This window comes from Paenibacillus cellulosilyticus (assembly GCF_003182255.1).
In the GTDB taxonomy this organism is placed as follows: Bacteria; Bacillota; Bacilli; order Paenibacillales; family Paenibacillaceae; genus Paenibacillus_T; species Paenibacillus_T cellulosilyticus.
This window is the reverse complement of the sequence record NZ_QGTQ01000018.1, coordinates 57,672-115,342: the sequence shown is the minus strand read 5'-3', so window position 1 is coordinate 115,342 and position 57,671 is coordinate 57,672. Positions and strand designations below refer to the sequence as shown.

General features: G+C 52.1%; 53 protein-coding genes (2 of these 53 cut by a window edge). 42 read left to right on the top strand and 11 right to left on the bottom strand.

Annotation, left to right across the window (positions count from 1 at the left end):
* A protein-coding gene (ilvD, locus tag DFQ01_RS20015) for a dihydroxy-acid dehydratase (RefSeq protein ID WP_110045694.1) crosses the window boundary here: on the bottom strand, positions 1-360 show its 5' end (the start). The gene continues 1,311 nt to the left of window position 1, outside the view; 360 of the gene's 1,671 nt are visible here — the first part of the coding sequence; it begins with the start codon at positions 358-360; the stop codon falls past the left edge of the window.
* A 568-nt stretch (positions 361-928) separates the two neighbouring features.
* Here ilvD and DFQ01_RS20010 point away from each other — a divergent pair.
* The 6 genes from DFQ01_RS20010 to DFQ01_RS19985 are packed head-to-tail and all read left to right on the top strand — an operon-like array spanning position 929 to position 5,655.
* On the top strand, positions 929-1,234 hold the full coding sequence (locus DFQ01_RS20010) for an urease subunit gamma (RefSeq protein ID WP_110045680.1): 306 nt from the start codon (positions 929-931) through the stop codon (positions 1,232-1,234).
* Between the two features lie 4 nt (positions 1,235-1,238).
* A complete protein-coding gene (locus tag DFQ01_RS20005; protein ID WP_110045679.1) occupies positions 1,239-1,607 on the top strand; it encodes an urease subunit beta in 369 nt (122 codons plus the stop codon).
* Positions 1,604-3,319, top strand: coding sequence for an urease subunit alpha (gene ureC / locus DFQ01_RS20000; protein ID WP_110045678.1), 1,716 nt, complete (start codon positions 1,604-1,606; stop codon positions 3,317-3,319). The genes DFQ01_RS20005 and ureC overlap by 4 nt, the downstream gene beginning before the upstream one ends.
* A 3-nt stretch (positions 3,320-3,322) precedes the next feature.
* Positions 3,323-4,009: an urease accessory protein UreF gene (locus DFQ01_RS19995; RefSeq protein ID WP_110045677.1), complete on the top strand. Its 687-nt coding sequence runs from the start codon at positions 3,323-3,325 to the stop codon at positions 4,007-4,009.
* A 28-nt stretch (positions 4,010-4,037) separates the two neighbouring features.
* Entirely contained in the window at positions 4,038-4,808 is a 771-nt protein-coding gene (gene ureG, locus DFQ01_RS19990) for an urease accessory protein UreG (RefSeq protein WP_110045676.1), read from the top strand.
* Complete coding sequence (locus DFQ01_RS19985; RefSeq protein ID WP_245946802.1) at positions 4,714-5,655, top strand: urease accessory protein UreD; 942 nt, start codon at positions 4,714-4,716, stop codon at positions 5,653-5,655. Before ureG ends, DFQ01_RS19985 begins: the two co-directional genes overlap by 95 nt.
* Positions 5,656-6,183: 528 nt before the next feature.
* Here DFQ01_RS19985 and DFQ01_RS19980 read toward each other — a convergent pair.
* Positions 6,184-7,161: a LacI family DNA-binding transcriptional regulator gene (locus tag DFQ01_RS19980; RefSeq protein WP_174812444.1), complete on the bottom strand. Its 978-nt coding sequence runs from the start codon at positions 7,159-7,161 to the stop codon at positions 6,184-6,186.
* 240 nt (positions 7,162-7,401) lie between these two features.
* Between DFQ01_RS19980 and DFQ01_RS19975 the strand changes: the two genes are divergently transcribed.
* From DFQ01_RS19975 to DFQ01_RS19960, 4 genes are all read left to right on the top strand, one after another.
* The gene (locus DFQ01_RS19975) at positions 7,402-8,445 is read left to right on the top strand and encodes a glycoside hydrolase family 53 protein (protein ID WP_110045673.1); all 1,044 of its coding nucleotides are present in this window, start codon (positions 7,402-7,404) and stop codon (positions 8,443-8,445) included.
* 192 nt (positions 8,446-8,637) lie between these two features.
* Positions 8,638-9,015 (top strand): hypothetical protein, encoded by a 378-nt coding sequence (locus DFQ01_RS19970; protein WP_110045672.1) that lies wholly within the window; start codon positions 8,638-8,640, stop codon positions 9,013-9,015.
* Positions 9,012-10,022: an FAD:protein FMN transferase gene (locus tag DFQ01_RS19965; RefSeq protein ID WP_110045671.1), complete on the top strand. Its 1,011-nt coding sequence runs from the start codon at positions 9,012-9,014 to the stop codon at positions 10,020-10,022. Before DFQ01_RS19970 ends, DFQ01_RS19965 begins: the two co-directional genes overlap by 4 nt.
* Positions 10,023-10,072: 50 nt before the next feature.
* Positions 10,073-10,657, top strand: a complete 585-nt coding sequence (locus tag DFQ01_RS19960; RefSeq protein ID WP_110045670.1) for a ferric reductase-like transmembrane domain-containing protein — start codon at positions 10,073-10,075, stop codon at positions 10,655-10,657.
* Between the two features lie 67 nt (positions 10,658-10,724).
* Here DFQ01_RS19960 and DFQ01_RS19955 read toward each other — a convergent pair whose 3' ends face one another.
* Positions 10,725-11,990, bottom strand: a complete 1,266-nt coding sequence (locus DFQ01_RS19955; protein ID WP_110045669.1) for an alkaline phosphatase — start codon at positions 11,988-11,990, stop codon at positions 10,725-10,727.
* Between the two features lie 593 nt (positions 11,991-12,583).
* On the opposite strand from DFQ01_RS19955, the gene DFQ01_RS19950 reads away from it, so the two are divergent.
* From DFQ01_RS19950 to DFQ01_RS19905, 10 genes are all read left to right on the top strand, one after another.
* A complete protein-coding gene (locus DFQ01_RS19950) occupies positions 12,584-20,857 on the top strand; it encodes a glycoside hydrolase family 94 protein (RefSeq protein ID WP_110045668.1) in 8,274 nt (2,757 codons plus the stop codon).
* 187 nt (positions 20,858-21,044) lie between these two features.
* Complete coding sequence (locus DFQ01_RS19945) at positions 21,045-21,746, top strand: YwaF family protein (RefSeq protein ID WP_174812443.1); 702 nt, start codon at positions 21,045-21,047, stop codon at positions 21,744-21,746.
* Positions 21,747-21,918: 172 nt separating this feature from the next.
* Positions 21,919-22,572 (top strand): cell wall hydrolase, encoded by a 654-nt coding sequence (locus tag DFQ01_RS19940; RefSeq protein ID WP_245946801.1) that lies wholly within the window; start codon positions 21,919-21,921, stop codon positions 22,570-22,572.
* 31 nt (positions 22,573-22,603) lie between these two features.
* Positions 22,604-23,500 (top strand): NAD(P)-dependent oxidoreductase, encoded by an 897-nt coding sequence (locus DFQ01_RS19935; RefSeq protein ID WP_110045666.1) that lies wholly within the window; start codon positions 22,604-22,606, stop codon positions 23,498-23,500.
* A gap of 175 nt (positions 23,501-23,675) precedes the next feature.
* A complete protein-coding gene (locus DFQ01_RS19930; protein WP_110045665.1) occupies positions 23,676-25,277 on the top strand; it encodes an ABC transporter substrate-binding protein in 1,602 nt (533 codons plus the stop codon).
* 109 nt (positions 25,278-25,386) lie between these two features.
* Positions 25,387-26,337 (top strand): ABC transporter permease, encoded by a 951-nt coding sequence (locus DFQ01_RS19925; protein ID WP_110045664.1) that lies wholly within the window; start codon positions 25,387-25,389, stop codon positions 26,335-26,337.
* Positions 26,338-26,341: 4 nt separating this feature from the next.
* The gene (locus DFQ01_RS19920) at positions 26,342-27,187 is read left to right on the top strand and encodes an ABC transporter permease (protein ID WP_110045663.1); all 846 of its coding nucleotides are present in this window, start codon (positions 26,342-26,344) and stop codon (positions 27,185-27,187) included.
* Positions 27,188-27,231: 44 nt separating this feature from the next.
* Positions 27,232-28,212: an ABC transporter ATP-binding protein gene (locus DFQ01_RS19915; protein ID WP_110045662.1), complete on the top strand. Its 981-nt coding sequence runs from the start codon at positions 27,232-27,234 to the stop codon at positions 28,210-28,212.
* Positions 28,209-29,117, top strand: a complete 909-nt coding sequence (locus DFQ01_RS19910) for an ABC transporter ATP-binding protein (RefSeq protein ID WP_110045661.1) — start codon at positions 28,209-28,211, stop codon at positions 29,115-29,117. The genes DFQ01_RS19915 and DFQ01_RS19910 overlap by 4 nt, the downstream gene beginning before the upstream one ends.
* A gap of 14 nt (positions 29,118-29,131) precedes the next feature.
* Positions 29,132-29,584, top strand: coding sequence for a hypothetical protein (locus tag DFQ01_RS19905; RefSeq protein WP_110045660.1), 453 nt, complete (start codon positions 29,132-29,134; stop codon positions 29,582-29,584).
* 180 nt (positions 29,585-29,764) lie between these two features.
* On the opposite strand, the gene DFQ01_RS19900 is transcribed toward DFQ01_RS19905, so the two are convergent.
* From DFQ01_RS19900 to DFQ01_RS19890, 3 genes are all read right to left on the bottom strand, one after another.
* Positions 29,765-30,595: a carbohydrate ABC transporter permease gene (locus DFQ01_RS19900; RefSeq protein WP_110045659.1), complete on the bottom strand. Its 831-nt coding sequence runs from the start codon at positions 30,593-30,595 to the stop codon at positions 29,765-29,767.
* Entirely contained in the window at positions 30,595-31,470 is an 876-nt protein-coding gene (locus tag DFQ01_RS19895; RefSeq protein ID WP_174812442.1) for a carbohydrate ABC transporter permease, read from the bottom strand. The genes DFQ01_RS19900 and DFQ01_RS19895 overlap by 1 nt, the downstream gene beginning before the upstream one ends.
* A 109-nt stretch (positions 31,471-31,579) precedes the next feature.
* Positions 31,580-32,896, bottom strand: coding sequence for an ABC transporter substrate-binding protein (locus DFQ01_RS19890; protein ID WP_110045658.1), 1,317 nt, complete (start codon positions 32,894-32,896; stop codon positions 31,580-31,582).
* A gap of 269 nt (positions 32,897-33,165) precedes the next feature.
* On the opposite strand from DFQ01_RS19890, the gene DFQ01_RS19885 reads away from it, so the two are divergent.
* The 5 genes from DFQ01_RS19885 to mobB all read left to right on the top strand — a co-directional run bounded on the left by DFQ01_RS19885 (position 33,166) and on the right by mobB (position 39,125).
* Entirely contained in the window at positions 33,166-34,827 is a 1,662-nt protein-coding gene (locus tag DFQ01_RS19885; RefSeq protein WP_342770004.1) for a sensor histidine kinase, read from the top strand.
* Positions 34,828-34,996: 169 nt separating this feature from the next.
* Positions 34,997-36,499: a response regulator transcription factor gene (locus DFQ01_RS19880; RefSeq protein WP_110045657.1), complete on the top strand. Its 1,503-nt coding sequence runs from the start codon at positions 34,997-34,999 to the stop codon at positions 36,497-36,499.
* A gap of 202 nt (positions 36,500-36,701) precedes the next feature.
* Positions 36,702-37,385, top strand: a complete 684-nt coding sequence (gene mobA, locus DFQ01_RS19875; RefSeq protein WP_174812441.1) for a molybdenum cofactor guanylyltransferase — start codon at positions 36,702-36,704, stop codon at positions 37,383-37,385.
* Complete coding sequence (locus DFQ01_RS19870) at positions 37,363-38,646, top strand: molybdopterin molybdotransferase MoeA (protein WP_245946800.1); 1,284 nt, start codon at positions 37,363-37,365, stop codon at positions 38,644-38,646. The genes mobA and DFQ01_RS19870 overlap by 23 nt, the downstream gene beginning before the upstream one ends.
* On the top strand, positions 38,643-39,125 hold the full coding sequence (gene mobB, locus DFQ01_RS19865) for a molybdopterin-guanine dinucleotide biosynthesis protein B (protein WP_110045655.1): 483 nt from the start codon (positions 38,643-38,645) through the stop codon (positions 39,123-39,125). The genes DFQ01_RS19870 and mobB overlap by 4 nt, the downstream gene beginning before the upstream one ends.
* Here mobB and DFQ01_RS19860 read toward each other — a convergent pair.
* From DFQ01_RS19860 to DFQ01_RS19845, 4 genes are all read right to left on the bottom strand, one after another.
* Positions 39,115-39,714, bottom strand: coding sequence for a ferric reductase-like transmembrane domain-containing protein (locus tag DFQ01_RS19860; protein WP_110045654.1), 600 nt, complete (start codon positions 39,712-39,714; stop codon positions 39,115-39,117). The genes mobB and DFQ01_RS19860 overlap by 11 nt on opposite strands.
* Positions 39,715-39,769: 55 nt before the next feature.
* Positions 39,770-40,615 carry a COG4705 family protein gene (locus DFQ01_RS19855; protein ID WP_110045653.1) on the bottom strand — a complete coding sequence of 282 codons (846 nt, stop codon included), beginning with the start codon at positions 40,613-40,615 and terminating at the stop codon, positions 39,770-39,772.
* Between the two features lie 278 nt (positions 40,616-40,893).
* Entirely contained in the window at positions 40,894-42,102 is a 1,209-nt protein-coding gene (chrA, locus tag DFQ01_RS19850) for a chromate efflux transporter (RefSeq protein ID WP_245946799.1), read from the bottom strand.
* Between the two features lie 41 nt (positions 42,103-42,143).
* Entirely contained in the window at positions 42,144-42,962 is an 819-nt protein-coding gene (locus DFQ01_RS19845; RefSeq protein WP_110045652.1) for an SPL family radical SAM protein, read from the bottom strand.
* A gap of 481 nt (positions 42,963-43,443) precedes the next feature.
* Between DFQ01_RS19845 and DFQ01_RS19840 the strand changes: the two genes are divergently transcribed.
* The 7 genes from DFQ01_RS19840 (at position 43,444) to DFQ01_RS19810 (ending at position 48,139) form a co-directional block, all read left to right on the top strand.
* Entirely contained in the window at positions 43,444-43,902 is a 459-nt protein-coding gene (locus DFQ01_RS19840; protein WP_245946798.1) for a GNAT family N-acetyltransferase, read from the top strand.
* 232 nt (positions 43,903-44,134) lie between these two features.
* On the top strand, positions 44,135-44,689 hold the full coding sequence (locus tag DFQ01_RS19835; RefSeq protein WP_110045651.1) for a GNAT family N-acetyltransferase: 555 nt from the start codon (positions 44,135-44,137) through the stop codon (positions 44,687-44,689).
* Positions 44,690-44,710: 21 nt separating this feature from the next.
* On the top strand, positions 44,711-45,574 hold the full coding sequence (locus tag DFQ01_RS19830) for a phosphotransferase family protein (RefSeq protein WP_174812440.1): 864 nt from the start codon (positions 44,711-44,713) through the stop codon (positions 45,572-45,574).
* Positions 45,575-45,670: 96 nt separating this feature from the next.
* Positions 45,671-46,276, top strand: a complete 606-nt coding sequence (locus DFQ01_RS19825) for a hypothetical protein (RefSeq protein ID WP_110045649.1) — start codon at positions 45,671-45,673, stop codon at positions 46,274-46,276.
* A 5-nt stretch (positions 46,277-46,281) separates the two neighbouring features.
* Entirely contained in the window at positions 46,282-46,905 is a 624-nt protein-coding gene (locus tag DFQ01_RS19820) for a hypothetical protein (protein ID WP_110045648.1), read from the top strand.
* Entirely contained in the window at positions 46,902-47,693 is a 792-nt protein-coding gene (locus DFQ01_RS19815; RefSeq protein WP_110045647.1) for a lipid II flippase Amj family protein, read from the top strand. The genes DFQ01_RS19820 and DFQ01_RS19815 overlap by 4 nt, the downstream gene beginning before the upstream one ends.
* A 47-nt stretch (positions 47,694-47,740) precedes the next feature.
* On the top strand, positions 47,741-48,139 hold the full coding sequence (locus tag DFQ01_RS19810) for a hypothetical protein (RefSeq protein ID WP_110045646.1): 399 nt from the start codon (positions 47,741-47,743) through the stop codon (positions 48,137-48,139).
* A 230-nt stretch (positions 48,140-48,369) separates the two neighbouring features.
* On the opposite strand, the gene DFQ01_RS19805 is transcribed toward DFQ01_RS19810, so the two are convergent.
* Positions 48,370-49,254, bottom strand: coding sequence for a DMT family transporter (locus DFQ01_RS19805; RefSeq protein ID WP_110045645.1), 885 nt, complete (start codon positions 49,252-49,254; stop codon positions 48,370-48,372).
* 158 nt (positions 49,255-49,412) lie between these two features.
* Here DFQ01_RS19805 and hisA point away from each other — a divergent pair, with 158 nt between their 5' ends.
* The 10 genes from hisA to DFQ01_RS19760 form a co-directional block, all read left to right on the top strand.
* On the top strand, positions 49,413-50,171 hold the full coding sequence (hisA, locus tag DFQ01_RS19800; RefSeq protein WP_110045644.1) for a phosphoribosylformimino-5-aminoimidazole carboxamide ribotide isomerase: 759 nt from the start codon (positions 49,413-49,415) through the stop codon (positions 50,169-50,171).
* Between the two features lie 124 nt (positions 50,172-50,295).
* Positions 50,296-50,766, top strand: a complete 471-nt coding sequence (locus DFQ01_RS19795; protein WP_110045643.1) for an arsenate reductase/protein-tyrosine-phosphatase family protein — start codon at positions 50,296-50,298, stop codon at positions 50,764-50,766.
* A 14-nt stretch (positions 50,767-50,780) separates the two neighbouring features.
* Positions 50,781-51,068 carry a hypothetical protein gene (locus DFQ01_RS31185; RefSeq protein WP_174812439.1) on the top strand — a complete coding sequence of 96 codons (288 nt, stop codon included), beginning with the start codon at positions 50,781-50,783 and terminating at the stop codon, positions 51,066-51,068.
* Positions 50,998-51,174, top strand: a complete 177-nt coding sequence (locus DFQ01_RS32225; RefSeq protein WP_174812438.1) for an N-acetyltransferase — start codon at positions 50,998-51,000, stop codon at positions 51,172-51,174. Before DFQ01_RS31185 ends, DFQ01_RS32225 begins: the two co-directional genes overlap by 71 nt.
* Before the next feature lie 834 nt (positions 51,175-52,008).
* Positions 52,009-52,503: a stage V sporulation protein AC gene (gene spoVAC / locus DFQ01_RS19785; protein ID WP_110045641.1), complete on the top strand. Its 495-nt coding sequence runs from the start codon at positions 52,009-52,011 to the stop codon at positions 52,501-52,503.
* A 1-nt stretch (position 52,504) separates the two neighbouring features.
* Positions 52,505-53,518: a stage V sporulation protein AD gene (gene spoVAD, locus DFQ01_RS19780; RefSeq protein ID WP_110045640.1), complete on the top strand. Its 1,014-nt coding sequence runs from the start codon at positions 52,505-52,507 to the stop codon at positions 53,516-53,518.
* 2 nt (positions 53,519-53,520) lie between these two features.
* Positions 53,521-53,871: a stage V sporulation protein AE gene (gene spoVAE, locus DFQ01_RS19775; RefSeq protein ID WP_110045639.1), complete on the top strand. Its 351-nt coding sequence runs from the start codon at positions 53,521-53,523 to the stop codon at positions 53,869-53,871.
* A 186-nt stretch (positions 53,872-54,057) separates the two neighbouring features.
* Positions 54,058-55,014 carry an AAA family ATPase gene (locus DFQ01_RS19770; protein ID WP_110045638.1) on the top strand — a complete coding sequence of 319 codons (957 nt, stop codon included), beginning with the start codon at positions 54,058-54,060 and terminating at the stop codon, positions 55,012-55,014.
* Between the two features lie 2 nt (positions 55,015-55,016).
* Positions 55,017-56,267, top strand: a complete 1,251-nt coding sequence (locus tag DFQ01_RS19765) for a DUF58 domain-containing protein (protein WP_110045637.1) — start codon at positions 55,017-55,019, stop codon at positions 56,265-56,267.
* Positions 56,264-57,671 carry the 5' portion of a DUF4129 domain-containing transglutaminase family protein gene (locus DFQ01_RS19760; RefSeq protein WP_110045636.1) on the top strand. 908 nt of this gene lie beyond the right edge of the window, so only the first 1,408 of its 2,316 coding nucleotides appear in the window; its start codon is at positions 56,264-56,266; the stop codon falls past the right edge of the window. Before DFQ01_RS19765 ends, DFQ01_RS19760 begins: the two co-directional genes overlap by 4 nt.

Genomic DNA, 57,671 nt, shown 5'->3' with positions numbered 1-57,671 from the left:
GTCACAGTTCGGAATGCAGACCATGCCGTCGAACCAGTGAGCATTAACAACCGTTTCAACGGAGTCCGCGATAATCTCGCGGCTTGCGAGCGAGTAGCGCATGCCGATGTGGCCCATTGCGATACCGTCGTCTACGCCGATGGTGTTGAATTCGAAAGGTACGCCGCCAGCTTCACGGATCGCTTCCTTAACGATTTTACCGAATTCTTGCAAGTGCACATGTCCTGGAACGATGTCGATGTACGAGTTACAAACCGCGATGAACGGTTTACCGAAGTCTTCCTCCTTAACCCCAGCGGCACGCAGCAAGCTGCGATGCGGTGCGCGGTCAAAGCCTTTTTTGATCATATCTGAACGCATTTTGTTCTTAGATGTCGACATTGAAGTCCCTCCCATGAGTTTGTCCATAGCAGATAGTTTACCACAACGATAGGTTTGTGACCACAGAAACGTAAGCTATAACTGGCTTTATCAGCCATTGAAATGTTAACGAAACCTTATAAAACGATGGAACATCGTTAATCAAATCGTGGTTTCCTGAACAAACAAGGTGAGGACTTATGAGCTGCTACGATCATAATACGGGATGCGGCATGCAAGCTAGAGGAGAGTGATTCCAGTTCGATAATCGCTCTTTATAAAGATTAATTATATTTTGATTTCTATTATTGTTTTCGAATGTTTTCAGCGATTGGATGATCGGAGCATGACTTTTTCTTTTACTCTCAAACGGAGGGAATTCACTTTTGTGTCAGAAATTCGAACATGAAATAGCGGATCGAAACTATTTCGTCAGCTCAGATAAACATTTATGTTAGGAAACCTTACACAAAAATGTTTACACATCGTTTCGGGCCATCTATAATGTTGGTAAGTTATTCCCAAGTTAATGAAATATGCCATGAGATTGAATGCGGAGAGGTGAATTATGCAGCTAACAGAACGAGAAAAGGAGAAGCTGCTGATTACGGTGGCGGCTGATTTGGCTCGGCGGCGTATGCAGCGAGGCGTCAAGCTCAACTACCCTGAAAGCATCGCACTCCTTACCTCTGAGATTATGGAAGGCGCAAGAGATGGGATGACCGTCGCGCAGTTGATGACGTACGGCACCACGATTCTAACACGATCGCAAGTGATGGAAGGCATCCCTGAGATGATACATGAGGTGCAGGTGGAAGCGACATTCCCTGACGGAACGAAGCTTGTTACTGTCCACCATCCGATAGGAGAGTGACGTCATGATTCCCGGTGAATATCGGACTGCGAGTGGAACAATTGAGCTGAATGCCGGCAGACAGACCATTGAAGTGCTTGTCGTTAATACGGGTGATCGACCGGTGCAGGTTGGATCGCATTTTCACTTCTTTGAAGTCAATCGAGCATTACGGTTCGATCGTCGCGCGGCCTTCGGCATGCGGCTGGACATTCCGGCTGGAACGGCAGTACGTTTCGAGCCAGGCGAGGAGAAGCCGATTCGGCTCGTTGAGCTTGGTGGCGCGAAGCGCTCGTTCGGCCTTAACGGTCTGACGCTCGGTGAAGCGGTCAAAGGCACGTTGAGCAAAGAGGTCAGCACACGACTCGATTCGTGGGAGGAGGGCGCGAAATGAGCAGCATGGATCGAAGCAGCTATGCCCAAATGTTCGGCCCAACGACCGGTGATGCGGTACGGCTGGCGGACACGGAGCTGTGGGCACGAATTGAGCATGATTACACGGTGTACGGTGACGAGTGCAAATTCGGCGGCGGGAAAGTTATTCGCGACGGAATGGGCCAATCCAGCGGCGCGCTTCGAGAAGAAGGCGTACTGGATACGTTAATTACGAATGCGGTCATTATCGACCATTGGGGCATTGTGAAGGCGGATATCGGCATCAAAGACGGGCACATCGTCGGCATCGGCAAAGCGGGCAACCCTGACATTATGGACGGCGTTACGCCGGGCATGATCGCAGGTGCAAGCACGGAGGTCATCGCAGGCGAAGGTAGAATCGTAACGGCGGGCGGAATCGACTCGCATATTCACTTTATCTGTCCGCAGCAAATAGAGACGGCATTATCTTCAGGCGTCACGATGATGATTGGCGGAGGTACGGGACCGGCGACCGGTACGAATGCAACGACGGTAACACCTGGTGCCTGGCATCTGTCTCGCATGCTGGAGGCGATTGAAGCTTTTCCAATGAATATCGGCTTAACGGGTAAAGGCAACGCATCCTTCATCGGTCCGCTGATCGAGCAGATCGAGGCAGGAGCGATCGGCCTTAAGCTGCATGAGGACTGGGGCACAACGCCTGCTGCAATTGATGTGTGTCTCACCGCTGCGGATCAATACGATGTGCAGGTCGCCATTCATACGGATACGCTCAACGAAGCGGGTTTCCTAGAAGATACGCTGGCTGCATTCAAAGGTCGAACGATTCATACGTACCATACGGAAGGTGCAGGCGGCGGCCATGCGCCGGATATTATCCGAGCAGCAGGCGAGCTGAACGTGCTTCCGTCTTCGACGAATCCGACTCGTCCATTCACGGTCAATACGATTGAAGAGCATCTCGATATGCTGATGGTATGCCATCACCTCGACAGCCGCATTCCCGAGGATGTCGCATTCGCGGACTCGCGCATTCGTCCGGAGACGATTGCGGCGGAAGATATTTTGCACGATATGGGCGTATTCAGCATGATCAGCTCCGACTCGCAGGCGATGGGCCGTGTAGGTGAAGTCGTTATTCGAACCTGGCAGACGGCGGACAAAATGAAGCGCCAGCGGGGACCGCTTGCGCCAGATGATGCAGAGAGCGACAACTATCGCATAAAGCGCTATGTTGCCAAATACACAATCAATCCTGCGATTACGCATGGCGTATCGCATCTCGTAGGCTCCATCGAGATCGGCAAATTCGCCGACCTCGCGATATGGCAGCCGATGTTCTTCGGCGTTAAGCCAGATCTTGTTCTGAAGGGCGGCAGCATTGCTTTCGCGCAGATGGGAGATCCGAACGCTTCGATCCCGACGCCGCAGCCGGTATGGGGACGCCCGATGTTTGCTTCCTTCGGCAAGCTGGTCGCGAGCAGCTCGATTACGTTCGTCTCGCAGGCTGCCTACGATCGCGGAATTAAGGAGCAGCTTGGCTTAACGAAGCGGGTGGAGCCGATTCGCGGCTGCCGTTCGATCTCGAAGAAAGATATGATTCATAACGATGCGACGCCCCGCATCGAAGTTGATCCTGAGACCTATCGCGTAACGGTGGACGGAGAGATTGTCACCTGTGAGCCAGCTGAAGTGCTGCCGATGGCGCAGCGCTACTTCTTGTTCTAGCGAATGAATCGAAACTGGCTGGCCTTGCAGCAGCTGCTTGATTCTGCGCTGCCTATCGGAGGATTCTCGCATTCGTTTGGACTCGAGACGATGGTGCAGGAAGAACAATTAACAGATAGCAGAGCACTCGAAGCGTACGTGCAGACGATGCTGCGGCAAAGCTGGGTGACGAGCGATGCAATGGTCATCAAGGCCGTATATCGGGATGCGGAGGACGGAGAATGGGAACGGCTGTGGGCGGTTGAGCGGCTCGTTCACACGCAGCGATTAGCGGCGGAATCGCGGTCTGGTGTTGAGAAAATGGGCAGGCGGCTGCTCAAGCTGGCAGCCGATATGTGGCCCGATCTCCATTGGCAGCCTGTAACGGAAGCGGTCCGGGGAGGACGCTGCCTTTCGACGCATCCAATGGCGCATGGCTATATCTGCTGGCAGCTTGGCGTTCCGCTGCGGCAGGCGATGGAGAGCTATTGGTATACATGCATCGTTACTTGCATGAACAGTGCGCTGCGCCTTATGTCCATCGGTCAGACGGAAGGGCAGCGGCTCATTGCAAGGCTGACGCCGTTAACGGACGAGGCATGGTCGATTGCCGAAGGGCTGGAGCCTGAGGAGGCCTATTCGAACATGCCGATGGCTGAGCTTGCAATGATACATCACGAGACGTTGTATTCGCGATTGTTTATGTCATAAATTTGATATCCAAATGGGAGGTTTTCATATGTGCCAAGGACAAGGTCATAGTCATAAAGAGTGGGAAACGCCGGAGATCGATGCATCCCGTCCGATTCGAATCGGGATCGGAGGTCCGGTCGGATCGGGTAAGACGGCGCTGGTGGAACGGCTTGCTCGCGAGCTGTCCGGCAAATACAGCGTAGCGGTTATTACGAACGACATCTATACGAAGGAAGATGCGCGCATTCTAGTCGCGACTGGCGTGCTGCCAGAAGAGCGGATTATTGGGGTAGAGACAGGCGGCTGCCCGCATACGGCGGTTCGTGAGGATGCATCGATGAATTTCGAAGCGATTGAAGAGCTGGAGAGCCGCTTCTCGCCGCTTGATATTATTTTTATCGAGAGCGGTGGTGACAATCTGGCGGCGGCGTTCAGTCCGGAGCTGGCGGATCGGTTCATCTATATTATCGACGTGGCGCAAGGCGAGAAAATTCCGCGTAAAGGCGGCCCTGGCATTATGCGCTCCGACCTGCTTGTCATTAACAAGATCGACCTCGCTCCATACGTCGGTGCCAGCCTTCGCGTCATGGGCGACGATTCGAAGCGGATGCGCGGCGAGCGGCCGTTCATTTTCTCCAACCTGCTTGGCGAGAGCGGCGTGCAGGACATTGTGAATTGGCTTGAGCATGAAATCGCGCATGCCAAAGGATTAACGCATTCGCATGACCATGCGGAACATGCTGCAGACGCCGAGCATACACATGGACATTCACACGGACATACGCACCACCACCACGATCGTGATCACTCGCACTAAAGCGCGTGAAGATGCAGCGCTGGGATTGACGAGGCTGCAAGCCTCCTTCGAGCAGCATGGCGAGCGGACCGTCATGACCCGAAAGTATCATACAGCGCCGCTGAAGATTGCGAAAGCTTTCCCGCAGGGAGCAGGACTTGGCGTCATTGTAATGGATGTATCGCCCGGTTTGCTCGATGGCGATCAATATGAGCTTGAGTGGCATTGTGGACGGGGAAGCAGGCTGTATGTGACGAATCAATCGTATACGAAGGTGCATCCGGCAGGGGGGAAGGGCGGAGCGTCCTTAAGGCAGTCGTTCGTGCTGGAGGAAGACGCGATCGTGGAGCATATGCCGGAGCCGGTTATGCTGTATCGGCAAGCTGCTCTGCGAAGCGAGACGGAAGTACGGCTTGCACCCGGTTCGTTATGGATACAAGGCGATGTCTGGTGCCCCGGACGGACGCTGCGTGGCGAGACCTTCATGTATGATCGGTTCGACAGTCGTCTCACTGTTCGGTATGGCGATGAATTGATCGCTTCACAGCGTCAGTTGATTGAGCCGGCAATTCAACGGCTGCAAGTGCAGGGAAGCTGGGGCAATGCGACGCATATTGGCACCTTATTCGCTTTCGGTGATCGGATAAAAGCACAGCATGTTGAAGCGATCCGAGAAGCACTTGATTCGCTGCCTGACCGCAGCGAATATAAGCTTGTAGTTGGAGCGTCATTGACACATCGCTGCGGGCTTGCGGTTATGGCGGCAGGTACAGCCGCATGGCCGCTGCAGGAAGCGCTGCGTGGGGCATGGAGCGCGCTGCGATCTTCGCTGCTTGGCGAGCCGCCGCATGCACTCGTACAGGTGTAATGTAATAATGTCCTGTCATCGCGGCGCGGCTTATGCTTGGGAACTGAACGGAACTGAACTGAACGGAATGAGAATGAATCGTGGATCTAAATCACGGAATTAGATGAAGAACCTTTGCTTCGGGCTCCACGGCGATGCTGACGGTTGGAGCAGAGCTTATTCAAGTGAATTTGAAGCCGTTCCTATTTTAACGGTTGAAGCAGATGTTAATTGCTCGATCCGGCATTAATAACGGTCTATCTCAACCCACTAGCATCTCTGCCAACCGTTAGATGGATAAGTAGGCGTGTTTTCCTAGAAAAACCGCTATGGCAACCGTTAAGTAACAAACGGATGTTTTGATGCGACAGGCGAGAAATAGATGTGCGAACGAAGAAATGACTGTGAGAGATGCAGGCGCCTGCAAGTATGCAAGAATGTTAGTTCCGCAGTAGTCGGTAGATTTACTTCATGTAACAATCAATATCCAAACCAAAAGCGGTCATCCGAGCATATCGGATGACCGCTTTTATGTCTTACCCGCGCTAGTTAATCCGACTCCCGATGAATATACGCTGGCGTCAGCGAAGTCCGGTCGGACACGTTATCGATAGATTCGATGGCACGCAGCAGTGTATCCGTAACAGCAGTTGCAATGTCCGCCTCGGCTACACCGACCGCAGAGATCGGAATTTCGAGCTGTTCCATATGCGGGATATGATCGTAGCTGATGATCGCAATGTCCTGCGGCACCGAAAGGCCTTCACCTTGGAAGGCTCGAATAATGCCTGCGGCAAGATCGTAGCTGCCGCTAATGACGGCTGTGGGACGCTCGCTCAGCTTGAGCATTTGTTTGGCCGCGCGGTACCCGTCCTGCCAGAGCAGTCCCCGTGAATCAATAATCCATTCTTCTTGGAACGTAATCCCCGCTTGATGAAGTCCTTCTTTAAACCCGATCCACTTCTCCTGCTGCTGCATGGAAGCTTCGGCGTAAGGGCCGATGTAAGCGATCCGCTCGTAGCCTTTACCCGCCAGTGTCTCCACCGCCAATCGAATCGCTTCTCGGCGATTCATATCTACGTAAGGTACCCCAGGCTTAATTGGCATACCGATTGAAATCATCGGCGTGCGTCTGTGGGATGGCCGAGCGATAATGTCCGCTGTGCTTTCTTCGAATAAAAGAATAGCATCCGCACGCAAATTCTCGAACGTGGCGATCGCCTCTTGAGGTTCGTGAATCGACAGCAGTGCAGTTAGGCCTTTCTCGGCTAGACGGCGCTGGATCGATGTAACGAGCGAGGAGAGAGCGGCGCGGTCAATTCCCGGCCATACGATGCCGACGAGACCTGTACGCTTCGTCACTAGGCTTCGGGCAGCGAGATTCGGCGTATACCCAAGCGCTTCGGCGGCCTCCATGACTTTGCGCTTCGTCGATTCTTTGACAAGCGGACTATTATTTAGCGCCTTGGCTACGGTCGAGTAGCTGACACCGACTTGCTTCGAAATATCTTTGATTGTAACAGACATGAAGGAGCTCCCCTTTGTCACCATGCTAACCATACTGTTATCGGAATGAACTATGCTTATTATATAGGGACAGTCTATCAAACGGCTATAAAAGCATCCGTTTTGTTTGCAAACTATCCTATATGCGTTTTATAAAAGCGCTTACAATGGTAATGCGGATGAATCATGGTACTCGTCGTTGCCTAGTTATACTAATCCTACATGCCTCATTCGACAACTAATCTATAGGAGGGTAATAATATGTTGAAGCGTGGTTTGCTTATCTTGCTGGCAGCGCTGCTGTGCGTAACGCTTGTGTCAGTGGAGATTGCGAAACCGAAGGTGGCAGAGGCGGCCCCAACCTTTGCCAAGGGAGCGGACGTCAGCTGGGTAGCGGGTATGGAGGCGCAGGGGTACAAGTGGAAGGACAAGAACGGCGTGCAACGAGACATTTTTGACATTCTCAAAAATGATTACAGCATCAACTCTGTCCGTATACGCGTGTGGGTGAATCCATCAAGCGATTATGGCAACGGGTACTTGACGAAGGAACGCGCCGCCGCGCTGGCTAAGCGGGCGAAGGACGCAGGTCTCAGCGTTATGCTGTCGCTTCATTATAGTGATTCGTGGGCGGATCCAAGCAAACAGACAAAGCCTGCCGCATGGGCGAGCTATACATTTACGCAGTTGATGGATGCGGTCTGGAACTGGACGCGCGACGTCATGACGACGATGGCGAACAGCGGGGTTACGCCGGACTGGGTGCAAATCGGTAACGAGACGAACAATGGCATGCTGTGGGACGATGGAAAGGCTTCGGTCAGTATGCAAAATTATGCATGGCTCATCAACACGGGGAACAATGCGGTCAAGTCAATCAGCAGCAGCACAAAGACGATCGTTCACCTCTCCAATGGCTATGATAATTCCTTGTTTACATGGAATATCGGCGGCTTGATCGCGAACGGTGCGACGTTCGATATTGTCGGCATGTCGCTGTATCCGTCCACGTCAGATTGGTCAACGAAGGTAACGCAGACGATCAGCAATGCGAACAGTATGATTTCCAGCTATGGCAAGCCAGTCATGATTACAGAAATCGGAATGGACTATAGTGCCGCATCAACGACGAAGAGCTTCATTTCGGACATTAAGACGAAAATTCGTAACATCTCCGGCGGCAATGGTTTAGGTGTGTTCTATTGGGAGCCTGAGTCGACCCCGGGCTATAATAGCGGTTATAGCAAGGGCGCATGGGGGTCGGATATGAAGCCGACTGTTGCGCTCGAAGGGTTCTTGAACTAATTCAATAGGATGAGGCTGCAAGCCGATCACGCTTCTTAACGAAGCTGTTGATCGGCTTTTTTTTGCTTCGTTTAAGCAAATTCGGGCCTTTCAGCTAATATTCAGGTTTCGGCTAAGGTTCGTTTAAGGTTTGACTGATTAAATAGAGCTATCAAATCCAATACGAATCTGTTATGAAGGATGTCGATGTCCATGGGTAATAGGAGCAAAAAGCTTAAGCGATGGAAATGGCCGCTTGGGGCGGTAAGTGCAATACTCGTCGTCATCGGTCTTAATTCCGTGAAAGCAAGCCCAGAATTCGCAGCTGCGCAGGCGGCAAGCGATAACGATATGAATACGACGCTGCAGCAATCGACCGATATCGGCCAATCTCAGGATGGTGCGGATCAGTGGGTGGAACGCCGAGGCAGACATGGTTCGCGAGGCGGTTCAACCGATAGTGGCGGCGGCTTCAGCGGCGGATCGGATGGCGGTTCGTTCGATAATGGCAGTAGCAGTCAAGATGATGGTTCAATCAATAACGGCGGTGGAAACAGCGGCGGTTTCCGATCCTCTACGAGGACATCATGACGAGCGGCGTAGAAGTGATGAAGCCGATGTACTACCGATTCCGTGCAATGAATACGGATATCGAGCTATCGCTCGTATGCGATGGATATGCGATGAGCGAAGCGGTAGAGCTCGCTGTCGATTGGTATGAGGAAGTCGAACAAGTATTTAGCCGCTTCCGTCCAGATAGTGAACTAAGCCGTATCAATCGAACAGCAGGCAGCGGAGCGCCGGTTATGATCTCCAGTATGATGCGGGATGTATTGCAGCTTACGCTATGGTATCAGCAGACGACAGGCGGAATCTTCTCTCCATTTGTTGGCGGAAGCATGAACAAGGCGGGTTATGATCGTTCCTTCGAGCTGTTATCCCGGGTCGGCATGAGCAGAGAGCTGTTGGATGACGACATTCACGACAATGTTGAGCAGGTCGTGGACATTAAGAGGGCGTACGATGGGCGGATGCAAAGCCCTATGGTATTGGATATAGCTATGCAGTCCGTTCAATTAGTTCCAGGTACACAGCTGGATCTGGGCGGTATTGTGAAGGGCTGGGCAACAGCTAAGCTTTCGCAATGGCTGTGTATGCGGTATGGCATCCGAGCTGGTCTCGTAAACGCCGGCGGTGATTTGCATGCGTGGAACGATGGAAACGGTGAGCCGATCTGGCGAATTGACGTTCAAGATCCGATTGCTGGGGACGACGGAACGATATATCGGATGATGGGGCAAGGCGCAGTTGCTACATCCGGAACGCTCGGCAGACAATGGCGTACCGGTCAAGGCGTTGCGCATCATTTGATCGATACGCGAACAGGCTGCCCTTCACGTAGCGGCATTGTTCAATGTACCGTATCCGGTCCTGACCTTATCGCTTGCGAAGTATGGGCGAAGACGATCTGTATTCAGGGAGAAGCGGCGCTGCAGCGGATGACAAGCCAGCTGCCGCCATCGTATGATGCACTAATAATAGACCAGCAAGGCATGCTTCGGTACACGGGGCCCGCATGGCTGAAAGAAGAGTACTGAACGTCATATGAAACAAGCAATTAGCTTACAAGTTTAGGAGGGGTGCCGGTATGATGGAATGGATTACAACTTGGCCGGTATGGGAATTGACGAGAATATTTGGCATCGCGGCTTATTTGACCATATTTGCCGGGTTAACGCTTGGCATGTTATATAGTTTCCCATTCGTGAAGGGTAAGCGGAAAGCGCAGGTTTACCGTTGGCATACATATTTGACCAATGGGGGTACCGCTGTTGCGCTTGCCCACGCGGCCATTCTAATTATTAGCACGTACGTATCCTACCGTTGGGTTGATCTGCTCATTCCTTTCGCATCGAAGCAATATCCGATCGGCAACGGAATTGGCATCCTGGCGTTGTATGGCATGCTGTTATTGCTAATTACATCGGACTATCGGAATAAAATAAGCCGGCATGTATGGCTGACGATTCACTTGCTGGCATATCCGATTTTCGTCGGTGCGGCGGTGCATGGTTATATGGTAGGCACTAGCAGCGGCAATCCACTAGCGAAACTTATGTACGGAGGAACACTTCTGACTGTCGTTGTCCTGTTTGCTGTTCGGGCATCGATGCGCCAAAACTCGAATTCCAATACGAAGCTGAAGCCGGTTCGACCATCAATCAACCGCTAAACGAATGAATAGAGCCATGGATCGCGTCCCTCTCGGAACGCATGTCCATGGCTCTATTGCTATTTACTCAATTCTTAACCTTAATGCCCATTGCTTCAGCAATCTTGAAGAAAATATCCGTATTCTCATATACGCCCGAGAACAGCTCTGAACGTGAACCCGTTGCCGTTACTGGAATATCAACAGCCGTATGGCCCGAAGTCGTCCAGTCTACGACGAAGTTTTTCTTCGTACCTACGATTTGGAATGGGCCGTCCTCTGCGGAGATGCCGTCACCGGATTCATCGTTCTCATCGACAGGCTCGATTGAGAAGCCGCCAGTTTCATGGTCAGACAATACGAGGACGAGCGTTTCTGGATGCGCTTTCGCGTAGTTTTTCGCAATGCGAACCGCTTTGTCCAGCTCTTGACCGGATCGAATCGTCAGCTTCGCATTGTTCTGATGCGCCATCTCATCCGTTGCTTCTTCTTCAACGACGAGGAAGAAACCGTTCTTGTTGCTCGACAACGTCTCGATTGCTTTCTTCGTCATATCAGGCAGCGGTACGATTGGATTATAAAGATCGCCTTCGCCTTCTGGCTTTTGTTGGAACATTTCTTCGTTCGCGAACAGGCCGAGAAGCTTGCTGCCGCTTGCTTTTTGCAGATCAGCTTTACTTGTTACGTATTTGTAGCCGAGCTGCTGCGCTTTTTTCACGAGATCGCCTTGCGTACCTTTGCTCTTTTCGGTTGGATCTTCCGTAGGCTCATCCTGGAACGCGCCTGCTGTACCAGCTGGATACCAGAAGTCTTCGCCCCCGCCGAGAATGACGTCCACTTTCGAGGAAGTGAGGTATTGCAGTGCAATGTCGCTTTGCTTCGAACGGTCTTCGACATGGGCACCGAATGCCGCCCCCGTAGCATCCGTTACTTGGCTAGTTGTTACGATGCCTGTTGCTTTGCCAAGATCTTTGGCATATTCGAGAATCGTCTTCACGCTCTTCTTGTCCGCATCCATGCCGATTGCGCCATTGTACGTTTTTACGCCGCTTGCGAATGCTGTTGCAGCTGCAGCAGAATCTGTAACGGGCACCGTCGAGCTTGTATGGAACAGACCAACGTAAGGCATATCATCCATAGCCAGCTTGCCGGTTTCGCCTACCGTTGCAAGACGTATAGCGTCGCGTGCAGCAAGCCCCATACCGTCACCGACGAACAGAATGACGTTCTTCGCATGTACAGATGCCGCATCGGCTTCTTGTTTGCCTTCCCCATTTGATACGTAGCTTGTAATAACCAGCGCTGCTGCAACCGTACCAAGCATCGCAGCCTTCCAGCCATTATGGATCTTCATTGTCGAAAAAGCCTCCCCATATGATTCTTTATTGGCACATTATGCCTGTGCTAGTAATGAATGTAGGGGCCGATTATTAAGGCCATGTTTGTCCGAATTTAAGATTCCGTGAATGACATGCAGCGTTCTTCGAATGTGTGAGGAGAGGCTGCAAGAGGCGGGTCGCAGTAAGGGTTGGGGTGCAGATACTGAGAGGAATCGAACATGAGACTAGATCACTATGTCGCAGGATGCATTTGTTAGTCTATTGAACAGATGATAGACAATGTCAAATATCGAAAGGCAGTGATTTTTACTTGGATGGGTAACGAAATAGTAGGAGAAACGGCTATCCTATCGGGTCTGATAAAACCGGTTACGAGGATTGGAATTCATCATAACTACCGAACATGATTTGCGAAAGTTTTACATGAGTGGATCGCTGATTATTATTTTTTCCTTGCTGCGGGTCATAAAAAACGTACGTCTTGGGAATATTTACTTAAGGCATCTGTACGCCGGCTCGAAATGCGTCAGGTGCCTTTATCGGTATTTATTCCGTGCCTTCTTAAGAAGGCGATTACGTATAAGACGAACGGAAGCAAGGGGGACCCATGGTACTTAACGCCGAGCAGCTGGAGCAGAAAGCGCATGAATTGGCGCTGACCCATGATCCGATCATGGGCAGCTGGAATGATAGGGAGCGTCTGCGCGAGTGGCATCGCGATATGGAGAGCTTGCGGCATTTCGCTGCAATGTTGAAGACAGAGGGAGGCATTTGCACACAGCCAGCTGAACAATGGCTGCTGGACCATGCTGATTTTATCGAGAAGGAAGCACAGGTCGTCGAGCGTGAACTGAAGCGCGGCGCAATCTCCCGCCAGACGTGGCTAAAGGCAGAGGATCGCCCACGCACCGTCGCCATCGGAAACGCGTACTACGAAGCGACGAACGGAAGACTGGATTTGGACTCGTTCGTATCGTTCATCAATGCGTATCAAGAGGTTGCGGTGTTGACGCTGGCAGAGGCATGGCTCATGCCCGTGTTCCTTCGAATGGCGGCGATCGGGCGCCTAGCTGCGCTGATGAGACTTGTCCGGGAGCGGCACGAAGCGTGCCATCGTGTGGAGAAGCTGCTCAAGTCGCTCGCGCCGCCGGATACGAAGCTGTGTGCGGCCGATATGCAAGCGGCACTGGAACGGCATGGTCAGACGCTGCCGTTGTCCGGCGCTGTTCTCGTCCATCTTATCAGCCATTTGAACGAGTGGGCGGACGATGCGGCATCCGTACGGGAATGGCTCGTTTGCAAGCTCGACTCGGATACGGATAATTTGAACCGGATTGTGACCTATGAGCACCAGCTTCAGGCTTTGCATGAAGTTGAAGCCGGTCATTTGATCGGCAGTATTCGGACACTGTCCAGAGGACAGTGGAAAACGTACTTCGAACGAATCAGCGTCGTGGATCGAACGTTGGCAGAAGAGACAGCGGGTACGTATGCACGTCTTGATGATGCGAGTAAGCATACGCTGCGGGGCCGGGTAGAACGGCTTGCGAAACGATTCCATGTGCCGGAAAGTCTGGTTGCCTCTAAAGCTGTAGAGCTGGCGGACGCGGATCAAGCGAGGGATCGGTCTGTTTCTGATGATGGAGCAGCGGATAGCGGCAACGGCTTCGATGCGCCGCCTCGTTCGAATTATGCCGCATTCTATTTGTTGGATGATGGCGGAGTAGATGCGCTTCATGAATCGCTGCGTTCGTGCAATGCCAATCCACGCTCGCATCGCGGTGCTGTCGTTAGACGCCGGCGGGGTACAGCCTATTTGTCCATGATTGGCTGTGCTTTCGTCGTCTTTGCTGTCTTGTTCGGATGGTGGGCAGGCAGCGGGAATGGCCTGACCACCGGCGCATGGGTTGTTGCGGTGCTGCTGATGCTCATGCCTGCAGCAGAATGGGCGATTACGGCAAGCCACACGTTCATCGGCAGTACGGTCCGCTCTAAGCCGCTGCTTCGGTTTGATTATTCATCCGGCATTCCATCGGATGCGAAGACGATCGTCGTCATGCCGATAATTTGGTCGAAGCCGGAGGAAGCAGAGGAGCTGGCGGATCGACTTGAGCTGCACTATCTGTCCAATCCCGATCCTCAGCTGTACTATGCGCTTCTCACCGACTATACCGATGCGCAGTCGGAGCGGACGCCTGCCGATGAGAAGGTGTATCGGGCAGCGCGTGAACGTGTGGACGAGCTTAATGCTCGGCACCCGCGTGAAGGCAGCGGCAAGACGTTTCATCTGTTCCAACGGAAGCGGCTATGGAACGATTCGGAGAAAGTGTGGATGGGCTGGGAGCGCAAACGCGGCAAGCTGGTTGAGTTTATAAGCCTGCTTCGCGGTGACGAAGGGACAAGCTTCCAAGAGCGTACGCTGCCATCAGAGCTGCGAGACGCTCGTTACATGATTACGCTTGATGCCGATACTTCACTGCCGATCGGCGCTGCGCAGCGTATGGTCGGTACGATGCATTTGCCGTATAACCGGCCACGGCTGAACGAATCTCGTACGCGCGTTGTCGAAGGCTATGGCGTGCTGCAGCCAAGGATTGGCGTCAGCTATGATTCGGTCTCGCGGTCGCGTCTTGCGCGCTTGTGGTCCGGTGAGCCGGGCATTGATCCTTATGCGTTCGCGATGTCCGATCCGTATCAGGATACGTTCGGGCAGGGCATTTTTACAGGCAAAGGGATTATAAGCATCGACAGCTTCAAGGCTGTGCTCAGCGAGCGAATTCCAGACAACCATGTGCTCAGTCACGATCTGCTTGAAGGCGGCTTCCTTCGCGGCGGCCTGCTGTCGGACATCGAGCTGATTGACGGACATCCTGCAACCTTCAGCTCTTACCAGCAGCGGCTGCATCGCTGGGTAAGAGGGGATTGGCAGCTGCTCTGCTGGCTCATGCCACGGGTGTGCAATCGGACCGGTAAGCTGCAGAAGGTCGATCTTTCGGCGCTGACGCGCTGGCAGATCATCGATAATATGCGGCGAAGCCTGCTGCAGCCTGCGCTGCTGCTTGCGCTGATCGTGGCAACGCTTATGCCTCAGCGGGCATGGACGGCGCTCACTACGGTCGCTTTGCTGACGATGTGCCTTCCATTGATTCGCACACTTCTAATGCCGGGCACGCTGGCTCGTAAGCCCGCTGCCCTGCTGGCATCGTTCGGACAATCGCTCGTCACGCTTGTTACGCTGCCATATCAAGCGGTTGTGATGGGCGATGCGGTTATTCGTACGTTGTATCGGCTGTATGGCTCCAAGCGCCGATTGTTGGAATGGACGAGCTCGGCGGAGGTGGAGCGGAGGAGCGGGCAGAAGCGTTCGATTCGCGGCTTCGGCTGGGGGCTTGTATTCGCTGTTGCTTATGGCGTTCTTTCCTATCTGTCGGCTTATGCTCCCATTCGAGGAATCGGCGGGGCGATTGCTGTAGTGTGGTTGGTTGCGCCAGCCATTGCCGGCTGGCTGAGTAAACCACCTGCTGTAAGAACCGAATCGATAACCGATTCGGAGCGGGAGACGCTGACGAAGTTAGCGGCCGATATTTGGTCTTATTTCGACCAGTATACGGTCGCTGAGGACAATTGGCTGACGCCGGATAATGTACAGCTTGAACCGCTGGTAGGACCAGCTAGAAGGACTTCGCCGACGAATATTGGATTGCAGCTGGCATGTACGCTTGCTGCACGTGATTTCGGTTTTATCGACACCTCCGATATGCTGCGGCGAATCGAGCGGACGCTGGATACGATTGACCGAATGGATAAATGGAATGGCCATTTGTACAACTGGTACGAGACGTCGACGCTTAGGCCGCTTCCTCCGCTGTATGTTTCGACGGTCGATTCGGGCAACTTTGTCGGTTATCTCGTAACGGTGAAGGAAGGTATTGCGGAATATGCTTCAGAAGCTGAAGCGGCACTTAAAGGTGGTGCAGGCATTTGCCAGCATGCGGCTCGTCTGAACGAACGGCTGGAGAAATTGATTAACGAGACGGATTTCCGTCCGCTTTATGATGATGCTTCTCAGCTGTTCACGCTCGGCTACCATGCGTCTGCTGATCGCAAAGAAACGATTCTGTACGATCTGCTTGCATCCGAAGCGCGTCAATCCAGCTTCCTTGCGATTGCCTTCAATCAGGTGCCTGCCGCCCATTGGTTCAAGCTTGGACGGGCGATGACGAAGTCGGGCAAGCATGCGACGCTGCTGTCGTGGTCGGGCACGATGTTCGAATATTTGATGCCGGCGCTCCTCATGAAGACGTATCGCCGTACGCTGTGGGATAAAACGTATCGCGGCATGGTTCGCCGTCAAATCGAGTATGCCCGTCAGCGCGCAGTCCCGTTCGGTATTTCGGAGTCGGGCTACTACGCGTTCGACTACCAGATGAATTATCAATATCGGGCTTTCGGCGTGCCAGGGCTTGGCTTCCAGCGAGGACTGGAAGAAGATCTGGTGCTCGCACCGTATGCGACGATTATGGCGATTCCTTATGCGAAGCGCGAAGCGCTTGATGCGCTGCGTCGGATGGAAGAGCTGGGCGCGCGCGGCGAGCACGGCTATTATGAAGCGATCGACTTCACCGCGAAGCGGATGCCGGAAGGTCAAAGCAGCGTCGTCATTCGCAGCTTCATGGTCCATCACCAAGGGATGAGCCTGCTGACGCTTGCGAACGAGCTGCTGCCAAGGACGATGGTGGATCGGTTCCATGCAGATAAACGTGTGCAAGCAGCCGAGCTGCTGCTGCAAGAGCGCATGCCGGACAAGCCGGCTATCATTACGGATTCGGCGAAGTCTTACTCGGAGCGGGCGACCGTCGTTCAAGAGCAGGAACGGATCGCACCGATGCGGGAGTTTACCGATCCCATTACGCCGCTGCCTGAAGTGTGCCTGTTATCTAACGGTGTTTTCTCTTCCGTCGTAACAGCAAGCGGAGGCGGCTTCACGCGCCACGGTTCCATTGCTTTGTCCAGATGGCGGGAAGATCCTGTTACGGATCCGCCGGGAATCGGCATGTATATTCGCGATGTAACCGGCGATGCGGTATGGTCGCCAGCTTATGAGCCTTGCCGCGTTGCGTCAAACGATATGCGCGTGCAGTTCTCGCTTCATCAAGCGAGCTTCATGCGCAAGGATGGACCGGTCGGCACGGAGCTCGATATCTGCGTATCGCCAGAGCATAACGTTGAGATTCGCCGATTGAAGCTGACGAATGAAAGTTCGGAGACGCGAATCTTCGAAGTCACAACGTATACCGAGGTTGTACTCGCACCATCGCTCGCTGATGATGCGCATCCGGCGTTCAGCAAGCTGTTCGTGCAGACGGAATTTGCAGCAGAAGAAGAGTGTCTGCTCGCCGTGCGCAGGCCGAGGGATGGTCATGAGAAGCATCGCTGGGCATTCCAGACCTTATCGATCGGCTGCGATTGCCTGGGACCCATTGAATATGAGACGGATCGGGCGATTTTCATCGGACGCGGCCATTCTATGCAGCATCCGCAAAGTATGCACAGCAAGCTGAGCGGGACGGTCGGCGCCGTGCTTGATCCTATCTTCTCGATTCGCCGCCGCGTGTCGGTAGGACCGGGCGAGACGGTTAAGCTGTTCGGCGTGACAGGTGTTGCCGAATCGCGTGAAGAGTCGCTCAGCATCGCAAAGTCGCTCTGTGACGAGCAGCAGATTGATCGGACATTCCAGCTCGCTTGGACGCACAGCCGGATCGACCTTCGCCATCAGCGGCTAACTGCACACGAAGCTTCTCTGCTGCAAACGTTGGCTGGGCGGGTTCTCTATGCCTCGCCGCTGCGTCAAGAACGTGCGGCCAGCATTGCAGCGAACGTGAAAGGTCAATCGGGATTATGGTCGATGGGCATCTCCGGGGATCTGCCAATCGTTCTCGTGACGTTGGAGGATCGTGCGCAGCTGCCGTTCGCGATTCGGCTCATGAGCGGGCACGGTTATCTATGCCGCAAGGGACTGCCGTTTGATCTCGTCATCGTAAACGAATCGGCAGGCGGCTACCAGCAGGACGTTACAGACGGACTGCGCGTAGCGATTGAGCAAAATGTAGATAAACACGCCGTTCGTCCTGGCGGCGTCTATCCGGTTGCTGCAAACCAAATGTCCGAGGAAGAACGGACGTTGTTGTTCGCTGTTGCCCGTTATGTACTCAGGGCAGACGGTCCTAGCTTAAAGGCGCAGCTGAAGGCGCCGAAGCTGGTGAACGATTGGGCGGAGCCGCTGCATGCACAGCCTCAATCGGCCGTGCCGGTGTCGCCTGCAGCGATTCGCAAGCAGGAGGAATCGGTGGCCGAATCGGCCGAGCAGCTGGCGTTGTTCAACGGCTGGGGCGGCTTCACGCCTGATGGCCGTGAATATCGGATTGCGCTGCGCGGCGGCAAGTTTCTGCATGCGCCATGGAGCAATGTGGTGGCGAACGAGAAGTTCGGTTTCCTCATCACAGAGCTCGGAACCGGCTATACGTGGTGGCGCAACAGCCGCGAATGCAAGCTGACACCGTGGTCGAACGATCCGGTGCTCGACCCGCCGGGCGAAGTATGCTTCATCCGCGACGATCGAAGCGGGCTGTTCAGCTCGCCGACACCGATGCCGGCATCGGCGGATTCGGCCTGCACAGTTGCGCATGGACGAGGTTACTCCCGGTTCCGCCGTGCAGACCTCGGGCTGCGGCAGCAGATGACGGTGTTTGTGCCGAAGTCCGATTCCGTCAAGATTGTGGAGCTCAAGCTCGATAACACGAGTGACGAGGCGAAAGAGCTGTCGATTTTCTACGAGTGCGATTGGGTGCTCGGCGTGAAGAGACAGATCAGCGCTTCGCATATCGTATCGGAATGGGATGCGGAAGCCCAGGCGATGCTCGTCCGCAATGGCTATCAGGAAACGTTCCGTGATGATTGGGCGTTCTTAGCTATTCATGATCAAGACGGTCAGCAAGTCGATGCCAGCATATCCGAGCGAGTATCCTACACGGCGGATCGGTTGGAATGGATCGGTCGTGGCGGCACAACAGCTGAACCGGAGGCAATGAAACGAACTCACTTGTCCGGAGCGACTGGTGCTCAGCATGATTCATGTGGTGCCGTCCAGTTGAAGCTGAAGATTGAAGCAGGCGCTTCAAGAACGGTCTATGTGCTGCTTGGAGCGGAGTGGTCCAGAGAAGCGGCTGTAGCGCTCGTTCACAAATACAACAATGGACAAGCTTGTACGGCAGCCTATGAAGAAGCGGTACAATTCTGGGAAGAGACAACGCTGCAGACGCGCATTGCGACGCCGAACAAAGAGATGGATTATTTGATCAACGGCTGGCTGCTCTATCAAGCGCTTGCCTGCCGGATGTGGGCAAGAACGGCGTTTTATCAAGCAGGCGGCGCGTTCGGGTATCGGGATCAATTGCAGGATTCAATTGCAATGCTGCATGCAAGGCCGGATATAACCCGTGCGCAAATTATTTTGCACTCCGCGCATCAGTATGAGGAAGGCGATGTTCAGCACTGGTGGCATGAGGAAACGCATCGCGGTATCCGTACCAAATATTCGGACGATCTGCTGTGGCTGCCTTATGCGACAGCGCGGTATATCACACAAACATCCGATCGATCGGTGTTGGATGAGATGGCACCGTTCATTCGAAGCGAGCAGCTGACGGATGAAGAGCATGAGCGTTATGAGCCGACTGTTCTATCGGATCAAGTGGAATCCGTATATGAGCACTGCATTCGAGCCATTGAACGAGCGTCGAGATTTGGCGAGAACGGCATACCGCTCATGGGAATCGGCGACTGGAACGACGGCATGAATTCGGTCGGCGATCTGGGCAAGGGCGAGAGTGTCTGGCTCGGCTGGTTCCTATGCGAAGTGTTGAGGCAGTTCGCGGGTGTGTGCGAACTGAAGGGCGACATAGAGCGAGCCGCCGCCTATCGCGAACGCCGTGAAGCGATTGCCGCTGCGATCAACAAATCCGCATGGGACGGCGAATGGTATCGTCGCGCGCGGGCGGACGAAGGTCACTGGCTCGGCTCCACCCGCAACGAAGAATGCCGTATCGATGCGATCGCACAGTCATGGTCCGTCATCTCCGGCGCCGCACCGCGTGAGCGTGCACAGCAGGCGATGATGTCGTTCGACCGTGAGCTCGTAGACCGTGATATTGCGGTTGCGAGACTGCTGACGCCGCCATTTGACCGAACAGATCCGAACCCAGGCTACATTCAAGGGTATCCGCCGGGCATTCGCGAGAATGGCGCGCAGTATACGCATGGCGTTATCTGGAGTATCGTCGCTTGGTGCGGACTCGGCAATGGTGATAAAGCAGTCGATTTGTTCCATCTGCTCAATCCGGTTACGCATGCACGAAGCGAAGGCGAAGTACGCAAGTATGCAGGTGAGCCTTATGTAATGGCCGCAGATGTGTACACGCGTGATCCGGTAAAAGGAAGAGCAGGCTGGACATGGTACACCGGTGCTTCGGGCTGGATGTATCAAGCCGGCATCGAATGGATTATCGGTCTTCGCAAGGTGGGAGAGCGATTATACTTCCGACCGGCAGTGCCGCATGATTGGCCGGGTTATGAGGTCGAATACCGACATGGGAAGACGCTCTATAAGGTGAAGGTCCGTATGGTAGAGGATGCTTCCGTTCAGTCGCTTCCTCTTGATATCGATGCCTCCGGCAACTTAAGCGTACATCGGTCCTCGCATGAGGCGAGACGCGACGAGTCAGGGGTGTATATCCAGTTGGCCGATGACGGCGGAACGCATACGATTGAGCTCCAACTGCCGCGGCATACAGCATCATCGTCTCAAGACACCGCACATGTGTAATAGTAGAAACACAGGAACCCTCGCAGCTTTCGAGATCATCGAGAGCGGCGGGGGTTTTTGTCTAAGGAGTTGATGGCATGGGTACTATTGGAAAATGGTACTATTCGCATTTATCCTTCCTGCCTACAATGAGCTGAACCACCTTTCCATTCGTTCTTTCACCTATCCACTAAGGAGTGAACAGCTGATGCAATCCTTCACCGCTTTCTCTGCCGCTCACTGGGCGGCGATCATCGCTTGTGTTTTTGTATGCGCGGGCATCGTGATGTACCGAAGACAGCTTCGTATCGGCAGCCGTTCTCGAATCGCCGCAGGAATTATTGCTGCTATGCTGGCGGGCTTGGAGACCGCACTCTATATCTCCTATACGATTCAAGGCGAATGGACCGTATGGTCGCTCCCATTCGAGCTGTGCACGATGACGCTCTGGATGTCAGTCATTATGCTGCTTACTCGGAGTCGGATGCTGTACAACGTCGTTGTTTACTTGGGCACACTCGGGGCTTTGCAGGCAATGCTGACACCGGATTTGGTCGAAAATTTTCCTCAATTCCGATACTTTCATTTCTTTCTCGGACATATTGGCATCATCGCAGCTTCGGTCTACATGACAGCGGTTGAACGGATGCGCCCAACGCTCCGCTCGCTGCCGATCGCGGTGCTTGCACTTCATTTGCTTGCCATTCCAGGTGCAATCATCAATACAATCGCAGGTACAAATTATATGTTTCTAGCAAGAAAGCCAGAGGGCGGATCGCTCCTCGACATTTTAGGACCATGGCCTTGGTATTTACTTGAGCTTGAACCGATTGTATGGGTCATGTGTGCGATTTTGTTAGGCATTGTGACACTGGTGGATCGGATAGCATGGAGGCGTAAACACGTGTAAACGGGCGGTTGTACCGGTTTCGGTGAGCATGAGATTCATTAGAATTTTCTATGAAAACGTTGGTAATCCAGTGAATGATGTTACAATGTTCGACGTGAGACTGTTTACATTATTTGTGTTAGACACCTGCCCATCATCATTGCACTTAAACTTCTTGGAGGGATTATTGTACGTGTTTAAAACAAAGTATGGATGGCTGTTGATCGGAGTCATGATTGGATCTTTATTATTGCCGCAGCAGCAGAAGGCGAGTGCTGCAACGAGCTATGTCGCGCTGTCGGTCGGAAGCACAGGCGACCAGGTCGTCGATTTGCAGGAACGACTGCGAATGCTCGGTTATTTAACATCTGCTGCCGACGGCAAGTTCGGAGCAGGAACGAAGAAAGCGGTTATGCGTTTTCAGAAAAATGCAGCCATCGTCCAGAACGGAACCGCAGGTCCGACGACGCTGCATGCTCTACATAAAGTAACGGTAAGCCGTCCGGATCTCGGCAGGCTAGCGCGTGTGGTATACTCAGAAGCAGGCGGTGAGCCGTTCAAAGGGCAGATTGCCGTTGCGGCCGTTGTTCTTAACCGCATCGATTCACCGAACTTCCCGGATACGATCGAGAAGGTCATTTTCGCACCAGGCGCTTTTACAACGGTGGCCAATGGCCAATACTGGAAACTGCCGAATGCGGAGGCATTCAGTGCAGCTATTCAAGCTGCGAAGGGGATCGACCCGTCCAACGGCGGATTGTACTTCAACAGTGCCCCAGCGGATAGTGAATGGTTCCAATCGCTTACGAAGACGGCGACGATTGGCGGCCATGTTTTCGTGAAATAATCGGTACGGTCGAAAGGTGGAACGAACAAAGATGGCGGGTAACACGCAGGCAGGTGCATCAAGTACAGTCATCGGGTTTATTGGGACAGGCATAATGGGTGCCAGCATGGCGGGACATCTCAGGAAGAACGGCTATGAGGTTCATGTCTACAATCGCACGAAAGCGCGGGCAGAAGGACTGCTGCAGCAAGGGGCGGTATGGCATGATCAGCCGAAGGATGTTGCGAAGCACGCGGATGTGGTCATCACGATGCTCGGATATCCAAGCGATGTGGAGCAAATTTATTTCGGGGCCGACGGGCTGCTGAACAATGCGCGTGACGGCGCTTACTTCCTTGATATGACAACATCAAGTCCGGCGCTCGCGAAGCGGATCTCGCAAGAAGCGGCGAGCAAAGGACTGCATGCGCTGGACGCACCCGTCTCTGGCGGAGATGTTGGCGCGAGGGAAGCGAAGCTGTCGATTATGGTTGGCGGCGATACGCAGGCGTTCGAAGCGGTAAAGCCGCTGCTGGACATCATGGGAACGAACGTCGTCCACCAAGGTTCGGCAGGCGCAGGACAATACACCAAGATGTGCAATCAGATTACGATTGCTTCTAACATGATTGGCGTAAGCGAAGCGCTCGCCTATGCGAAGGCGGCTGGACTCGATCAGACGCAGGTGCTGAAGAGCATCAGTTCTGGTGCTGCCGGAAGCTGGTCGCTGTCCAATCTAGCACCTCGCATGATTGCAGGAGACTTTGCGCCAGGTTTTTATGTGAAGCATTTTGTGAAAGATATTCGAATTGCACTGGACTCTGCTGCTGAGATGGGACTAGAGCTTCCAGGATTAAAGCTAGCGCAGTCCCTCTATGAACAACTCATCGAACATGGCGGCGACAATGACGGAACGCAGGCGTTATACCGAATTATTGCAGGTGAGTAACGGTCTAAATTATGGGAATGATAAGCCTCAAGCGATGGTTGATCGCTTGGGGCTTTTCTTGTCCGATAAGACGCTGCAATTTCGTTTGGAACATTTTACAATTTGATAATACCGACTAACCCGATATACAATACAAAAACAATGGCAGCAAGATAGACTGAGGGGATGAATGGAAATGAGCAAGAAATGGTCCACAGCAATTATTTTTGTGCTGCTCACTGCATTGATTACAGCATGCGGCAGCAGTTCGGACAAAACGACGCCTAGCGACAACAGCGGGCAGCAGACGGAAACGTCCGCACCGAAGGACGGCGGCAATCTGATTATTGGCGTCGGCGCGGATCCCGTTATTTTGAACCCGAACTATGCTGGCGACCGCGTCAGCTTGACGATTGACCAATCGTTATATGCCCCACTGTTCCAAGTGAATAACGGCAAGATAACTTACTATCTGGCAGACAGCCTCACAGCGTCGGAAGACAGCATGACGTATACGCTGAAGCTGAAGAGTGGTTTGACTTGGCATGACGGACAGCCGCTGACGGCGGATGACGTTGTGTTCACGATCAACAGCATTCTCGACGAGAAGCAGAACAGCATGTTCCGCGGCAACTTGATCATCGGCGGCAAGCCGATTGAAGTGAGCAAAGTCGACGATCTGACGGTTGCGTTCAAAATGCCTCAGGCAGCGCCTGCATTCGAAGCAACGCTCGTGCAGCTGACGCCGATTCCGAAGCATATTTTCGAGAATGAAGCGGATATTGAGAAAAGCACGAAGAACAACACGCCGGTCGGCTCGGGTCCGTTCAAATTTAAAGAGTACAAAACGGGCGAATACGTGACGCTTGAGCGCTTCGATAACTATTTTGGCGGCAAGCCGCATCTGGATACGGTCACGTACCGCATCGCGAAAGATACGAACGCAGCGAACCTTGCTCTGCAGAACGGCGAACTGAACATTAACTATGTATCGCCGCAGGACGCGCCAACGATTGAAGGAACAGGCAACTACGATCTGATGCCTTACAGCGAAGGCCGTCTGTCTTACATCCTCATTAACGAGAACAGTGACCTCGGCGTACTGAATAAGAAAGAAGTGCGTCAAGCGCTTGGCTACGCACTGAACCGCGATGAACTGATTACGGCAGCTTATCTGTCGAGCGAGTATGCAGATGCTGCACATTCGTTCTTGACGCCGGACACGCTGTTCCATACGAATGATGTTGCTACATTCGATAATGATCCAGCCAAAGCGAAAGAGCTGCTGCAGCAAGCTGGCGTAACGAACTTGAAGCTGCGCTTCGTTGTGAAGAGCGGTGACAAGACGCAAGAAGCGATTGCGCTGTACGTCCAGCAGAAGCTGAAAGATATCGGCGTGACCGTTGAAGTGCAAAGCATCGATGCTTCAGCGCTCAACAGCAAAGTATACAGCAGTAACGCAACAGACTTCGATCTATCTGTAGCGGGCTACATCATGGGCTTCGACCCGGACGCTTACTCGATTCTGTTCACAACGGACAACTCGTCTAACTACTCGCACTACTCGAATAAGCAAGTGGACGAGCTGTTCCAGAAGGGCGCGGGCGAATCAGACGCGACGAAGCGCGGCGAGCTGTATACGGAAGCGCAGAAGCTGGTTGCGGAAGATGCGGCGATTTATCCGATTGCCTACACGAAAACAATTGTAGCGGTTGATAAGCGTTTCGGCGGCATTGATGAAGCCGTACTGAAACCGGTCGTTATCTTTGAAGATTTGTCGAAACTCTACATGAAATAAATAACATCTTTTTGAACACGTATCTAAACGAGAAAAATAAGCTGGCTGATCGGCGATAAGCTGGTGGCCAGCTTGTTTTTTTTCAATGAAGAGGCAGGGGAAGAAGCGAATGAGACAACTAATTGTCAAGCGACTGGCACAAACGATTCCGATGCTGTTCTTTGTGTCGATCGTCTGTTTCGCCATGATCAAGCTTGCGCCGGGTGACCCTGTCATGTCGTTCGTTACACCGAATATGCATGCAGAGGATATCGAGCGGATTCGTCATAATCTCGGTCTGGATCAGCCTGCTTATGTCCAGTATGTGCAATGGCTCAAGCAGCTGCTGTCTGGCAATCTCGGCTACTCGCTCATCAACCATCAACCGGTGCTTGACCAAATCCTAGATCGTCTGCCGGCTACGGCAGGCTTGATGGCTTGCGCAATCGGACTCGCTGTCATGATTGCGATTCCACTCGGTCTGGTTGCGGGCGCAAACCGGAATCGTTGGCCGGACAAGCTCATCAACCTGATTACATATGTCGGGATTTCGGTGCCGTTGTTTTGGCTGGCCATTCTTCTTATTTATTTCTTTGCGATCAAGATGCATTGGCTGCCAAGCATGGGTATGCGAACGATTGGCGTACAGTCGGCTGCTGATGTGCTGAAGCATGGCATTCTGCCCTGCACAGTGTTAGCATTCGGGTTTCTGGCGGTTTATGTCCGTTACATTCGATCGAGTACGATCGGTCAATTAAAGGAAGAATATGTTCTTATTCAAAAAGCGTTTGGTTCGAGCCGTTATACGATTCTGTTCCGCCATGTGATGAAGCATGTGCTGCTTCCGATCATTACGCTGCTCGGCATGTCGATGGGTGACCTGGTGACAGGCGCCATCGTGACGGAGACGGTGTTCACTTGGCCGGGCATTGGCTCGCTTGGAATGACAGCAGTCCGCGGGATGGATTATCCCGTTCTGATGGGCATTACACTGTTCTCGTCTGTTCTACTAATACTGGGTAATCTGCTGGCGGATATATTGTACGGCTTCGCGGATCCGCGCATTAAAACGATGAGGTGACGATATGAATCGCAGCAAATGGCGAAATCTGAAACGCGAGCTAGGAAGCAGCAAGCTGGGCGTTGCCGCGGTCATCCTTCTGAGCCTATTTACGCTTGGTGCTGTATTCGCTTTCCTTGCGCCAAACGATCCTAACGTTATGAATGTGGCAGAGCGGCTGCAGTCTCCAAGTGCATCGCATTGGTTCGGAACAGACGATTATGGCCGTGATTACTTCGCGAGAGCACTGTACGGCGGGCGCGTTTCGCTCTTGGTCGGCTTCGCATCGATGATTCTGGCGACAGGCATTGGTGCATGTATCGGCGTCATCAGCGGCTACTTCGGTGGGCGCCTGGACAATCTGCTCATGCGCGTACTTGAAATTTTCTTATCGATTCCGTCGTTCCTTGTGCTGCTGCTGCTCAGCGTCTACCTGAAGCCGAGTGTTGGCAATATCATCATCATTATCGCCTGCCTCATGTGGATGAACATTGCACGTGTTGTTCGGGCTGAGACGATGTCATTGAAGGAACGGGAATATGTACTGTATGCGAAGGCATCGGGACAGAGTGCATGGGGCATGATTTGGAAACATATCGTACCGAACTTAGTTCCAGTCATTATTGTAGGGGCAACGAATAACGTCGCATCGGCCATTATGATGGAGTCGTCGCTTAGCTTCCTCGGCTTCGGTGTCCAACCGCCGAACGCAACATGGGGCAGTATGCTGAACAATGCGCAGGGCTTTATTGCGCAGGCACCGTATTTGGCGATATTCCCGGGGCTCCTCATTCTGCTCACCGTGCTCAGCTTTAATGTACTTGGCGATCTGCTGCGCGTGGGGCTGGAGCCAAGACTGACGAAACGTTAATCCGTATAGGACTTGTGATAAAGGCAAGAAGGAGTGGAGCATCAATGGCGGAACGGCTGCTGACAGTTGAACAATTACAAGTATCGTTCCATACCCGCGATGGGGACAACCAAGCGGTGCGTGGTGTCAGCCTGCATATTGATGCGGGCGAGACGCTGGGTATCGTCGGCGAATCCGGAAGCGGGAAGAGCGTGACGGCTAAGGCGATTATGGCGCTTATCGAGCCGCCTGGCGAGATCATTAGCGGTCGAATAGAGTATCGGGGCAAGCAGTTGACGGAGCTGACGGAGAAGGAATGGCGGAAGCTTCGCGGCAACGAGATTGCAATGGTATTTCAAGATCCGATGACAGCGATGAACCCGGTGAAACGGATCGGCTCGCAAATGATGGAGATTTTACGTCGTCATCGCAACCTAAGTAAAGAAGAAGCGAAGCGAGAGTCTATCGAGCTGCTGCGCCAAGTCGGCATTACAGAGCCGGAGCGCCGATTGAATCAATATCCACATGAATTCAGCGGCGGGATGCGCCAGCGTGTCATGATTGCGATGGCGTTGTCCTGCAAGCCAGGTCTGCTTATTGCAGACGAGCCGACAACGGCACTTGACGTAACGATTCAAGCACAAATCCTCGACTTGCTGAAAGAGCTAAAAAATAATTCCGATACAGCAATTGCACTTATTACCCATGACCTAGGCGTCGTGGCGCAAGTATGCACGCGCGTCATCGTTATGTACGGCGGAATGATGATGGAATCCGGATCGGTAGAGGATATCTTCTATCGGTCGCAGCATCCGTACACGCAAGGGCTGCTGCGTTCTGTTCCGAAGCGGGGTGGCGAACGTGAGCGGCTTGTGCCAATCGAAGGAACGCCGCCTGATCTGCTTAATCCGCCGCCAGGCTGCCCGTTCATGGCGCGTTGTCCGCATGCGATGAGCAAATGCGCTTCGCTGCCGCCGGTCTATACGCTTAGCCAGGGACATACGTCTATGTGCTGGCTCGCGGATAAGGAGGCGAAGACGCAATGAGCCATTTGACGAAACAAGAGCTTCTGGTTGATGTCCAGCATTTGAAGAAGCATTTTGTGAAGAGCAAAGACGTATGGGGGCGGCCTACCGAGGTGCTTAAAGCGGTCGACGGCGTAAGTTTCCAAATTCGGAAAGGCGAGACGTTTGGCCTCGTTGGCGAATCCGGCAGCGGCAAGTCAACGGTAGGTCGCTGCTTGCTGCGGCTTTACGATTATACAGACGGCGAGGTGCTCTACGATGGGCAGGCGCTGTCGAAGCTGGGCGAAAAGCCGCTGAAGCCGTTCCGCAGACGGATTCAGTCGATTTTCCAAGACCCCTATTCGTCGTTGAACCCCGGCATGACGGTGCTGGACCTAATCGGCGAGCCGATGGATATTCATGGCATCGGACGGGGCGAGGAACGGATCGAGGCTGTTGCGGCGCTATTGGAGCGAGTGGGTCTTAAACGTGAGCATCTTCATCGTTATGCTCATGAGTTCAGCGGCGGACAACGGCAGCGGATCTCGATTGCACGCGCGCTGTCTGTGCGGCCTGAGTTCGTCGTATGCGATGAGCCGATCTCGGCGCTTGACGTGTCCGTGCAGGCACAGGTCGTCAACATGCTGGAGGACTTGCAGCAGGAATTTGGACTCACTTATTTGTTCATTGCGCATGACCTTTCGATGGTACGGCATATCTCGGATCGAATCGGGGTTATGTATCGTGGACGGCTCGTTGAGGTAGCGGACAGCGATGAGCTGTACGATAATCCGCTTCATCCGTATACGAAGGCGCTGCTGTCGTCGATCCCTATCCCGGATCCGAATGCGAATGTTGAGCGACTTGTGTGGAAGCCAACAGAGTCGGAGCTTGCGGCTGAGCTGCGAGAGGTTCATGCTGGTCACTGGGCTGCAATTGAAGGTTAAAGGGGGATTAGCATATGAGTAACGCAATGGGTGCGGATCGTGTATTGTTGTCGCAATGGGAGGCTCTGCTGCTCGAATCGCTTCGGTCCTTGGGCTGGTCGGATGAACGACTGCTGAGGGACGTTCGTGAAGGCGAACTTCCGGTCGATACGAGCATGTACGAGTTCAAATATGAAGAGCTTCGCGCATTCGCGACTGCTGAGCCTGTAACGTTCGAGCGTGCAGTAATCGAGGGCTATCGCATCAAGTACAACACGCTTCGCGGCATTCGCAGCTCGATCGCTGTCGCTTACGGTCTTGAGCCAGAGCTGACGTTCGAAGCAGGCGAAGAGTCCGTAACGGCGGCATTGACGCCAGAGCAATATGAGCGTCTCGTATCCGTGCTGTCGTACGGCTGGATAGTATCGGAAGTGACGAAAGACGCAGACGGTCTGACTAATCTGTATCGGATCGAACCAATTCGATAGACAGGATAGGCAACACTGCTAACGAAGAAAACGAAGAGCCTCTAATCGCCTCATCAGGTGATTAGAGGTTCTTGTTTGCTTTATTGCGGCAATGAAACGAAACAAAAAAAGAGCCATCCCTTAAGTCACCTTCGATGACTTGTCGGGACGGCTCTTTTGCATGCAACTGCAGCTTCAGGCTTAACCTTTGACCGCGCCGGCCGTGAGGCCGCTGACGATATACTTCTGGCCCAGCAAATAAAGAATGAGGACCGGAATCGACGTCATGACGAGGTCGGCAAAAATCAGGTTCCAGTCACGGCTGTATTTGCCGTAGAAGTTATAGATGGAAAGCGGCATCGTCCATGTCTTGCTGTCCGTAAGGAAGTACAGCGGAATCGTGATGTCGTTCCATACCGACATGAATACCATGATCGCTACCGTTGCGTTAACCGGAACGATGAGCGGCGTAATGATACGGAAGAACACGCCCAGCAGGCTTGCGCCTTCAAGGAACGCAACCTCGTCCAGCGCTTTCGGTACGGATTTGATAAAGCCGCTGTACAGGAAAATACTAAACGCCGTATTCAACGAGGCGTAAATCAAGATAACGCTCGTTACGCTGCCGTAGAAGCCCAGCCATTGCACAACGCGGATCGTTGTGATCGTGGACATCGGAGCGATTAGGCCCATGAAGAAGAACAGGTACAGGAAACTCGAGAACTTGCTCTCGCGGCGCGCCAGAATAAAAGCGGCTGCGGAAGACGTGAAGATGTTCAAGATGGCCGATACGCCGGTAATGACCATACCGTTCAGGAACGCGCGGGCAAGGCCGCCCTCCTTGAATACGGTCACGTAGTTGGAGAACATCCATTTGTCCGGGAAACGGATTTGGAATTTGGACACTTCAGCGCTTGTCATAAAGGAGCCGAAAATCATAAGCAATAGCGGTATGATAATGCCGAGACAAGCAATGAGCAGCACAATTTCAACGATGTAGTTACGAAGCGCCAGTTTGCGGGAAAAGCTCATTATTCGGTAACCTCCTTACGACGCATGAAGATCAGCAATGGAATGGCAATCAGAGTAACGATGATGAACAGCAGCGTGTTGATCGCCGTACCAAGGCCCCAGTTGCCTTCGCCAAACGCGCGGAGAATGATTGTGCCGACAACCTGCGAGGAGTTGCCTGGTCCGCCGCTCGTCAGAACGAATACTTCGGAGAATACCTTCAAACCGCCGATAAGCGTAAGCATCAAGTTAATGTTAAGTGCCGGCAGCAATAGCGGAACCGTAATGTTCGTAAAGCTTTTCCAAGCACCGGCGCCGTCAATCATTGCCGCCTCATAATAATCTTTGGAGATGGATTGCAAGCCCGCCAAATAAATCGCCATTTGGAAACCTGCCGACTGCCAGATGGCAACCAAAGCAACCGTCCAGATCACGAGATCCGGGTTCGTGAGCCAAGCTTGGCTCAGGAAGTGAAGACCAATGGCGTCAAAAAACTTGTTGACCATGCCTTCCGTGCGAAGCATCGGCGTAAAGATAATGGAAATTACGAGTACGCTCAAAATGGAAGGTGAATAAAAAATAGCGCGCAAGAAATTGCGGGATTTCAGCCGCATATTTAAAGCGATGGCCAGCAAGAGGCCGATCACGTTTTTTCCGACAACGGTCGCTATCGCAAAAATAAGCGTGTTTTTCATTGCAAGGAGCAAGGTATCGTCCGTAAAGATTTTGTGGAAGTTGTCAAAGCCGATAAAATGGACGCCGATTCGATCCAAGCGCCAGTCCGTAAAGGAATAGAACAAGCCGATAATGGCTGGTGCAACAAAAAATATCGTATAAATAAGTAGCGCTGGCCAAACGAGGTAATAGCCATACATGCTCTTGGAGCGTTTTATCATCTTCCATCCCACCAAGACTGTGTATTTTGTTTTTCTCTATCTGATGCTTGTGTAATAGAGCGGCCGCCGTTTGGGACAGCGGCCGCGGCATTGCTTAATTGCTTCTAGCTTAGAATCCTGCTTCGCCTTTGTCTTTCATCAGCTCGGCAAATTTGTCGCCCCAAGTTTGGAGCACTTTCTCGGACGTTTTGCTGCCCGTGAACTGGTCTTGCAGGCTTCTGTAAAGCTCGCTGCGGTCAACCAGCATGTAAGCATCCATCGTCATGGCTGTTTTCTTAGGTGTGATGTAGTTGTCCAAAATCTCTTGCTTGTAAGCTGGAAGTTCAGGAGTCGTTACGTCGCTGAAGTTGGAAACGTAACCTTGAGCGTCCACGATTTTTTGAGCAGTTTCTTTTTGCGCGATGAAGTTCAGGAATTGTTCTGCTTCTTCTTTATGTTTGGCTTGTTTAGGAATAAACAGCTGGCCGCCAAGCGGGCTAGCGCCAAGGTAAGCGTCGCCGTTGTTGTCCGAAGGGTACGCGAACAGGCCAAGGTTCATGTTAGGATCTTGTTGCTGCACGGATTCGATCAGCCAGTCGCCCATGAACATCATTGCCACTTTCTTGTCGAGGAATTGGCCCGCTGCCATGTCATAGCTGTCGCTGAGTACGTCCGTATTGGTGTAGCCTTTTTTGTAAAGGTCGTATTGCTGGTCGAGGATCGTCTGGAACGCAGGAACATCCGTCCATTTTTTCTTGTTCGCGTTCAGCTCGTCGAACAGGGTAGGTTCGTTTTTAGCCACGTATTCGCCGAATGCGGCGCCAGGCATTACGTTAGCTGCCCAGTTGTCTTTGAATGGCATAAAGATTGGCGTGTAACCTGCCGCTTTGATTTTTTCGCAAGCCGCGAGGAACTCGTCGTATGTTTTCGGAACTTCTAGGCCAAGCTCATTGAAGATGTCTTTGTTATATACAACACCTTGCATACCGGTATCTTGGCTGACATGGAAGCTGTATACATGGCCGTATGCGGACAGCACGTCTTTGTTCAGAAGGCGGCTGACCCAAGGCTGGTCATCCAGAATTTCGAAGTTGCGCTCAAGGTTAAGGTCTGTCGTAGCGCTTGCCAGGTTGTATTGCAGGATGTCAGGCGTTTCGTTAACTGCCAGCTTTGTTTGCAGAACCGTAGACGTTTGTTCTGCAGGAAGAAGCTGCAGGTTAACTTTGATGTTGGTTTGTTTTTCGAACTCGTCCAGCAGGTCTTGTTGTACGAATGCGGAATCCTGCGAGCTTTTGGACAATGCCAGCTCGATCGTGACTTTTTTGCCAGTGCTGCCGCTATCGCCGCTTTCCGAACTGGAGCTGCTGCTGCTGCCGCATGCTGCGAGCGATACGGAAAGCACCACAGCGAGTGCGCCGGTTGTTAGCTTACGTGTTGTTTGCTTCATTTTGTTCTCCCCTCTTGTTGCCCTTTGTTGTATCTTCGACTGAATCCGTTTACAATCCAATTGTAGATTTTTATCGCTAGGAGGTACATGTTTGACCTTTACCTTTGTTGTGTAAAATTCTGAACTAACATAGGATCGGAGGACTATCATCCTTGAAAGGCTTCATGAAGAAAGCAAACCTTTTACCTATGCAGGCCAGTCTTCAAACGAAAGTATTCCTTATGTTTTTGATTTTGCTTTTGTTTGTGCTGTGCTGTTTTTTGGCTTACGTGAATTGGCAAGTCATCCGGCCGCTTAAGGAAACCAACGAGAACGAAAAGCTGCTCACGGCAGCCAAAATCAGCAGACAGCTGGACCAATACATTAATAATCAGAACCAGCTGTCGCAGCGCGTATTGTCCAACCAGCAAATTCACGCAGCTTTAACCGCAGGTTACCATTCGACGGATTCCGCGGCAGGCCTTAGCCAGAACCGCATTCTGAAAGAGATGATGTTCGAAGCGATCGGTCCAAGCGTGGACATCCGTGATATGATTATTTATGATCTCGACGGCAAAGCAGTCGCTTCCTATATTGGCTATTCGACGAATCCGTCGCTGCTTGAACCCAGCCTCAAAGACAAGCTGGACAGTAACGAATACATGTTATACCGACAGCCTAACGGCATTTCAGCATTCGATAGAGCTATTATCAATCAGAATGGCCAGATCTACGGGTACCTATCCATTCAGCTGGACCAATCCGAACTGCAGCTGTCGACGGAGGATATCGCGGTCGGGGACGTATATGTACTGGATTCTGACCGTCAAATTATTTCCAGCTCGCCTAACGCAAAAGGGCAGTCGGAGCTTTCTTTTCTGAAGAAAGAGGACGACGATAGCAGCGGCATGTATTTGGACGGCGATTCCAATTACATCGCTTATGACACTTCAGACAATACCGGCTGGACTACCTATGTCGTTACGCCTAAGAAAGCCGTTCTGGGGTCGGTTAATTCGGTGCAATATTTGTCGATATTGCTCATTACGCTGCTGATGCTGTTCTCCTTCGTCTATATTTATTTCAGCACGCGCAATCTGCTGCTGCCGATACGAAAGCTGCGCAGCCAAATTTCCCGGATCAGTTACAGCAACCTGAACGTCAAAGTGGACAATCAGTCGCACAACAACGAGCTGATGGCCTTAAGCGAATCGTTCCAGGAACTGCTTAACCGCCTCCAACAATCGATCGAAAGCGAAAAACTCGCGCTTCAGGAAGAAATGAAGGCGAGAAATTCGGCTTTGCAAGCGCAGATCGCGCCGCATTTTATCCATAACGTGTTGTATCTGATCAGCATTGCCTCGCAAGAGGGCAAAAACAAAGCGGTGTCGGATATGTGCAAACATCTGTCCGATTCCTTACGTTATATCGTCTCTTCTCCGTATCAGCATGTCAGCCTGGCGGAAGAGCTGGAGCATACCCGGAATTACTTGTCGCTCGTCCAGCAAAACTACGAAAGCGATCTCGAATGGGAAATTATTGCGGACGATGCCGCAAACCATATAGAGCTCCCGAGGCTCGTCATCCAGCCGTTTGTCGAGAACTGCATCGAGCACGCCTTCGACAATACCGATCCGCCTTGGCGCATTCAAATCCGGGTGCAGTTGTACAACGGCATTTGGGCGATCGAAATTAGCGACAACGGCGAAGGCATAGCCCCGGACAAAATCAACGAAATTATGGATAACATATCGAATTCCGAGGCCAGAGAGCATGAGCTCCATATGCCTTCAAGCTTCGGAAATATGGGCGTCGTCAACACGGTCAATCGGTTGAAATTGATGTACAAAAACCGGCTGTTTTTCAATTTGTACAATAATGTTGGAGAGGAAAAGGGCGCTACCGTGCAAATTATCGCCTCGCTCACCCAAGATTTCGAAGACCGCTTTTGATCACGAAGCAATACAAGGAGTGTATTCGGCATCGAATCCTGAATGAATCAGAGACTTCCGGTTCTCACGTAGCAGATCACTGCGCTCCGATCCTCATTCCCTGCTTCCTTCAGCCTTCTCGGCGCTGAAAACCGGTTTTTTTGCACATAAACGAAAAGGAGGCGAGAATATGTTTACCGCCTTGATCGCCGAAGACAGCAAGCCGATATTGCGCAACATCAAGACGCTTCTGGAGTCGTCGGAGCTGCCGGTTCAGATAGCCGCAACCGCCTATAACGGCGAAGAAGCGCTTCATTATATCAAACAGCATCCCGTAGATATTTTGCTTACCGATATCCGGATGCCAAAGTTGGACGGGCTAGGGCTCATCGAGCAAGCCAAGCAGCTGTATCCGGCGCTGAAGGTCGTGCTAATCAGCAGCTACAGCGATTTCGAATATACGCGAAAAGCGATTAATTTGCAGGTATTCGATTATTTGTTGAAGCCCGTCGATCGGAACCAGCTGGTGGATGTGATGTCGCGAGTTATCGATTCGCTCGCTCAGCGGCTTGAAGTCGGTCTGGAGCCTTTGAAAGGAATCGTAGCCTCCCGTTTCTTGGCCGATTTGCGGCTTGGCCCCGCGTTTTTCGAGCAGTCCGTTTCGATGTTTCTGATGAGCAAGCAGCCTTTTGTACCGGATACCGGTAATTGGCAGACTGAAACGCTGCAAACCGAGCTTGAGCAAGCATGTAAGCCGCATAACTGCTGGCTGTTCCCTGCCAAAGATTCCGACCGGTACATCGTGATCGTGCAATCGGCCGTACAAGAACGTGTAGATTCGACTGTAGCGTGGATGGAGTCCGTCGAACAGCGATTGCTTGGCATTGGGATTGAGATCGCGATGGCAGGCAACTTCCAAGCTGCCGATCTGGGCCAGCTGCAAGCGCAATACGACAAGCTGAAGTATCTGCTGGACGAAGAGATTCTGCTCGATAAAGCGGTTCTGCTCGATACGGCTTACCGCATTCCTGAGCAGCAACAGAACGAAGCGTTAATCAAACCGTTTACAGACATGATTGAACAGCGTCAGCCGCAGCCGTTCCATATGAAGCTTGGCGAGCAGCTGCGCAAATCGTACAGCGAGCATGCAAGGTATGTGGACTTAGAACGGCTGGTCGCGGCCATAGCCGATGCGTTCGTCTACAACCTGCCGGACAACGGCCCGGAAGAACGCCTTGCTGCGGCAGCGGCAGTGAAGGAAATGCTGCAATCGGACAGCTATTCCGCGTTTTGCGATAAGCTGCTGGACTGGTGCGCCCGAAACTTCGAGCTGCTCCATTCGCGCAACCGAAAAAGCGGCGAAGAGCTGTTCGAGCAAATGGACAGCTACGTCAAGCTCCATAAGTCATCGCAGCTGTCTATTAACGACCTGGCGGCTAAATTCCATGTCAGCCCTTCTTACATCAGTCGCATTATCAAGCGATTTACGAATACGACGTTCGTGCAATATTATATGGATCTTAAAATCGAAGAGGCGTGCAAGCAGCTGCAAGCCAAGCCGGACCTTAAGATAAAAGAGTTGGCAGACGCGCTGTCCTTTAGCGACCAGCATTATTTCTCTCGTGTATTCAAAGATCATACGGGATTCAGCCCAAGCGAATATAAAGAGAAGTACCGTCCCGCTGCAGAGTAGGCGGCAGCAATAAACAAAGGAGATGTCTTTCTGTCATCGCGGATGACTGGGGCACCTCCTTTTTATATGGTTACTTTTCAGCCATTGTCTGCATTTTACTCCGATCTGTGTATTAAAAAGTGATCAATTTCATTGAGTCCAATCGCTGAATGCTCCATAATGGAAGTATAATGTTAGACTAAGTGACATGGAGGGATGGTTTATGCTGGACGTTGCGAATCCGCTGCCATGTGAAGAGAAGGTCAGTCTGTCTGGCGTCATTCTGGCAGGCGGTCAAAGCCGCCGGATGGGAGGGTCTCCGAAGGCGCTGCTTACGGTTCAACATGAGAAAATGGTGCAGCGTCAAATGCGCATCTTGAAGCAGCTGTGCTCAGAGGTTATTCTGGTTACGAACGAACCAAAGACCTATCTCCCGTTCGTCGATTCGGATGTACGAATCATTACTGATTATTACGCCGGACAAGGTCCATTGGCTGGCATGCATGCCGGTTTGTCGCTGGCGCGACATGAGGATGTATGGATTGTCGGCTGTGACATGCCATATCTGTCGACACAAGCGGCGATGCTGATGCTTGGCCGTAAACGCGAACGAGGCAGCGACGCTGTGGTCCCGTCAATCGAGGGTAAGATTCACCCGCTGCATGGCATTTATGATAAACGGTGTGTGGATCGGATCTCATCGATGTTAAACCAAGATCAGCGGAGAGTGAACGCTTTCTTGGAACGTATCGCTTTTGAATCCATCCATGAATGGACGTTTGAGCGATTGGGCATCGACACCCGATTCGTCTTCAACATGAATACGCCTGAACAATATGAACAGCTGTTGAGCATGGAGAAACAAACGGAAGAAGGTAGTGGAGTTGGATGCAGCGATCGATCGTAACATGAATAAATATCATCGCAAAGCGATGACTGTAGAAGCAGCTAGAGAATTGCTCCAAAGCCGCGTCCGTCCCGTTGAACCGACTGAAGTTGAGCTTGCAGAAGCGATTGGCCGCAGGCTAGCGGCACCGATTCGTACCGTAGAGCCGATTCCGCATTTTCGGCGGTCTGGCATGGACGGCTATGCCATACGGACGGCTGATATCGCGCATGCAAGTGCGGCACTTCCGATCGAACTTGAAATCATTGAACATATTCCATGCGGCAAGGAGCCGCTTTATAGCATAACAGAGGGTAAGGCTGCAAGGATCATGACAGGCGGCATGGTGCCTGATGGTGCTGATGCTGTCATCATGCAGGAGATGACGGAGGCAGTGGAACACAATGGCCGAAGTATCGTTCGCATACAGAAAAAGATAGCACCCGGCCTCAATATTACGCCGATCGGTGAAGAGGCTGGTGAAGGGACGCTTGTGATCGAGGCGGGGGAGAAGCTTGGAGCGGGCCATACGGCTATTCTTGCGGCGCTAGGATATAACCGCGTTCCGGTTTATCGCAAACCGAAGGTGGCGGTGCTATCGACCGGCACCGAGCTGCTGCGGCTAACCGACCCTCTGCAAATGGGGAAAATCCGCAACAGCAACGCTTATATGCTGATGGCTCAAATCATCGCTGCTGGCGCTCAACCGCTGCTCGTCGGTCAAATCCCTGATGATTATCCAAAAGCGGAGCGAATGCTGTATGATCTGCTGGCGTCAGATGCCGACCTGATCGTAACCTCGGGCGGCGTTTCGGTTGGCGACTATGATAGTATGGCGGACTTCTTCCTACGGTGGGAAGGGACAACGCTTTTTAACAAAATCGCAATGCGACCTGGCAGTCCAACGACGGCGGGCGCTTGGAAGGATAAGCTGCTGTTCGGACTGTCCGGTAATCCGTCGGCTTGCTTCGTCGGCTTCGAGTTGTTCGTCCGTCCCGTTATCCAGCAGCTGCAAGGAGCTGTGGTGGATACTGCAAAAACGGTAACATGCCTTCTTGCGGCCGACTACGAGAAAGTGAATGCTTATACCCGCTATGTTCGCGGTCAATGGTACAGCAGCGGCGGCAATCATTATGCCAAGCCAGTCGGAAGAGACAAGTCGAGTACGATCCTATCGCTGAAGGATGCTAATTGCCTCATTGTTATTCCGCCGACGAAGACCGGTATTGTATCGGGTGAAATCGTGCAAATTATTCCGTTGGACGGAGCGCTGATTGTATGACATCGATTATTCAAATTGTTGGTTATAAGAACTCGGGCAAAACAACGCTGACAGCGCATCTGGTTGGTGCTTTGACACAAGCGGGATGCAAGGTTGGCACGATCAAGCATGATGGCCATCGATTCGATATCGACCAAGAAGGGACGGATACATGGCGGCATCGTGAGGCAGGGGCAAGCATGACGGCGATTACGTCCAGCGAACGAACGGTCGTTATGGAGGAGAAATCCTCCGAGCTGGATGCTATTATTCGCCGCATGCTTGCGATGGATGCCATTATCGTTGAAGGGTTTAAAGAAGCTGATTATCCGAAGGTTGTCATGATACGTTCAGCCGAAGACGTAGAACTTGTCCATCGGCTTCGGCAGGTAATTGCGGTTGTTACTTGGGCACCCGCGCTTTCGTTCCCTGTTCCGACATTTTCGATTCATCAGACCGATCAGCTCGTTGCGTGGTTAATGCCAACGCTTAGTCGTTGATAGGTTTTCCCGCACGCCGGGCAAAGCTCTCCATCACACGGACCAAAACGCCGATTGCGATCGTGAGGACCGCCGCAAGCAGCATCGAGCCTCCTGCGTGAATGAAGCCGATCGGTACCCAGGCGATACCAAGTAACCGGTGAACGGAGCGCATCCATTTGTTGCGGATACGTGGAATGAATACGCCATAACCAACGATTGCAAGCAGAATCGCAAAGCTAGCGATGCCGGACCATATTTTATGATCATCAGACCGTGTCAGGAGCAAATATACGCCATGTGCAGCACCGAACGCCAATGCTGCCCATCCAAGCCATTGATGAAGCCGATGAAGCTTCTTGCCGACGGATTGAACGAAGCGCGAAGGCGACTTCCGATTTTTCTTAAACCACAGCCAAGAGAAGGCGAGTGCGGCGACATATAGCGCGACTGTTCCTAATGTAGTGAATAGCTTCCCGCCTTCCTCGCCTTTTCCGCGAAAGTCAGGTCGATTATGAGGCATATCCAGGCTGAAATAGTAAGCCAATAAAACCAGAGCAGCCCCGATTGTTATAATGGCTGGAATCCAGACTTTTTGTTTGCTGCTCATAGGATGACATCTCCTTTGGTGCTGCGCGTTAGCCGTTCATAGGTGCAGATGGCTGTTATGATGCCACTTCTGCCGATGGAATGCTCCGCTTAGGTGCCGCGTACTGAATAATGATGCAGATGACAAGGACCGCTAGCAGGACACCAGAAGCAATTTGTGTGCCGTTCTCGAGTCCAAGTCCTCCTTTATCTTGCGGTTTAATTAAGTAATCCCCGAAGGTAGCTCCGAACGGACGCGTTAGTACAAAGGCAACCCAGAACAGGACGACTCGATTAATCGCCGTGAACCAGTACGCCAGAAGGACAAGGACAATCAAGCCACCTGTCAGCATGGCGCCTTGTGCGATTGTAAGTCCCAATCCTTGCTCAAGGAAGCTCCCACCTCCAGCAAGCTTTCCTACTCCTTCTTCTTTATGAGACAAGAAGTCACCGGCGGCGGTGCCTAATGTATTCGATACAAGAATAGCAATCCAGTACAGCACCTCGACTCGTTTGGTCTCAATATGCTTGACATTAAGCGTTGGCTCCGTAAAGTACCAGAACAGGAATATAACGATGAGCAGCCCTACCAGGAGAGCAGAACCCTTCATATAGCCAAGTCCTAGGGAACGATCCATATAATCGGAGAAGGCTGTGCCAGCAAGGCTTGTAGACGTAATGACAACCCAGTAGACGGGCGGGATATACGTTTTTACAAACAATTGAATACCTAAGAAAACGATGAATATGCCGATGAAAAATAAGAACGGAATTAAATAGTTATCTTCCGAACCAGGGACCGTAAATAAGTCGCTGCCTGTTTCGCCTAGCGTTGTTGCCGCTATCTTCATAATCCAGAAGAGCAGCGTGAGCTGTGGAATTTTGTTGATCGATGAACGGATCAGTTTGTTCGTCGAATCCATGTTAGACATGCTCCTTTCTCATTGTAAGTTAAATAGATCTTTCATATAGAGGCTTGCTCATTGGCCTGTCATCACCTCATTCAATGGACTATCTTTCATGCGATGGGTTAATACTAGCGGCAATTAATTAACGATTTATTAAATCTTTATTATCATTTCAGAAAGGGGAGCGAACGTCCTGCGGGTGTCCAGAGGGCAGAGCCCTTGGGGACCTCCCCTACAAGGGGAGGGTTTGGGTGGGGTGTATGTTCCCTGAGGGGGGAAGAAAAGGGGGAGTTTCATAACGGTTGAATTAGCATTCCGCCAATTGCACCAGCCACTATAATGCTCCAGATCGGAAGCTTCCAATACGTCAGCATCGTGAACAGCACTAATGCAAGTGCGAACTCACGAGCTCCTGTAATGGCTGTCACCCAAATCGGATCATAGAAGGCTGCGAGCAGAATGCCGACAACCGCTGCATTGATCCCCGCAACGGCGCCTCTGAAGCGCGCATGATGGAGCAGCGTTTGCCAGAATGGCATTGCGCCGACGACGAGCAGGTAAGCTGGCAGGAAAATCGCGATCGTCGCGACGATTGCCCCGACAACACCGCTGTCGACGGCTCCCAAGTAGGAGGCGAAAGTAAACAAAGGTCCTGGCACGGCTTGCGCTGCGCCGTAACCGGCCAAGAAATCACCGCTGCTTATCCAGCCGGTTGGCACAACTTCACGTTCCAGCAGCGGCAGCACGACATGTCCGCCGCCGAATACGAGTGCTCCCGATCGATAGAAGCTGTCCATGAGCGCAATATAATGGTTAGAGGTCACTGCACGGATGATCGGCAGCAAGGCGAGAAGAAGCACAAATAGGATCAAACTTAATGTACTCGTACGCCGACTAGTCAACATGTTCAAGGCTGACGCTTCGGCGGCTTCATCTTTTCGGAATACGAAATATCCAACGATAGCGGCTCCCGCAATAAGGAGGAGCTGACTGCCTGCCGTTGGCCAGAGCAGCGTGACAGAAGCGGCGGCAGCGGCAACTGTTGCACGACTGCGATCAGACGCCAGCTTCATTCCCATACTATGTATAGCTTGTGCGACGATAGCGACGGCTACAATTTTCAAACCATGAATCCAGCCGTAACTGTCAATGGGGAGCCCGTGGAGCAGCAGCGCGAGCAGCATAAGTACGATAGCCGAAGGCAGGGTGAATCCGATCCAGGCGGCAATTCCGCCTAATAGTCCGGCGCGCATCGTCCCGATGCCAATCCCGACCTGACTGCTTGCAGGCCCTGGAAGCAGCTGACAGAGTGCCACGAGATCCGCGTAGCCGCGCTCGTCGAGCCATCCTCTGCGCTTTATATATTCGGAGTGGAAATAACCTAGATGAGCAATTGGCCCGCCGAACGAGGTTAGGCCAAGCTTAAGCGACGCTCGAAAAATTTCGAGGATGGCGCTTTTCGTCTTTCCCTTCGTAATCTCTACAGGAACATCAGGCAGCAAGCGCAGACCAACCTCTCTTTCGTATGAGGATATAACTTTCCTTATGGCTCGAATCCTTGTTGACTGACGAAGAGCTCATTTTCGGTAAAATAACGTTTCATCCGTTCCTGCATCAGCTCCAGCGCCTGCGCTCCGTACCATTGCTTCAGTCCGTTTGATTGGTACAATGCCTCGATTCCGAGTCTACGCGTTCGTGTGCCTCCGCTGCCATCGCCCAGCTCGTAGTTGTCGAGGACGACCCGATTCACAAGCTCACGGAGGGCAGCTGCAAACGGCTCGCCGCTTGGCAGAATCGGTGCAACAGCGGCTTGCGTCGGGATGCCGGCTTCAGCCAGCTCGCGAAGTGCGCGAAGACGAGCTTGAATCGGCGGCGCTTCGGGAGAGAACAGCTTGCGGATCTCGTCGCGATCGGTTTCGACCGTCATGCTGACACGCACGCGGCTTCCTAGCTGCTGCAGCACGTCGATATCCCGTGTTACAAGCGGACTGCGAGTCTGAACGAGCAGGAAGTCTGGCGGATCTGCAGCCATGACCTCGAGCAGCGAGCGCGTAACCTGTTCTTTATATTCGACGGGCTGATAAGGATCGGTGCTGGACGACATAAAGATCGTCACAGGCCCTTTCGTTTTGGCTCGACGCAGCTCCTTCTGAAGGAGGGAGGCGGCGTCCTGCTTCACATCCACCCACGTTCCCCAATCCTCCTTGCGGAAGACGGACACCGGCATTTGACGCACGTAGCAGTAGGAGCATCCGAATGCGCAGCCCGTATACGGATTGAGGGAATGGCTGTAGCCCGACAGAAAACCTGTCCCTTTGTTTAGCAGCGTACGAGGGGATGAATATGCAATTGATTTTGCCACACTAGATCACCTTATTCTTCAGCATTAGATCCTTGGCGTTCCAGCTCCTGCAGGGCAATCTTCATATCCAGACCACCTTACTTTCATCGTTTGTTACCTCCATGATGAACGTTTATGTTATAAACGAAATAGGCTATTCGGTGAGTAGCTGCAAATCGATGGATGAAGCAAGGCCGACATTACACTTTGTTAAGGCGAACTGGAATGTGAACGACCCTGCAGGCTATATGCTTACATTACTACAAAGGTATCCCGATGCCTAATGTGTTTAATGTGGATTTGTCGTAAATAATGACCAGTGCCGGCCCAATCTTAATCGAACAACCCCGAAAAAGCACGAGTTTTCCGAATAGTGTGATAGGTCTTGCCGTTAGGCCGCGAGAAGTGTATATTGTACAATAATTAAGAACGGAATTGTCGGTTTGTCGGTTCTAAGTCTTAAGAGCATAGAGAGAACAGAGAGAACAGGAGGCGGTACGAAGTGACAGAGGCGAAGAAAGAAGTCCGCCGGGCATACATTCATGACGCAGAGGACTTGGCTCGGCTCAATGAGGTATTCAATGGTGTAGTTATGACGCCGGAAGAAGTGCGCGACAGTCTGCTCCGTTCGAATGAGCTAGTCGCCATTGCAGTGCTGAATGGAAACACGGTCGGCTACGCATGCGCGCAATATTTTGAATCGTTTTGTTATCACGAGAAGCATGGTTATTTGACCGAAATGTTCATAGAGGAATCAGCGCGAGGCCGTGGTCTTGCAACGATGCTGATGGCACATATTGAAGATGAGCTTCGAACAAGAGGCGTTTCAGAGGTCAGCGTATTGACAGGGGCAGATAATGAGATTGCGATCAAAGCCTACGAGCGGTTCCAATACGTACGACAAGCGGATGCTGTCTTGCAAAAGACCCTGCCTGGCAAATCATCCAAGCCGAGCGAATAAGGAGTTAGTATGGACACAAGCTGCTTAATAGATGCTGACCCTCTCCCCCGATCTACCCCACATTGCCGTTTGTACAGCAGGAAATAGGTGCTGAAACATTTCCGCTGTACAAACGGCAATGCTGTATCTTCCCTTCCTAAGTGACAATCCCCTTACCGAAGCTCGCCTGTTATTTTCATTCGTCTGGGAATATGATACATTTAATAGACAAATTTGATAGAGGGGGGAGCCAATGCCGCATTTAATTGGTGACACCATCATTCTTCGTGAATATCGAAGAGAAGACGTAGTTGGCATGCGGGAATGGTGCAACGACCCCGAAATCACCCAATATTTGTCCGACGCTTTCTTATATCCACACACCCTTAACGGGACAGAGAACTACCTGAACACCATGCTGGAAGGCGATACGGAGCAAAAAGGTTTCGTCATCGCCGATAGGATGACTGAGCTTTATATCGGTCAAATTGACCTGTTTCGCATCGACTGGAAAAATCGATACGCCGAGATGGGCATGGTGATTGGCAGCGCGGAGCTGCACAATCAAGGCATCGGTTCCGCAGCCATCCGGCTGCTGCAGCAATTCGTCTTCGAGGAGCTGAACTTGAACCGGCTTGAGCTCGAGGTTCATGATTTCAATGCGCGGGCGATTCGCTGCTATACGAAATGCGGCTTCCGAGAGGAAGGACGGCTGCGAAGCAGACATTTCTCACGCGGCAAGTATTCGGATATTATCCTTATGGCGATTATGCAGGAGGAGTACTTGGCTTCGCGTTCGGACGTATAGATAGGGATGGGGAGACAGCATATGATGAGTCCGATTAGTTCGACGAATTGGGTTTGTTCCACACAGCAATTAGAAGAGCTTGCTGCGCGCGAGCAAGAGATTCTTATAGAGCCGATGGCTTCCGGGTTAGAGGCAGAAGTGATGAAGCTTCAGCTGGATCAGAAGGCATATGTATATAAGGTGTGGAATAGGGACTCGAAGCCGGATGTGAATCGTCAGTTTTTGCTGCTTCAAGCGCTGATCAACAGCGGCGTTCAAGTTTCGGTTCCATATGGATCGGGTGTTGATCCAGATGGGAATGCAGCGCTCTTGATGAGCCATGACGGTATGCCGCCGGAAAAGGTGAATAAACAGATGTTGACCGAGCTGGCCGGACGGCTTGTTGAGCTGCACCAAATGACACTTGATGGCATTTCCCCGGAGCTTTTGCCCACCAATGATTTTATCGAATATTTCTTCCCGAATATTGAAGCGCATAGCGATCTTCATGATCGTCTGCTTCAATTGATTAACCGAGTCGGTTATCGGCATGAGAGAATCATCCATGGCGATTACAATCTGGGGAACGTCGTATTCAACAACAACGGAACATGTACGATTATCGATTGGACCAACGGTCAGCTGGGCGATTCGCGATACGATTATGCGTGGTCAGCAGCGTTGATGCGTATTTTTGTCGGCGACCGATACAAGACTGTTTTCCGAAATGCCTACTTGGCCTCTTTTCCGATGGAACCGCAAGAAGAGCAGACTTTCGAGGCAATGTCCATGATCCGTTATCTATTATTGAACCGACAGGTCGGACTGATTCGGCAATCCACAACGAAAAGCAAAGTGAAACGCATACTAGCAGGCAATCCGGATTTGGCTGGACTATATTTGTAGCAGCGAGGCGATTGCAGCATCCAAGACGACGTCAGGACGACCTCGTCTTTTTTTATCTCGAACAACGGTATGAAGCGGGAGGGAGCCTACTCTTTTATGGGATCGAGAATGATGCATTATGCGATTTCGACGTTACTGAATGAAGCAACAGGCATACGGGATGATCAGCTGTTGATTGGTGGGCTTGCGCCGGATGTACATAAACATATGAACGAACCGAAGGCGAAGTCGCATTTTGCCAAAGTGACTGCAGAGGGCGGCTGGTATACGGATTATGAGGCGTTTGGGGCCAAATATTTCAAGACGAGCACCACACCGTTCCATCTTGGTTACTACTATCACCTTATCTCCGATCAGATTTGGCTGGAGCGCATCTACAATAAACAGATCAAATGGCTGCCGCAGCCGGAGAAGAAACAAGCCCAAGCCGCGTACTATCGTGATTTTTGGCGGTTGAATGGCAAATTGATCGATCATTACGGCTTGAGACTGCTTCCGTTGGTGCCTCAGCTGGCTGAGATTGAGGAGATCGACTGCCGGTTTCTGCAAGGGATATTGAACGATTTAACGGTTGATTTCATGCATCAAGCTGAAGTGAAGGATGAGCCGCTGGAATTGCTAGACTGGAATGAAGTGGTTCGTGTGCTGGATCACACTGTACAATTCTGCTTGAACCATGCTGCCAAGTCGAACGGGGGGTGATGAATATGTTCAGTCTAACCAGACGCCAACAGGCGATGCTGGGTGATTTGCAGGTGTTCTATCATGTGTTCTTTCGCTGGGGCAGGCCGAAGGAAAATCGTGAAGAGCACGTTTTTACTTATCATCGACGAAGCATGTATGTATTTCTTTTTCTCGCTATCCTTCATGAACAAGTGCTTGAAATGGTTGCCTTTCATTATCTGTTCGTGCAGAAGCTCCCCGCAACGATTCTTACCTGCACCCATGTGATTCATCTCTACACCATCTTGTACATGATCGGCGACTATAATTTGGTCCGAAGAGGCCGCGTAAGGCTGGAGGACAGGCAAATTACGATTAACGTCGGGCTCCGTCAATCCATCCAATTCAACCTAGATCAAATTCGAGATATACGGCTTGTGGGCGGCGTTCATAAGTTTGAGACGTCTTCCTCTACTATGCGAGTGGCAGCGACACCAAGATGGTTTCGTTCGATGATTGGCGTAGAAGATACAATTACTTGCGAAATCGTGCTAGATCAGCCTGTTGATCGAATCGGCCTGCTGGGGACGAAGAAGCGGGTCAGCCATATTCAGCTCTCGCTTGATGATCCGTCGTCGTTCGCGCAGGCGGTCCAACAGGCGCTATGATTGAGAAGCTGATCTTTGTATTCGTTTTGACGATGGTCATCCATACGTCAGAGACGTTGTCGTACGCGATTCGGTTCGCAGGTGTAAAGCTGAACAAAATCGCAGTGGCCTTGTCGTTGACTGGTATCATTGTTCTCGTTTCACGGACCGCCAATCTGCTGCAAGCACCGTTGACGGCGAAGTTCGTCGATTTTGCAAGAGCACATCCGAACTTTCCTCTCATCCAATATATGCGCATCATCCTGCTGGCATCGTCGGTTGGTACGCTCATCGCCATTGCGCTGTTCCCCACCTTCGTCAGCGTATTCGGCCGAATCATTGCGAAGCTTGAAGTGGCGGGCTCGATCCCGAAGCTGATCTCGAGCGTAACGGTCGGACAACTGAAGAATACGAAGTATTATTTGCGTAAGCCGACATTCTCGCTCTACTATTTTCGCTATTTGGGCATTCCGTACCGGCTCATTGTCATGAATGTGTTCGTTACTGCGTTCTACACCGTTGGTGTCATGGCATCGTTGTATACGGCGCATCTGCTTCCGGCATTTAGTACAACGGCCTCGCAGGCATCCGGCATTATTAACGGGATTGCAACCATCTTGCTGACAATCTTCATCGACCCGCAGCTTGGTCTTATTACCGATAAGGCACTCCAGCATGAGCAGTACCGCAATCAATTGGGTAAAGTGTACGTTGTGCTGATGACCTCCCGGTTTATGGGGACGATGCTGGGGCAGTTGATTATTATTCCTTCCGCTTATTTTATCGGGATGGTTGTGAAGCTGCTCTAGGATGTAGGTAGGGATGAATGCGAAGAAACGCGAAGGGGTGCATGACGATGCTTAAACGGACGATTGAGCTGTTAGCCGCTCCAATACTGCACGCCGTACTGTGTACAGTATTTCTTATCGCCTTGAGTACAAGCATGAGCAGTTCGGCCATTATTATTTGGCTGCTCGCACTTCTCGTCAGTAACTGCGTCGTGACGGCGTTTACTGCGAATGGCAGATGGTATATGTTCTTCTCTTCGCTTGGCGTGTTCCTTCTTCTGATCTCGCTGCCGATTATTTTCCATATCGGAGCGGATGACAGCGTGACGGAGTTCATGCTGCCGTATCTCGGACTGCCGATTACGATTGGTTCGCTCGTGCTGGGTACGATCCAAGGTATCCTGCTGAGCAGCTTGCTTCGTGAACCGATCGAAAAGGTGAAAAATGCTGCTAATCTAAATTTATAGGGCGATACCCGCCTAAATCGAGAACTCTACCCACCTAAATCCTCCCTGCTAGGGAGGACCCCAGGGGTCTCCCGACCCCTGGACCCCGGAAGGGGATGGTAGAGGGACAGAGGCGTGGGTCAGATGCTTGAGTGCGAGGAGTCGCGTGCCCTATTGGGCAAGCTTTTGGTAGTACGTGTTAAAATGTGTAGGTGAAATGAAACAAGCGCTGCTAAGCAGCGCTTGTTTCATTATTGAGCAACCGTATGGTTTGTGTGTTGGTGAGTAGTTTTGGCGCCTTCACGGTTTACGAGGAAGATGCCGGTGCAGATTAGGGCGCCGCCGATGGCGGTGTACAGATGAAGCTGTTCGCCGAGCATTAGCCAGCTGCAGAGGACGCCGAACAGTGGGGCGAGGAACAAGAAAGAGCTTGTTTTTGCCGCGTCGCCCTGTTTGAGCAGATGATACCAAGTGGTGAATTGGACGATGGAACAAAAAAGCGCAAGTGACAGCACGACAATCACAGAGGTGGAAGTGACAGTGAATACCGGCTTTTCGGCGATAAAGCTTAACGCCAGCAGTACGATGCCGCCACTCAGCATCTGATAAGCAGCCAGCACATTCATGTCAAAGCCGGCTCCCCAGCGCTTGATGAGCAGCGTCGCAGAAGCGAAGCAGACAGCACCTGCAAGGCAGATGAAAGTGCCCGGCGACAAATCGACATGCAAGCCGAAAGTGACGGCAACGCCAAGAAAGCCAACTGCAACGCCAGCCCACTGCCTTAGCCTGTATACGGCGCCTGTCAGCAGCGTGCCTAGCACGATGACGAGCAGCGGATTGACGAACGTCAAGATGGCGGACTCGCTCGATGTAATCCAACGCATGCTGAAATACGCACAGCCCATGACGCCTGTCGTCTGCAGCAAGCCGATTGCGGCGGCCTGCAGCCACTGCTTGCCTCGCGGCTGCTGTCTGCGACGCGTTATCAGTACTAGAAGTACGCCAGCGATCAAATAGCGGAAAGACATGAGCAGGAAAGGCGGCGCGTAGTCGAGTCCGATTTTGCCAATGGGAAATGCAATTCCCATCAGAAAAGTCGTGCCCACGAGCATCGTTATGTATTTGGTTTGGTTCATGGCGAAGCCTCCGTTCGATCAACAACAAATGAGTGATTCCGATTGTAGCGAAATTCTGACGTTCTGTATAGGCTTGTTGTGTCGACCATCCGCTGTGAACATGTTAGGATATAGGGAGCTAGTTTCAAGCAATCAGCACATTCGTGAGGGGAATTATTATGAAATTCAGACCTTGTATTGATATGCACCAGGGTAAAGTAAAACAAATCGTCGGCGAAACGCTGAACACCGATCAAGGCGCAGTCGTCGAAAATTTCGTATCCAGCTATGATTCGGTTCATTATGCTGAATTGTTCCGTAAGGACAAGCTGGTTGGCGGCCATGTCATTATGCTTGGCGGCGGTAACGAAGAGGAAGCGGTTCGCGCGCTTAATGCGTATCCTGGCGGCCTTCAAATCGGCGGCGGCATTCATGCAGGCAATGCGAAGCATTATCTTGAGCAGGGAGCGTCGCATGTTATCGTCACCTCTTATATTTTCCGCGATGGCAAGCTCGACATGGATAATTTGAACGCGATTGTTGCTGAGGTTGGCGTGGATAAGCTTGTCATTGACCTCAGCTGCAAGGAGCGCGACGGCAAATGGTATGTCGTGACGAATCAGTGGAAGCAGTTCAGCGATTTTGAAGTGAATGAGGACAACATTCGTTTCCTTGAGCGGTTTTGTGATGAATTCCTGATCCATGCGGTGGATGTCGAAGGCAAGCAGAGCGGTATCCAGCAAAGCCTTGTCTCATCGCTCGCGCAATGGGTGACGATTCCATGCACGTATGCAGGAGGCGCACGGTCGCTCGAGGATTTGGCATTGTTTAAGGAGCTGTCTGGCGGTAAGCTCGACATTACGATCGGCAGCGCACTCGATATTTACGGCGGCAAGCTGCCGTATGAGCAGGTTGTTGCTTATTGTGACGAGGAATAGAGGGGTTGGAGCTAGAGCGGTTTAGGGAGCGATCTCTGTACTGCTCTTTTTTTTGTTTGAGTGGATGATTTTGGTAAGTGGGATGTGGTAAATTGAGTAGAAATAGAATGGTGGGGGATACGGTATGAACATTTGTTTCGTGTGCACGGACAACTTCACGAGAAGTGTCATTGCGGAGTTTTGTATGCGAGATTACATACGTAAGAACCAAATTGAGGGTGTAAAGGTCTGCTCTGCAGGAATTCGGGCGAACAGCGATGTTTCGACCTATTCGACCTTGCATTTCGATCTAATGAACGAGCTGGGTATCGATACAAGTGAATTTGAACGAACGATGTTCACACCTCGATTTGGGAGTGATCCGTCCTGCGTAATCGGGATGAGCGAATTGCATCGCGAATATATTAAACGGCATTTTGACTACGAGATTGCTTTGTTTAATGAGTTATACAGCGGTCAGTCCACACCGGTCAAGGTTGGAGCGCCAAGCGAGCCTGATTTTCCAGAGCAGATGAAACGACTAATTATTTATATTCAAGCTGCGATTCCAGACGTTCTAGCGGCCGTTCTTCACAGACAACCAAACAGTCTATAGAAGGAGAGAGTTTCATGAGCATTCAAATTCGTGAAGCTGTAATCGATGAATGGGCGGCGGTTCATCGGATTATGTGTGAGGCGTTCGAGGAATATCGCGGGGTGCTGCATCCGCCATCCGGCGCGCTGCGAGAAGAGCTGGAGGACACGATCCGTAAGCTAAGCCCGCGCGGCGGCGCTGTATTGGCGATGCGCTCGAGGCCAAGGCGTCGGGAAGCAGATCGTTCACTACTTGGAGCGGCTCGCTGCAGAGCGCCACATGCCCGAGGTTTGGCTGGAAGTGCGCTTGTCGCTGCCGTCTAACATCCAATTCTACGAGCGACTGGGTTATCATGTCCTGCAAGAATGCCGATACCCGGACGACACCGACGGCTGGTACATTATGGGCAAAAGCATGCTCGTCCGCTAGCTCCGGACAGCAAGACTCGTCTGGCCAACATGGAAGCGATCGCATCGCTTCTGCACGTGGACAATTTCCGCAAATGCCTCCCCTGCATACATTGGTATGTATAGAGGCCCGCCAACGGCGGCGGAAGGAGAGCATTCGCCATGAGCAGACGTACGTTAATGATTATATCGGTCGTGTTATACGTCCTGTTGGCCATATTCTTAATTATCGTCTCCATCTTCGATTAACCTGCAACACCCTTTCAGCCTATTAACCTCGAACCGCATCCTGCGTCGTTCGAGGTTAATAGGCTTTTTGCGCTGTTGTAAGGTTTAGTCATTCCTCCACAATACGCTCCACCCAGTTCGTTAGAAAGCTGACCGTCTTCCACACGCCAACTAACTACAAATAGAGAGGATCCGCAATTCTAAAGCGGATCCGATCCCAAATCCCCGCGGAGCGAGTGAATGTGCACTGCCCCTCATCGCAGCATGCGCAGACGCAGCAGGTGAATTGATCTTGAGCTGCACAAATGTGCGTAGACGTAGTAGGTGAAAGATTCTGGAGTAGCGAAGCGGTCGCCTTTGTGTCCGGATTGTTACCTACTCTGATCTTACATAATCAGAACAATCTGGATACAACAGCGAACGGAGGAACTTTCACCTGCGGAGTCGAAGCTCCCAGCGAATCGAAGAACATTCACCTGCGGAGTCGAAGCCCTCACATTCTGCAATGCTAAATTCCATTTCACTAACCTTGTTCGCCCCTCGAATAACATTCACTCGCGGAGCTCACATAAGTGAGCCAACTTTAACAAATAATGAATCCAACTATGGCGCAAGGGAGATGACCACGTTGTCCACGAGTAGCGCGGGCGAACGCCCTTATAAGAAAATGAGCATGTCCCCAAAGGAATACCAGACTTTTGCCAAGCAGCGCGAGCCTTCACGATCGATTCTGAAGAACTGTGTCAAAGCATTCGTCGTTGGCGGCTTGATCTGTTTACTCGGCGAATTCATCCAACAGCTGTACATCCATCTCGCTGGCATGAAGCCCAAATCGGCAAGCAACCCGACCGTCGCAACGCTAATTTTCATCTCCGTCGTCCTCACCTCTCTTGGCGTCTACGACAAAATCGCCCAATGGGCGGGCGCAGGTACAGCCGTGCCCGTAACCGGGTTCGCCAACTCGATGTGCTCCGCTGCGCTTGAGCATCGCGCCGAAGGTCTCGTGCTTGGTGTCGGGGCGAACATGTTCAAGCTAGCCGGCTCTGTTATCGTCTACGGAACAGTCGCTGCCTTTTTCGTCGGGATCGGGCATTTGATCTTCGGGACGGGAGGGAATCACTGATATGTTGAAAGGTAAGCAGACCTGGTGGTTCGAGAACAAGCCTGTCATTATCGGGGCTGCAACCGTTGTAGGGCCTGATGAGGGGGAAGGGCCGCTGGCATCGGACTTCGATCTCATCCATCCGGAACTGGACATGCAGCAGAAAAGTTGGGAAAAAGCCGAGCGATTGCTGCTTGAGCAGGCGACGGACTTCGCTGTCCATCACGCGGGACTGCAGAAGGACGATATTCAGTTCTATATCGGCGGCGACCTCATGAACCAAATCATCAGCAACAGCTTCGCTGCCCGCTCGCTCGGAGCACCTTACATCGGAATGTTCGGCGCCTGCTCGACGTCTATGGAAACCCTCGCACTGGCTGCTCAATTAATCGATTCCGGTAATGCTCAGCATGCGATGGCAGGTACAGTCAGCCATAACTGCACGGCGGAGAAGCAGTTCCGTTATCCGACGGAGTACGGCTCCCAGAAGCCGCCGACTGCCCAGTACACCGTTACAGGAGCAGGTGCTGCGGTACTGGCTGCAACTGGTGATGGTCCGATCGTCGAATGTGCGACAATTGGCAAAGTAATGGACCTTGGCATCACCGACCCATTCAACATGGGAGCTGCGATGGCGCCAGCTGCTGTCGATACGCTCACGGCACATTTTAATGATACAGGCCGTTCGCCATCTGACTATGATCTGATTGTGACGGGTGATCTAGCCTCTGTCGGGCATCCGATTGCCAAGGAGCTGCTGCTGCGCGATGGCGTACCGATGAACGATACGGTTTTTAACGACTGCGGCTTGATGGTCTTTGACATTAGCAAACAGAAGGTACAAGCCGGTGGCAGTGGGTGCGGCTGCTCTGCCGTCGTCACTTACGGTCATTTGCTGAAGAAACTGAAACACCGTGAGATGAAACGAATTCTCGTCGCTGCTACAGGCGCATTGCTCTCGCCGCTGTCATTCCAGCAAGGGGAATCGATTCCTTGTATCGCACATGCGGTATCGATTGCCGCCAAGGGGGTCTAAATATGCAATTTCTATGGGCATTTCTCGTTGGCGGAGCCATCTGTGTGATCGGTCAGCTCATGTTTGACGTATTCAAGCTGACACCAGCGCATACGATGGCTACCTTGGTTGTTGCTGGTGCTGTGCTGGACGGAATTGGGTTGTATGATCCGCTCGTTGATTTCGCTGGCGCTGGAGCGACCGTGCCGATTACAAGCTTCGGCAACGCCCTTGTTCACGGGGCATTAACCTCGCTTCAGGAAGATGGCTGGATCGGGGTCATCACGGGGATTTTCAAGCTGACGAGTGCCGGTATATCGGCTGCGATTATTTTCTCCTTCCTCGCATCGGTCGTTATTCGGCCGAAAGGCTGAGCGCAACACACAGATGCTGAGGGTTAGACGTACCAAACATTTGGAGGGTTCCGCTGTGGAATCCTCCAATTTTTTTTGGCGTGTGCGCTGATGTACGCCTACCAATATTTTTAGTAAAATAGGAGAAGATTGTATGCTCCTTTTTTTGACATAACCTTCAAACTTGTAACCGGGAGGAACGTAACGATGGAACTGCGCCAGTCAGATTTGCAATTGTGCTCTGCAATTCGTGCTAATTTAGAGAGCTGTATCCTGGGCAAGCAAGACGAAATTGAGCGTATGCTGACAGCTGTGCTTTCGGGTGGACATATTTTGTTGGAAGACGTTCCTGGCACTGGCAAAACGCAGCTTGTGAAAGCGCTTGCGAAGTCGATCGGCGGCCAATTCCGCCGTATTCAATGCAATCCGGATTTGCTTCCTACCGATATAACGGGCGTTTCGATTTATCATCCGAAGCAGGAGACATTCTTGTTCCGGGCAGGTCCAATTATGTGTCATTTGCTGCTCGCGGACGAAATCAACCGCGCGACGACGAAGACACAATCCGCGCTGCTTGAGGCGATGGAGGAAGGACATGTGACGGTGGATGGCGAGACTTACGAGCTGCCGCGTCCTTTCCTGCTTATTGCGACGCAGAACCCAATTGAATTCGAGGGTACCTACGTGCTGCCAGAGGCGCAGCTTGACCGCTTCATGATGAAGCTGTCGCTTGGTTATCCTTCAGCTGCCGATGAGCACCGGATGATAATGGCTACCGACAGTACCCATCCTTCGGACCGGCTCGAACAGGTAGCATCCATTGAAGATTTGGTTCGATTGCAGCAGCTCGTTTCGGAGATCCATGTGGACGGTGCCGTTGCAGAGTATGCGGTATCGATTGTACGAGCAACGCGCAGCCACCGTGCATCACTCATTGGTGCAAGTCCTCGTGCGGCTGTATCACTTATGCGTGCGGCACGCGCTTCCGCATTCCTGCGTGGACGCGCTTTTGTAACACCGGATGATGTGAAACGAATGGCAGAAGCGGTGCTTCCGCACCGGATTATTCTTCACGCTGAAGCACGCATGAACGGGCAGAAGACGGAAGACATTGTACAGGACGCCCTCCAACAGACGAAGGTGCCGGTCCGTCTGGAGCGATGATGATGCGCGGAAGCAATCGCTCGTCGAACCGCTGGCGTTGGGCCTTTGTCGCGGTCATATACGTGTTCAACATTTTGTACTTCATGTTTCAAGGCGGCAAAACGCCTATGATGCTGTTCGTTATTCTTAATGTACTTATTATTTATCTCATTCTTGGACAATGGTCGGGCATTCGATTGGTGCAAGGGACTCGGACGGTTGCGCAAAATAGCGGCAGCGACGGGATGATGCACAGCGGGATGAGTGTAGACGTTTCGCTCCACATTCGCATCCCTGGCTTTTATCCGCTGCCTTATGTGCTTGTACGGGACAGGCTGCTGCGTCATGATGGTCAGTCCGTCCCATTCGAAACATCCTTTGTTCCGAACTGGAAGCGTTCGGGCGAAGTCCGCTATACGACGCCGCCGCTCAAGCGGGGCGTGTATCAATTCGCATCGACCCAATGCTTGACGCGAGACGTATTCGGGTTATTCGAGCACAGCGGCTCTTTCGAAACGGTTTCGACGTTCAGCGTAATGCCGCAGGCTGTACCGCTGCGGGACTGGTATCGCTTCAGACGTGGTCTGCGCGGACCACACTCGCATGCTTCAGCTCCAAGAGCCGCGAAGGAAACGACTCAAATCAATGGTGTTCGCGAATATTTGTATGGAGACAAGCTGTCGCGTGTGCATTGGAATGCGACTGCGAAGACCGGTGAGTGGAAATCGAAAGCGTTTGAGCGCGAGTCGCTGCCGCGTACGATCGTCATTCTTGATCGCGATACCGAAGCGTACGGCCATTTTCCAGAACGATTCGAAGTGGCCGTCTCTGTCGCGACATCGATTATCGACATGGGCATGAAGCATGAAACAGCTATGGGACTCATATCACCAGGCGAGCGAGCGACGGTATTGCCGCCGCGGATCGGTGTCGAGCAGCGTTCGCGAATGATGGGCCATCTTACGGTCGTTGAGCCGGATGCGACACAGCCGCTATTCGTCGCGATTCAGAAGCTTGAGCCAATCTGGGAGCCCGGCACCTTAATCATTATCGTCTCCGGCGCTGCGAATGAGGATATGTTCCGTGCGATGAGCTGGCTCTCTCGCAAAGGCGTATCGCTGTCGTATATCGGCGTCGATGAGCCGGATGCGAGATTTGGCAGACTCATTAAGACAACATGGCTTCAATCGGTTCGTGCGAAAGGCTGGAGCGCGCATAGTGTCAGACAGCTGCAGGAGCTTCCGACTGCGCTTGAAGGAGGCGGTGCATCATGACGGCAGCCAGACCCGCAACTTCCTCGCACACAGCGCGTACAGCATTGTCGCCGTCCTTGTTCGCCAGAATGAGATCTAACTTACGCGACAGCTGGTACAGGCGTATCGCTTCCCTTATGACAGCCATTATAATTTGGCAGTTGACGCATGTATTTGAAGGCTATTGGTGGGAAGAAACGTTTAGCTGCGTACAATTTGTGCTCATATCTACGGTCGTTCTTGAATGGTTTATCCCTTGGCGTACGCCTTATCGGATGCTGCTTCAAGCGGTTGTGCTGGTCATTGCATCAGGGCATACAGCCGGCTACAGTTATATAAAGCCGGAGAGCTTGCGATCCTTATCGCATTTATGGACATGGATCGTGGATAATGCCACGCAATTAAACCCGTTTATCGGCATTGCAGCACTCGCTTGGGGCATGCTGGCGTTCTTCACATTATGGGCGACTACGAGAAAACGTATTATTGTGTTTACAGCAGCGAGCCTGCTGTCGCTAATGATCGCCGATTCCTATACGTTAATTTATTTGTGGGATCAGACGGCTTGGGCGATTTTTGCATCGCTTGCATGGCTTGTTGCGGATCACTACAGTCGGTTTCAACGCGAGCATCCGAACAGCTGGTCCGAGCTGCTGGAATATCCGATTAGCTTCTTACTGCCGGTTGTAGCGATTATAGCGGGCATTATGGTCCTCGGGATTTTGACGCCCAGTGTTGCGCCAATCATGAAAGATCCGTACACGATGTGGGCAGAGTCCCATGGTAAGAAAGTCATCGGTTCGTATACGGATGATCTGCCTGTCATCGGAAGTATAGGGAATACACCAACGGGTGATACAAGCTCGGGCTATAGTCGTAATGACCTCGAGCTTGGCGGCGGTTTCCAATTCGACTATTCCACCGTCATGTTCGTGAATACTTCACATCGGAGCTATTGGCGCGGTGAGACGAGATCGGAATATACAGGCAGTGGATGGGCTGAATCCCAAGAGACGGCTCCTGCTGATCAGCAGTTCTCAGGTTTGCAGTCGAATGAAGAGCTTCCCCTTGCGGATGATCGAAGCAAAGCCAAGATGATCGAGATTACGCAAGCGTTCACGATGGTGAAGGAAGAGGAATATCCCGTACTGTTCGCTGCAGCACCTGCTAGGCAGCTTCGTTGGTTCGGAAATGTCGAGACAGGCAATATTCCTTCTGGCTTAACGTGGAATGCCGCAGGCTGGGAGCTATTGTGGCCGATGGGTAAGAACGAGCCATATCCGAAGACATACTCAGTCGTTTCTGAGCTGCCGGTATTAAACAGTACAGCATTGAAAGAGACGACAGCAGGGTGGGGAGCTGCAGATCCGCAGAAGTCTGAGCACCAGCAATATTATAATCTGCCGCAGACGGTTACGAGTCGTG

Coding starts and splice junctions, on each gene's coding strand:
- DFQ01_RS20010 (WP_110045680.1), top strand. CDS start 929: ATGCAGCTAACAGAACGAGAAAAGGAGAAGCTGCTGATTACGGTGGCG.
- DFQ01_RS20005 (WP_110045679.1), top strand. CDS start 1,239: ATGATTCCCGGTGAATATCGGACTGCGAGTGGAACAATTGAGCTGAAT.
- ureC (WP_110045678.1), top strand. CDS start 1,604: ATGAGCAGCATGGATCGAAGCAGCTATGCCCAAATGTTCGGCCCAACG.
- DFQ01_RS19995 (WP_110045677.1), top strand. CDS start 3,323: ATGAATCGAAACTGGCTGGCCTTGCAGCAGCTGCTTGATTCTGCGCTG.
- ureG (WP_110045676.1), top strand. CDS start 4,038: ATGTGCCAAGGACAAGGTCATAGTCATAAAGAGTGGGAAACGCCGGAG.
- DFQ01_RS19985 (WP_245946802.1), top strand. CDS start 4,714: ATGACCATGCGGAACATGCTGCAGACGCCGAGCATACACATGGACATT.
- DFQ01_RS19980 (WP_174812444.1), bottom strand. CDS start 7,161: ATGTCTGTTACAATCAAAGATATTTCGAAGCAAGTCGGTGTCAGCTAC.
- DFQ01_RS19975 (WP_110045673.1), top strand. CDS start 7,402: ATGTTGAAGCGTGGTTTGCTTATCTTGCTGGCAGCGCTGCTGTGCGTA.
- DFQ01_RS19970 (WP_110045672.1), top strand. CDS start 8,638: ATGGGTAATAGGAGCAAAAAGCTTAAGCGATGGAAATGGCCGCTTGGG.
- DFQ01_RS19965 (WP_110045671.1), top strand. CDS start 9,012: ATGACGAGCGGCGTAGAAGTGATGAAGCCGATGTACTACCGATTCCGT.
- DFQ01_RS19960 (WP_110045670.1), top strand. CDS start 10,073: ATGATGGAATGGATTACAACTTGGCCGGTATGGGAATTGACGAGAATA.
- DFQ01_RS19955 (WP_110045669.1), bottom strand. CDS start 11,990: ATGAAGATCCATAATGGCTGGAAGGCTGCGATGCTTGGTACGGTTGCA.
- DFQ01_RS19950 (WP_110045668.1), top strand. CDS start 12,584: ATGGTACTTAACGCCGAGCAGCTGGAGCAGAAAGCGCATGAATTGGCG.
- DFQ01_RS19945 (WP_174812443.1), top strand. CDS start 21,045: ATGCAATCCTTCACCGCTTTCTCTGCCGCTCACTGGGCGGCGATCATC.
- DFQ01_RS19935 (WP_110045666.1), top strand. CDS start 22,604: ATGGCGGGTAACACGCAGGCAGGTGCATCAAGTACAGTCATCGGGTTT.
- DFQ01_RS19930 (WP_110045665.1), top strand. CDS start 23,676: ATGAGCAAGAAATGGTCCACAGCAATTATTTTTGTGCTGCTCACTGCA.
- DFQ01_RS19925 (WP_110045664.1), top strand. CDS start 25,387: ATGAGACAACTAATTGTCAAGCGACTGGCACAAACGATTCCGATGCTG.
- DFQ01_RS19920 (WP_110045663.1), top strand. CDS start 26,342: ATGAATCGCAGCAAATGGCGAAATCTGAAACGCGAGCTAGGAAGCAGC.
- DFQ01_RS19915 (WP_110045662.1), top strand. CDS start 27,232: ATGGCGGAACGGCTGCTGACAGTTGAACAATTACAAGTATCGTTCCAT.
- DFQ01_RS19910 (WP_110045661.1), top strand. CDS start 28,209: ATGAGCCATTTGACGAAACAAGAGCTTCTGGTTGATGTCCAGCATTTG.
- DFQ01_RS19905 (WP_110045660.1), top strand. CDS start 29,132: ATGAGTAACGCAATGGGTGCGGATCGTGTATTGTTGTCGCAATGGGAG.
- DFQ01_RS19900 (WP_110045659.1), bottom strand. CDS start 30,595: ATGAGCTTTTCCCGCAAACTGGCGCTTCGTAACTACATCGTTGAAATT.
- DFQ01_RS19895 (WP_174812442.1), bottom strand. CDS start 31,470: ATGATAAAACGCTCCAAGAGCATGTATGGCTATTACCTCGTTTGGCCA.
- DFQ01_RS19890 (WP_110045658.1), bottom strand. CDS start 32,896: ATGAAGCAAACAACACGTAAGCTAACAACCGGCGCACTCGCTGTGGTG.
- DFQ01_RS19880 (WP_110045657.1), top strand. CDS start 34,997: ATGTTTACCGCCTTGATCGCCGAAGACAGCAAGCCGATATTGCGCAAC.
- mobA (WP_174812441.1), top strand. CDS start 36,702: ATGCTGGACGTTGCGAATCCGCTGCCATGTGAAGAGAAGGTCAGTCTG.
- mobB (WP_110045655.1), top strand. CDS start 38,643: ATGACATCGATTATTCAAATTGTTGGTTATAAGAACTCGGGCAAAACA.
- DFQ01_RS19860 (WP_110045654.1), bottom strand. CDS start 39,714: ATGAGCAGCAAACAAAAAGTCTGGATTCCAGCCATTATAACAATCGGG.
- DFQ01_RS19855 (WP_110045653.1), bottom strand. CDS start 40,615: ATGGATTCGACGAACAAACTGATCCGTTCATCGATCAACAAAATTCCA.
- DFQ01_RS19835 (WP_110045651.1), top strand. CDS start 44,135: ATGCCGCATTTAATTGGTGACACCATCATTCTTCGTGAATATCGAAGA.
- DFQ01_RS19830 (WP_174812440.1), top strand. CDS start 44,711: ATGATGAGTCCGATTAGTTCGACGAATTGGGTTTGTTCCACACAGCAA.
- DFQ01_RS19825 (WP_110045649.1), top strand. CDS start 45,671: ATGGGATCGAGAATGATGCATTATGCGATTTCGACGTTACTGAATGAA.
- DFQ01_RS19820 (WP_110045648.1), top strand. CDS start 46,282: ATGTTCAGTCTAACCAGACGCCAACAGGCGATGCTGGGTGATTTGCAG.
- DFQ01_RS19815 (WP_110045647.1), top strand. CDS start 46,902: ATGATTGAGAAGCTGATCTTTGTATTCGTTTTGACGATGGTCATCCAT.
- DFQ01_RS19810 (WP_110045646.1), top strand. CDS start 47,741: ATGCTTAAACGGACGATTGAGCTGTTAGCCGCTCCAATACTGCACGCC.
- DFQ01_RS19805 (WP_110045645.1), bottom strand. CDS start 49,254: ATGAACCAAACCAAATACATAACGATGCTCGTGGGCACGACTTTTCTG.
- hisA (WP_110045644.1), top strand. CDS start 49,413: ATGAAATTCAGACCTTGTATTGATATGCACCAGGGTAAAGTAAAACAA.
- DFQ01_RS19795 (WP_110045643.1), top strand. CDS start 50,296: ATGAACATTTGTTTCGTGTGCACGGACAACTTCACGAGAAGTGTCATT.
- DFQ01_RS31185 (WP_174812439.1), top strand. CDS start 50,781: ATGAGCATTCAAATTCGTGAAGCTGTAATCGATGAATGGGCGGCGGTT.
- spoVAD (WP_110045640.1), top strand. CDS start 52,505: ATGTTGAAAGGTAAGCAGACCTGGTGGTTCGAGAACAAGCCTGTCATT.
- spoVAE (WP_110045639.1), top strand. CDS start 53,521: ATGCAATTTCTATGGGCATTTCTCGTTGGCGGAGCCATCTGTGTGATC.
- DFQ01_RS19770 (WP_110045638.1), top strand. CDS start 54,058: ATGGAACTGCGCCAGTCAGATTTGCAATTGTGCTCTGCAATTCGTGCT.
- DFQ01_RS19765 (WP_110045637.1), top strand. CDS start 55,017: ATGCGCGGAAGCAATCGCTCGTCGAACCGCTGGCGTTGGGCCTTTGTC.